At 68.0% G+C, this 55,074-nt stretch carries 54 protein-coding genes and 1 other RNA gene (2 of these 55 cut by a window edge); 21 read left to right on the top strand and 34 right to left on the bottom strand.

All coding sequences use genetic code 11. From position 1 onward, the window contains the following. Positions 1-509: the 5' portion of a glutathione S-transferase family protein gene (locus B7P44_RS03540; RefSeq protein ID WP_084900720.1), read on the bottom strand. Its footprint begins 106 nt before the window's first position; only the first 509 of its 615 coding nucleotides appear in the window; the start codon lies at positions 507-509; the stop codon falls past the left edge of the window. Between the two features lie 180 nt (positions 510-689). Here B7P44_RS03540 and B7P44_RS03535 point away from each other — a divergent pair, with 180 nt between their 5' ends. The 10 genes from B7P44_RS03535 to B7P44_RS03485 all read left to right on the top strand — a co-directional run bounded on the left by B7P44_RS03535 (position 690) and on the right by B7P44_RS03485 (position 11,443). Then, the gene (locus B7P44_RS03535; protein ID WP_084900717.1) at positions 690-2,087 is read left to right on the top strand and encodes an aminopeptidase P N-terminal domain-containing protein; all 1,398 of its coding nucleotides are present in this window, start codon (positions 690-692) and stop codon (positions 2,085-2,087) included. A gap of 41 nt (positions 2,088-2,128) precedes the next feature. Next, positions 2,129-3,307, top strand: a complete 1,179-nt coding sequence (locus B7P44_RS03530) for a UbiH/UbiF/VisC/COQ6 family ubiquinone biosynthesis hydroxylase (RefSeq protein WP_084900715.1) — start codon at positions 2,129-2,131, stop codon at positions 3,305-3,307. A 118-nt stretch (positions 3,308-3,425) separates the two neighbouring features. After that, complete coding sequence (gene dusB / locus B7P44_RS03525) at positions 3,426-4,490, top strand: tRNA dihydrouridine synthase DusB (protein ID WP_084900712.1); 1,065 nt, start codon at positions 3,426-3,428, stop codon at positions 4,488-4,490. Then, positions 4,487-4,720 carry a Fis family transcriptional regulator gene (locus B7P44_RS03520; RefSeq protein ID WP_006401675.1) on the top strand — a complete coding sequence of 78 codons (234 nt, stop codon included), beginning with the start codon at positions 4,487-4,489 and terminating at the stop codon, positions 4,718-4,720. The genes dusB and B7P44_RS03520 overlap by 4 nt, the downstream gene beginning before the upstream one ends. A gap of 44 nt (positions 4,721-4,764) precedes the next feature. Further along, positions 4,765-6,330: a bifunctional phosphoribosylaminoimidazolecarboxamide formyltransferase/IMP cyclohydrolase gene (gene purH / locus B7P44_RS03515; RefSeq protein WP_084900710.1), complete on the top strand. Its 1,566-nt coding sequence runs from the start codon at positions 4,765-4,767 to the stop codon at positions 6,328-6,330. A gap of 187 nt (positions 6,331-6,517) precedes the next feature. Further along, on the top strand, positions 6,518-7,060 hold the full coding sequence (ruvC, locus tag B7P44_RS03510) for a crossover junction endodeoxyribonuclease RuvC (RefSeq protein ID WP_084900707.1): 543 nt from the start codon (positions 6,518-6,520) through the stop codon (positions 7,058-7,060). Between the two features lie 133 nt (positions 7,061-7,193). After that, complete coding sequence (gene ruvA, locus B7P44_RS03505; protein ID WP_084900705.1) at positions 7,194-7,775, top strand: Holliday junction branch migration protein RuvA; 582 nt, start codon at positions 7,194-7,196, stop codon at positions 7,773-7,775. 382 nt (positions 7,776-8,157) lie between these two features. Then, on the top strand, positions 8,158-9,225 hold the full coding sequence (ruvB, locus tag B7P44_RS03495; RefSeq protein WP_084900702.1) for a Holliday junction branch migration DNA helicase RuvB: 1,068 nt from the start codon (positions 8,158-8,160) through the stop codon (positions 9,223-9,225). Positions 9,226-9,250: 25 nt separating this feature from the next. Beyond that, positions 9,251-10,201: an oxygenase MpaB family protein gene (locus tag B7P44_RS03490; RefSeq protein ID WP_084906370.1), complete on the top strand. Its 951-nt coding sequence runs from the start codon at positions 9,251-9,253 to the stop codon at positions 10,199-10,201. Between the two features lie 105 nt (positions 10,202-10,306). Then, entirely contained in the window at positions 10,307-11,443 is a 1,137-nt protein-coding gene (locus tag B7P44_RS03485) for a ParB/Srx family N-terminal domain-containing protein (protein ID WP_084900700.1), read from the top strand. 12 nt (positions 11,444-11,455) lie between these two features. On the opposite strand, the gene B7P44_RS03480 is transcribed toward B7P44_RS03485, so the two are convergent. The 3 genes from B7P44_RS03480 to tyrS are packed head-to-tail and all read right to left on the bottom strand — an operon-like array spanning position 11,456 to position 13,838. Then, the gene (locus B7P44_RS03480; protein WP_084900698.1) at positions 11,456-12,118 is read right to left on the bottom strand and encodes a histidine phosphatase family protein; all 663 of its coding nucleotides are present in this window, start codon (positions 12,116-12,118) and stop codon (positions 11,456-11,458) included. A 23-nt stretch (positions 12,119-12,141) separates the two neighbouring features. After that, on the bottom strand, positions 12,142-12,600 hold the full coding sequence (dtd, locus tag B7P44_RS03475) for a D-aminoacyl-tRNA deacylase (RefSeq protein ID WP_084900695.1): 459 nt from the start codon (positions 12,598-12,600) through the stop codon (positions 12,142-12,144). Beyond that, on the bottom strand, positions 12,597-13,838 hold the full coding sequence (gene tyrS / locus B7P44_RS03470; RefSeq protein ID WP_084900693.1) for a tyrosine--tRNA ligase: 1,242 nt from the start codon (positions 13,836-13,838) through the stop codon (positions 12,597-12,599). The genes dtd and tyrS overlap by 4 nt, the downstream gene beginning before the upstream one ends. A 141-nt stretch (positions 13,839-13,979) precedes the next feature. Here tyrS and B7P44_RS03460 point away from each other — a divergent pair, with 141 nt between their 5' ends. After that, positions 13,980-15,128, top strand: a complete 1,149-nt coding sequence (locus B7P44_RS03460) for an anhydro-N-acetylmuramic acid kinase (protein ID WP_084900690.1) — start codon at positions 13,980-13,982, stop codon at positions 15,126-15,128. Positions 15,129-15,218: 90 nt separating this feature from the next. Here B7P44_RS03460 and erpA read toward each other — a convergent pair whose 3' ends face one another. The 3 genes from erpA to rplM form a co-directional block, all read right to left on the bottom strand. Beyond that, the gene (erpA, locus tag B7P44_RS03455; protein ID WP_010091356.1) at positions 15,219-15,587 is read right to left on the bottom strand and encodes an iron-sulfur cluster insertion protein ErpA; all 369 of its coding nucleotides are present in this window, start codon (positions 15,585-15,587) and stop codon (positions 15,219-15,221) included. Positions 15,588-15,803: 216 nt separating this feature from the next. Next, entirely contained in the window at positions 15,804-16,196 is a 393-nt protein-coding gene (gene rpsI / locus B7P44_RS03450; protein WP_084900687.1) for a 30S ribosomal protein S9, read from the bottom strand. A gap of 11 nt (positions 16,197-16,207) precedes the next feature. After that, entirely contained in the window at positions 16,208-16,636 is a 429-nt protein-coding gene (gene rplM, locus B7P44_RS03445; RefSeq protein ID WP_009687896.1) for a 50S ribosomal protein L13, read from the bottom strand. A gap of 295 nt (positions 16,637-16,931) precedes the next feature. Here rplM and B7P44_RS03440 point away from each other — a divergent pair, with 295 nt between their 5' ends. Further along, positions 16,932-17,171, top strand: coding sequence for a DUF1090 family protein (locus B7P44_RS03440; protein WP_088511405.1), 240 nt, complete (start codon positions 16,932-16,934; stop codon positions 17,169-17,171). A gap of 420 nt (positions 17,172-17,591) precedes the next feature. After that, positions 17,592-18,056, top strand: a complete 465-nt coding sequence (locus B7P44_RS03435) for an OsmC family protein (protein WP_084906366.1) — start codon at positions 17,592-17,594, stop codon at positions 18,054-18,056. 74 nt (positions 18,057-18,130) lie between these two features. On the opposite strand, the gene rnpB is transcribed toward B7P44_RS03435, so the two are convergent. The 3 genes from rnpB to pyrC form a co-directional block, all read right to left on the bottom strand. Then, an RNA gene (gene rnpB, locus B7P44_RS03430) (RNase P RNA component class A) lies at positions 18,131-18,542 on the bottom strand. A gap of 33 nt (positions 18,543-18,575) precedes the next feature. Continuing rightward, positions 18,576-19,460 (bottom strand): DUF3025 domain-containing protein, encoded by an 885-nt coding sequence (locus B7P44_RS03425; RefSeq protein ID WP_084900686.1) that lies wholly within the window; start codon positions 19,458-19,460, stop codon positions 18,576-18,578. Continuing rightward, the gene (gene pyrC, locus B7P44_RS03420; protein WP_084900683.1) at positions 19,457-20,521 is read right to left on the bottom strand and encodes a dihydroorotase; all 1,065 of its coding nucleotides are present in this window, start codon (positions 20,519-20,521) and stop codon (positions 19,457-19,459) included. The genes B7P44_RS03425 and pyrC overlap by 4 nt, the downstream gene beginning before the upstream one ends. 212 nt (positions 20,522-20,733) lie before the next feature. Between pyrC and B7P44_RS03415 the strand changes: the two genes are divergently transcribed. Continuing rightward, positions 20,734-21,642, top strand: coding sequence for a class II glutamine amidotransferase (locus tag B7P44_RS03415; protein ID WP_084900680.1), 909 nt, complete (start codon positions 20,734-20,736; stop codon positions 21,640-21,642). Between the two features lie 100 nt (positions 21,643-21,742). Here the strand turns inward: B7P44_RS03415 and B7P44_RS03410 are convergent, their stop codons facing one another. The 6 genes from B7P44_RS03410 to B7P44_RS03385 form a co-directional block, all read right to left on the bottom strand. After that, positions 21,743-22,468: an amino acid ABC transporter ATP-binding protein gene (locus tag B7P44_RS03410; RefSeq protein WP_084900678.1), complete on the bottom strand. Its 726-nt coding sequence runs from the start codon at positions 22,466-22,468 to the stop codon at positions 21,743-21,745. Next, entirely contained in the window at positions 22,465-23,142 is a 678-nt protein-coding gene (gene gltK, locus B7P44_RS03405) for a glutamate/aspartate ABC transporter permease GltK (protein ID WP_084900676.1), read from the bottom strand. The genes B7P44_RS03410 and gltK overlap by 4 nt, the downstream gene beginning before the upstream one ends. Next, the gene (locus B7P44_RS03400; protein ID WP_084900673.1) at positions 23,142-23,882 is read right to left on the bottom strand and encodes an amino acid ABC transporter permease; all 741 of its coding nucleotides are present in this window, start codon (positions 23,880-23,882) and stop codon (positions 23,142-23,144) included. Before B7P44_RS03400 ends, gltK begins: the two co-directional genes overlap by 1 nt. 84 nt (positions 23,883-23,966) lie before the next feature. Further along, a complete protein-coding gene (locus tag B7P44_RS03395; protein ID WP_084906364.1) occupies positions 23,967-24,860 on the bottom strand; it encodes a glutamate/aspartate ABC transporter substrate-binding protein in 894 nt (297 codons plus the stop codon). Positions 24,861-25,079: 219 nt separating this feature from the next. Further along, complete coding sequence (locus B7P44_RS03390) at positions 25,080-26,366, bottom strand: Glu/Leu/Phe/Val family dehydrogenase (RefSeq protein WP_084900671.1); 1,287 nt, start codon at positions 26,364-26,366, stop codon at positions 25,080-25,082. Positions 26,367-26,564: 198 nt separating this feature from the next. Next, positions 26,565-27,518, bottom strand: coding sequence for a LysR substrate-binding domain-containing protein (locus tag B7P44_RS03385; protein ID WP_084900669.1), 954 nt, complete (start codon positions 27,516-27,518; stop codon positions 26,565-26,567). 371 nt (positions 27,519-27,889) lie between these two features. Between B7P44_RS03385 and B7P44_RS03380 the strand changes: the two genes are divergently transcribed. Next, positions 27,890-29,293 carry an MFS transporter gene (locus tag B7P44_RS03380; protein WP_084900667.1) on the top strand — a complete coding sequence of 468 codons (1,404 nt, stop codon included), beginning with the start codon at positions 27,890-27,892 and terminating at the stop codon, positions 29,291-29,293. A gap of 175 nt (positions 29,294-29,468) precedes the next feature. Continuing rightward, positions 29,469-30,857: an adenylosuccinate lyase gene (gene purB / locus B7P44_RS03375; RefSeq protein WP_084900664.1), complete on the top strand. Its 1,389-nt coding sequence runs from the start codon at positions 29,469-29,471 to the stop codon at positions 30,855-30,857. An 84-nt stretch (positions 30,858-30,941) separates the two neighbouring features. Here the strand turns inward: purB and B7P44_RS03370 are convergent, their stop codons facing one another. Continuing rightward, positions 30,942-32,360: an NAD(P)/FAD-dependent oxidoreductase gene (locus tag B7P44_RS03370; protein WP_084900663.1), complete on the bottom strand. Its 1,419-nt coding sequence runs from the start codon at positions 32,358-32,360 to the stop codon at positions 30,942-30,944. Between the two features lie 288 nt (positions 32,361-32,648). On the opposite strand from B7P44_RS03370, the gene B7P44_RS03365 reads away from it, so the two are divergent. After that, positions 32,649-33,305: a TetR/AcrR family transcriptional regulator gene (locus tag B7P44_RS03365; protein WP_084900659.1), complete on the top strand. Its 657-nt coding sequence runs from the start codon at positions 32,649-32,651 to the stop codon at positions 33,303-33,305. Positions 33,306-33,357: 52 nt separating this feature from the next. Here B7P44_RS03365 and B7P44_RS03360 read toward each other — a convergent pair whose 3' ends face one another. The 4 genes from B7P44_RS03360 to edd all read right to left on the bottom strand — a co-directional run bounded on the left by B7P44_RS03360 (position 33,358) and on the right by edd (position 37,985). Continuing rightward, entirely contained in the window at positions 33,358-33,861 is a 504-nt protein-coding gene (locus tag B7P44_RS03360) for a gluconokinase (protein WP_084900656.1), read from the bottom strand. Between the two features lie 13 nt (positions 33,862-33,874). Continuing rightward, a complete protein-coding gene (locus B7P44_RS03355) occupies positions 33,875-35,236 on the bottom strand; it encodes a GntP family permease (protein WP_084900655.1) in 1,362 nt (453 codons plus the stop codon). Between the two features lie 240 nt (positions 35,237-35,476). After that, positions 35,477-36,103 (bottom strand): bifunctional 4-hydroxy-2-oxoglutarate aldolase/2-dehydro-3-deoxy-phosphogluconate aldolase, encoded by a 627-nt coding sequence (gene eda, locus B7P44_RS03345; protein WP_084900652.1) that lies wholly within the window; start codon positions 36,101-36,103, stop codon positions 35,477-35,479. 25 nt (positions 36,104-36,128) lie between these two features. After that, positions 36,129-37,985, bottom strand: coding sequence for a phosphogluconate dehydratase (edd, locus tag B7P44_RS03340; protein ID WP_084900650.1), 1,857 nt, complete (start codon positions 37,983-37,985; stop codon positions 36,129-36,131). A 293-nt stretch (positions 37,986-38,278) separates the two neighbouring features. Between edd and B7P44_RS03335 the strand changes: the two genes are divergently transcribed. Next, entirely contained in the window at positions 38,279-39,127 is an 849-nt protein-coding gene (locus tag B7P44_RS03335; RefSeq protein ID WP_084900647.1) for a MurR/RpiR family transcriptional regulator, read from the top strand. Between the two features lie 90 nt (positions 39,128-39,217). Here the strand turns inward: B7P44_RS03335 and B7P44_RS03330 are convergent, their stop codons facing one another. From B7P44_RS03330 to B7P44_RS03290, 9 genes are all read right to left on the bottom strand, one after another. After that, complete coding sequence (locus B7P44_RS03330) at positions 39,218-39,640, bottom strand: CopD family protein (RefSeq protein WP_084900645.1); 423 nt, start codon at positions 39,638-39,640, stop codon at positions 39,218-39,220. Between the two features lie 17 nt (positions 39,641-39,657). Beyond that, the gene (locus B7P44_RS03325) at positions 39,658-40,929 is read right to left on the bottom strand and encodes a glutamate-5-semialdehyde dehydrogenase (RefSeq protein WP_084900643.1); all 1,272 of its coding nucleotides are present in this window, start codon (positions 40,927-40,929) and stop codon (positions 39,658-39,660) included. A 125-nt stretch (positions 40,930-41,054) separates the two neighbouring features. Beyond that, on the bottom strand, positions 41,055-42,149 hold the full coding sequence (holA, locus tag B7P44_RS03320) for a DNA polymerase III subunit delta (RefSeq protein ID WP_084900640.1): 1,095 nt from the start codon (positions 42,147-42,149) through the stop codon (positions 41,055-41,057). A 19-nt stretch (positions 42,150-42,168) separates the two neighbouring features. Next, positions 42,169-42,720, bottom strand: coding sequence for an LPS-assembly lipoprotein LptE (locus tag B7P44_RS03315; RefSeq protein ID WP_084900637.1), 552 nt, complete (start codon positions 42,718-42,720; stop codon positions 42,169-42,171). Positions 42,721-42,758: 38 nt separating this feature from the next. Next, entirely contained in the window at positions 42,759-45,353 is a 2,595-nt protein-coding gene (gene leuS, locus B7P44_RS03310; RefSeq protein WP_084900636.1) for a leucine--tRNA ligase, read from the bottom strand. Positions 45,354-45,550: 197 nt separating this feature from the next. Next, positions 45,551-46,024: an ExbD/TolR family protein gene (locus tag B7P44_RS03305; RefSeq protein ID WP_084900632.1), complete on the bottom strand. Its 474-nt coding sequence runs from the start codon at positions 46,022-46,024 to the stop codon at positions 45,551-45,553. Between the two features lie 27 nt (positions 46,025-46,051). After that, positions 46,052-46,720, bottom strand: a complete 669-nt coding sequence (locus tag B7P44_RS03300) for a MotA/TolQ/ExbB proton channel family protein (RefSeq protein ID WP_084900629.1) — start codon at positions 46,718-46,720, stop codon at positions 46,052-46,054. Between the two features lie 18 nt (positions 46,721-46,738). Next, positions 46,739-47,536: a 4-hydroxy-tetrahydrodipicolinate reductase gene (dapB, locus tag B7P44_RS03295; protein WP_084900627.1), complete on the bottom strand. Its 798-nt coding sequence runs from the start codon at positions 47,534-47,536 to the stop codon at positions 46,739-46,741. 65 nt (positions 47,537-47,601) lie between these two features. Beyond that, the gene (locus tag B7P44_RS03290; protein ID WP_084900624.1) at positions 47,602-48,399 is read right to left on the bottom strand and encodes an outer membrane protein assembly factor BamE; all 798 of its coding nucleotides are present in this window, start codon (positions 48,397-48,399) and stop codon (positions 47,602-47,604) included. A 142-nt stretch (positions 48,400-48,541) separates the two neighbouring features. Here B7P44_RS03290 and fur point away from each other — a divergent pair, with 142 nt between their 5' ends. Further along, on the top strand, positions 48,542-48,970 hold the full coding sequence (fur, locus tag B7P44_RS03285; RefSeq protein WP_084900622.1) for a ferric iron uptake transcriptional regulator: 429 nt from the start codon (positions 48,542-48,544) through the stop codon (positions 48,968-48,970). Between the two features lie 83 nt (positions 48,971-49,053). Here the strand turns inward: fur and B7P44_RS03280 are convergent, their stop codons facing one another. The 3 genes from B7P44_RS03280 to B7P44_RS03270 form a co-directional block, all read right to left on the bottom strand. Further along, the gene (locus tag B7P44_RS03280) at positions 49,054-49,578 is read right to left on the bottom strand and encodes an ureidoglycolate lyase (protein WP_084906362.1); all 525 of its coding nucleotides are present in this window, start codon (positions 49,576-49,578) and stop codon (positions 49,054-49,056) included. Between the two features lie 14 nt (positions 49,579-49,592). Next, positions 49,593-50,600: an allantoicase gene (gene alc / locus B7P44_RS03275; protein WP_084900619.1), complete on the bottom strand. Its 1,008-nt coding sequence runs from the start codon at positions 50,598-50,600 to the stop codon at positions 49,593-49,595. 80 nt (positions 50,601-50,680) lie between these two features. Further along, on the bottom strand, positions 50,681-52,009 hold the full coding sequence (locus B7P44_RS03270) for a C4-dicarboxylate transporter DctA (RefSeq protein WP_084900617.1): 1,329 nt from the start codon (positions 52,007-52,009) through the stop codon (positions 50,681-50,683). A gap of 214 nt (positions 52,010-52,223) precedes the next feature. On the opposite strand from B7P44_RS03270, the gene B7P44_RS03265 reads away from it, so the two are divergent. Beyond that, positions 52,224-52,946, top strand: a complete 723-nt coding sequence (locus tag B7P44_RS03265; RefSeq protein ID WP_084900614.1) for a FadR/GntR family transcriptional regulator — start codon at positions 52,224-52,226, stop codon at positions 52,944-52,946. A 76-nt stretch (positions 52,947-53,022) separates the two neighbouring features. Here B7P44_RS03265 and cynR read toward each other — a convergent pair whose 3' ends face one another. Then, on the bottom strand, positions 53,023-53,961 hold the full coding sequence (gene cynR, locus B7P44_RS03260; RefSeq protein ID WP_084900612.1) for a transcriptional regulator CynR: 939 nt from the start codon (positions 53,959-53,961) through the stop codon (positions 53,023-53,025). A gap of 192 nt (positions 53,962-54,153) precedes the next feature. Here cynR and B7P44_RS03255 point away from each other — a divergent pair, with 192 nt between their 5' ends. Further along, positions 54,154-55,074, top strand: the 5' portion of a protein-coding gene (locus B7P44_RS03255; protein ID WP_084900609.1) for an MFS transporter. The gene runs 282 nt beyond the window's last position; 921 of the gene's 1,203 nt are visible here — the first part of the coding sequence; its start codon is at positions 54,154-54,156; its stop codon lies off the right edge, out of view.

Here is a 55,074-nt window from a genome sequence, read left to right as displayed (position 1 = left end):
AAGTCGAGATAGCCGAGCGCGCAACCGAGCGCGACGTCCGCGAGCGTGTAATGATTACCGACGCACCACATCTTGCCGCCGAGGCCCTGCGACATCGCGACGAGCGCGTCGTCGATCTTGCGCTGCTGGCGGGCAATCCAGCTCTCGCTGCGCTGATGCGCGTCGCGCTGCACGTTCTCGATGCGGATCGCGACCGACGCGTCGAGCGCGCCGTCGCACAGCGCCTCCCAGCAACGCACCTCGACGCGTTCGCGGCCCGACGGCGGAATCAGCTTGCCGACCGGCGACAGCGTGTCGACGTATTCGCAGATCACGCGGGAATCGAACACCGCGGCGCCGTCTTCCATCACGAGACACGGGATCTTGCCGAGCGGGTTCGAGGCATGGATGTTCGTGTCCGGCGCCCAGACGTTCTCGAGCTCCAGCTTGTAGTCGATCTTCTTTTCAGCAAGCACGATCCGCGCCTTTCGGACGAACGGGCTGCTGAGCGAACCGATTAATTTCATCATCTGCCTTTGTTGAGGAACCGCCGAGAGTATACGTTGTCGCCGATCATAACCGGCCGCCGACAGCCGGTAGAAAATCGCCCATCCGGCCTGTGGATGGTTTGCAACAACCGCGCCAGCGCCGTTGCGGCCCCCTTCCCACGCCCTCTCACGCGCCGCTTCCGGCGGCGCTACAATCGCACGATGAATGCGCCCCTCGATACCGCCATCGCCGTCGACGTCTACCACCAGCGCCGTGAACGCGTGCTTGCCGCACTGCGCGCCGCCGGCGGCGGCGTCGCCATCGTTCCCACCGCGCCGGAAGTGCTGCGCAACCGCGATGCGGGCTACCCGTACCGCCATGACAGCTACTTCTATTACCTGACGGGCTTCGCCGAGCCGGACGCCGTGCTCGTGCTGAACGCGTCCGCGCCGCACGGCGCGCCGCAATCGATCCTGTTCTGCCGCGCGAAGAACCCGGACCTCGAGATCTGGGAAGGCTTCCACTACGGGCCCGAGGCCGCGCGCGACGCGTTCGGCGTCGATGCGGCATTCGCCACCGACGTGCTCGACGCGGAAATGCCGCGCCTGCTCGCCGATGCGGGCACCGTGCATTACCGGTTCGGCGCGTCGGCCGAGTTCGACCGCCAGCTCGGCCGCTGGCTCGACGCGGTGCGCGCGCAGGCGCGCACGGGCGTCGCCGCGCCGGACGCGCTGCTCGACCTCACGCCGCTCGTCGACGACATGCGGCTCGTCAAGGACGAGCACGAGCTCGCGATCATGATGCGCGCCGCGCACATCTCGGCGCTCGCGCATCGCCGCGCGATGCAGGCGTGCCGGCCGGGCGTACGCGAATACGAACTCGAGGCCGAACTGCTCTACACGTTCCGCAAGCACGGCGCGCAGGCGCCGGCCTACGGCTCGATCGTCGCGGCGGGCGCGAACACATGCGTGCTGCACTACCCGGCCGGCAACGCGGCCGCGCGCGACGGCGACCTGATCCTGATCGACGCGGCGTGCGAGCTCGACGGCTACGCGTCGGACATCACCCGCACGTTCCCGGCCAACGGACGCTTCTCGCCCGCGCAGCGCGCGCTGTACGACATCGTGCTCGCCGCGCAGCAGGCGGCGATCGACGCGACCCGCGCCGGCGTGCCGTTCGAGGCGCCGCACGACGCCGCGGTGCGCGTGCTCGCGCAGGGCCTGCTCGACACCGGCATCATCCCGAAGACGCGCTTCTCGAACGTCGACGACGTGATCGCGGAGCGTGCGTACGCGCGCTTCTACATGCACCGCACCGGCCACTGGCTCGGCATGGACGTGCACGACTGCGGCGACTACCGCGAGCGGCTCGCCGAGCGCGACGGCAACGGCGCGCTGCCGTGGCGCACGCTGCAGGCCGGCATGACGCTGACCGTCGAGCCGGGCCTGTACGTGCGCGCCGCCGACGACGTGCCGCCCGAATACTGGAACATCGGCATCCGCATCGAGGACGACGCGATCGTACGCGAGCAAGGCTGCGAGCTGATCACGCGCGACGTGCCCGTCGCGGCCGCCGAGATCGAGGCGCTGATGTGCGCAGGCGCGGCGCACGACGCCTGAGCAGGCGGCTGCCGACCGTTTCTTACGTTTCACGATTCCTGATGACGACCGACTCCTCCCCGGCCACGCCGGACCACGACATCGCCATCGTCGGCGCCGGCCCCGTCGGGCTCGCGCTGGCCGGCTGGCTCGCTCGACGCAGCGCGACGCGGCACTGGTCGATCGCGCTGATCGACGCGCGCGAGCCCGCCGCGAGCGCGAACGATCCGCGCGCGATCGCGGTGTCGCACGGCAGCCGCGTGCTGCTCGACACGCTCGCGTGGCCCGCCGACGCGACGCCGATCGAACACATTCACGTGTCGCAGCGCGGCCATTTCGGCCGCACGCTGATCGACCGCGACGAGCACGACGTGGCGGCGCTCGGCTACGTCGTGCGCTACGGCTCGCTCGTGCAGGCGCTGGCGGGCGCGGTGCGCGGCACGGGCGTCGACTGGCTCACGTCGACCTCGGCGCGCGCGCCGCAGCAGGACGCCGGCGGCGTCACGCTGACGCTCGACGGCCCGCAGGGCGAACGCACGCTGCGCGCGCGGATCGTCGTCAACGCCGAAGGCGGGCTGTTCCACGAGCAGCAGGACGACGACGGCAAGCACCGCCGCGACTACGGCCAGACCGCGATCGTCGGCACGGTGACGGTGTCAGCGCCGCGCCCGAACGTCGCGTGGGAACGCTTCACGCACGAAGGGCCGCTCGCGCTGCTGCCGCTCGGCGGCGCGCAATATGCGCTGGTGTGGTGCTGCGAGCCGGGCGAAGCCGCACGCCGCGCCGCGCTGCCCGACGACGCGTTCCTGCGCGAGCTCGGCACGGCGTTCGGCGAGCGCATGGGCCGCTTCGTCGCGATCACCGGGCGCGCGTCGTTCCCGCTCGGCCTGAACGCCGCGCAGACGCTCGTCGACCGGCGCATCGCGATCGTCGGCAATGCCGCGCAGACGCTGCACCCGGTCGCGGGCCAGGGGCTCAACCTCGGCCTGCGCGACGCGCATACGCTCGTCGACACGCTGTCCGGGCGCGGCGCCGAGCCGGCCGCGCTCGCGGCCTTCAACACGCGGCGCGCGCTCGACCGGCGCTTCACGATCGGCGCGACCGACACGCTCGCGCGGCTGTTCACGATCGAGGCGGGCCCGCTCACGCTGCTGCGCGGCGCGGCGCTGACCGCGCTCGAACTCGTGCCGCCGCTCAAGACCGCGATCGCCCGCCAGATGATGTTCGGCCAGCGCGGCTGACGCGCGCAGCGCTGCAGACAAACCGGGTCAAATCGGCTCGGCGAGGGAATACGGTAAAATGCGCGTTTTCCCTCCGCCCTTTTCTTGCCCGCGCTGGTCCGCGGGCGGTGTCATTGCGATGCCCGTTATCGGCTCTCACGTATTGCGCAACAACCTGTTCGTCGCCCCGATGGCCGGCGTGACGGACCGGCCGTTCCGCCAGCTGTGCAAACGGCTGGGGGCCGGCTATGCCGTGTCCGAAATGGTCGCGTCCAACGCCCAGCTGTGGAAAAGCGCCAAGACGATGCGGCGCGCGAACCACGAAGGCGAAGTCGAGCCGATCGCCGTGCAGATCGCCGGCGCCGACCCGGCGATGATGGCCGAAGCCGCCCGCTACAACGTCGACAACGGCGCGCAGATCATCGACATCAACATGGGCTGCCCGGCGAAGAAGGTCTGCAACGTCGCCGCGGGCTCCGCGCTGCTGCAGAACGAGCCGCTCGTGAAGCAGATCGTCGAGGCGGTCGTCGGCGCGGTCGGCACCGGGCCGGACGCCGTGCCCGTCACGCTGAAGATCCGCACCGGCTGGGACCGCGAGCACAAGAATGCGATCACGGTCGCGCGCCTCGCCGAGGCCGCCGGCATCTCGATGCTCACCGTGCACGGCCGCACGCGCGCCGACCTGTACCGCGGCGAAGCCGAATACGAGACCATCGCGGCCGTGAAGGCGGCCGTCGGCATTCCGGTCGTCGCGAACGGCGACATCACGTCGCCGCAGAAAGCGAAGGCGGTGCTCGACGCGACCGGCGCCGACGCGCTGATGATCGGTCGTGCCGCGCAAGGTCGGCCGTGGCTGTTCCGTGAAATCGATCATTTCCTGCAAACCGGCGAGCTGCTGCCGCCGCCGCTGATCGACGAGATCCAGCAGGTGATGAACGAGCATCTGGAAGATCACTACGCGTTCTACGGAGAATTCACGGGAGTCCGTACTGCGCGCAAGCACATCGGCTGGTACACTCGCGGCCTTTCCGGCGCCAACGGGTTCCGGCACCGGATGAACACGCTCGATTCCACCCGCGAGCAGCTCGCCGCCGTCAATGCATTCTTCGAAGCGCAGAAGGCGCTGTCCGACCATCTCGTCTACGTCGACGAGGACGAGGATGACCACGGCGAGTCGGACGACCATAACCAGTTAGCAGCATGAGCAAGCACAACATCGAACAATGTGTCCGCGAGAGCCTGGACGTGTATTTCCGGGATCTAGACGGCTCCAATCCGCATGACGTCTACGAAATGGTGATGTCCTGCGTCGAAAAGCCGATGCTCGAGGTCGTGCTCGAACAGGCGGGCGGCAACCAGTCGCTCGCCGCGGAGTACCTCGGCATCAACCGCAATACGCTGCGCAAGAAGCTGCAGCAGCACGGCCTGCTGTAGCCGGCCGCCCTGTCCCCGTTTCCCTGGCTATCGGTGGTTCCATCATGATCAAGCAAGCGCTCATTTCCGTTTCCGACAAGACCGGCATCGTCGACTTCGCGAAGTCGCTGTCCGACCTCGGCGTCAAGCTGCTGTCGACCGGCGGCACCGCGAAACTGCTGGCCGACGCGGGCCTGCCCGTCACCGAGGTGGCCGACTACACCGGCTTCCCGGAAATGCTCGATGGGCGCGTGAAGACGCTGCATCCGAAGGTGCATGGCGGCATCCTGGCGCGCCGCGACCTGCCCGAGCACATGCAGGCGCTCGAAGCGCACGACATCCCGACGATCGACCTGCTCGTCGTGAACCTGTACCCGTTCGTCGCGACGATCGCGAAGGACGACTGCACGCTCGCGGACGCGATCGAGAACATCGACATCGGCGGCCCGACGATGCTGCGCTCGGCGGCGAAGAACCACCGCGACGTGACGGTGATCGTCGACCCGGCCGACTACGCGGTCGTGCTCGACGAGATGAAGGCGAACGCCAACACGGTCGCCTATGCGACCAACTTCCGTCTCGCGACCAAGGTGTTCGCGCACACCGCGCAGTACGACGGCGCGATCACGAACTACCTGACGAGCCTGACCGACGAGCTCAAGCACACGTCGCGCAACCCGTACCCGGCGACGCTGAACATGGCGTTCGACAAGGTGCAGGACCTGCGCTACGGCGAGAACCCGCACCAGAGCGCCGCGTTCTACCGCGACATCGCGACGCCCGCCGGCGCGCTCGCGAATTACCGCCAGCTGCAGGGCAAGGAACTGTCGTACAACAACATCGCCGATTCGGACGCCGCGTGGGAATGCGTGAAGACGTTCGACGCGCCGGCCTGCGTGATCATCAAGCACGCGAACCCGTGCGGCGTCGCGGTCGGCAACGACCCGGCCGACGCGTATGCGAAGGCGTTCCAGACCGACCCGACGTCGGCGTTCGGCGGCATCATCGCGTTCAACCGCGAAGTCGACGATGCGGCCGCGCAGGCCGTCGCGAAGCAGTTCGTCGAAGTGCTGATCGCGCCGTCGTTCACCGATGCCGCGAAGCAGGTGTTCGCCGCGAAGCAGAACGTGCGCCTGCTCGAGATCGCGCTGGGCGAAGGCCATAACGCGTTCGACCTGAAGCGCGTGGGCGGCGGCCTGCTGGTGCAGTCGCTCGATGCGAAGAACGTGCAACCGCACGAGCTGCGCGTCGTCACGAAGCGCCACCCGACGCCGAAGGAAATGGACGACCTGCTGTTCGCGTGGCGCGTCGCGAAGTACGTGAAGTCGAACGCGATCGTGTTCTGCGGCAACGGCATGACGCTCGGCGTCGGCGCGGGCCAGATGAGCCGCGTCGACTCGGCGCGCATCGCGAGCATCAAGGCGCAGAACGCGGGCCTCACGCTCGCGGGTTCGGCAGTCGCGTCGGATGCGTTCTTCCCGTTCCGTGACGGCCTCGACGTCGTCGTGGCGGCGGGCGCGACCTGCGTGATCCAGCCGGGCGGCTCGGTGCGCGATGACGAAGTGATCGCGGCGGCCGACGAGCACAACATCGCGATGATCCTGACGGGCGTGCGCCACTTCCGTCACTGATCGACGGCGCGCGGCCCGCGGGGCCGCGAGACACGAGCCCGGCGGCGTCGCACCCGCCGGGTTTTTTATTGCGCGGCGCCGGCCGTCGCTGCCGCGCTCGGCAAGATCTCGCGGCCGCGCGCCGCGTCGCGGCGGCATGCCGCGCCTTTCGTTGTAGTATCGCTGCATCACGCAACTCCCTAGTTACATGCGAATTCTCGGCATCGACCCCGGCCTGCGCGTCACCGGCTTTGGCGTCATCGACGTCAGCGGCCACCGGCTCGCCTACGTCACGAGCGGCGTGATCCGCACGCCGACGGCCGACCTGGCCACCCGGCTCGGCACCATCTTCCAGGGCGTCTCGACGCTCGTGCGCGAACACGCGCCCGATCAGGCCGCGATCGAAAAGGTGTTCGTCAACGTCAACCCGCAGTCGACGCTGCTGCTCGGCCAGGCGCGCGGCGCCGCGATCTGCGGCCTCGTCACGGGCGGGTTGCCGGTCGCCGAATACACGGCGCTGCAGCTCAAGCAGGCCGTCGTCGGCTACGGTCGCGCGACCAAGGCGCAGATGCAGGAGATGGTCACGCGGCTCTTGAATCTCTCCGGGCAGCCCGGCACCGACGCGGCCGACGCGCTCGGCATGGCGATCTGCCACGCACACGGCGGCAACACGCTCAGCACGCTCGGCGGCCTCGCGCCGGCACTCGCCAAGAAAGGGCTGCGCGTGCGGCGCGGCCGGCTCGTCGGCTGATGCCGGCGGCGTGCGCTGGGCGATCACCCTGCTGCACGCCGCGCTTCCCGCGCTCCCGGCCGAACGGCCGGCCCATCGGTTTTCCGTCGCGCGTGCGCTACACTCGCGCTTTCTTCATCGCCTCGCACAATCCATGATCGGTCGCATCGCCGGCATCCTCCTCGAAAAGAACCCGCCTCACCTGCTCGTCGACTGCAACGGCGTCGGCTATGAGATCGACGTGCCGATGAGCACCTTCTACAACCTGCCGCAGACCGGCGAGCGAGTCGTGCTGCTCACCCAGCAGATCGTCCGCGAGGACGCGCACCTGCTGTACGGTTTCCTGACCGCGCAGGAGCGCACGACCTTCCGTGAGCTGCTGAAGATCACCGGCATCGGCGCGCGCATGGCGCTCGCCGTGCTGTCCGGCATGAGCGTGCCGGAGCTCGCGCAGGTCGTGACGATGCAGGACGCCGCTCGCCTGACCCGCCTGCCGGGCATCGGCAAGAAGACGGCCGAGCGCCTGCTGCTGGAGCTGAAGGGCAAGCTCGGCGCCGACCTCGGTGCGCTCGCCGGCGCCGCGTCGCCGTCCGACCACGCGGCCGACATCCTCAATGCGCTGCTCGCGCTCGGCTACTCCGAGAAGGAAGGCCTCGCCGCGATCAAGAACGTGCCGGCCGGCACCGGCGTGTCCGAAGGCATCAAGCTCGCGCTCAAGGCCCTGTCGAAGGTGTAACGGCCCCGCGTCCGACGCAGTGTCGCGCCGCCGCATGCGGCGCGCCAGTCGGCCGTTCGGCAAGGGCCTGTTCACGCTAATAACGGGCTTGCGCTGGCCGCCAGAAGGGCCGAGCGCAAGGATTGCGACGAAACGAATACCGGACGTATTCGCGAGGAGCATGACGCAGCGATCGGCCCTTCTGGCGGCCAGCCCCAAGAGAAATTTCTTGGTTACGGGAACGTGCCTTGCCGGCCACATTGCGGCGTCGCGCGTCGCTTGTTTGGCTCGGCCAAACGGCGCTCCTTGCTCCTTGCACTGCGGCCGGCAAGGCACGTTCGCAAGCCCGTTATTAGCGTGAACAGGCCCTGGGCCGCGTAACGGCGCGCGGTACAATGGCCGCATGATTGAAACCGACAAACTCGCCACCGAGCGGATCATCGCCGCCACGCCCGCCTCGTCGCACGAGGAGGTGTTCGAACGCGCGCTGCGGCCGCGCCAGCTCGACGAATACGTCGGCCAGGAAAAGGTGCGCGGCCAGCTCGAGATCTTCATCGAGGCCGCGAAGCGCCGTTCCGAACCGCTCGACCACGTGCTGCTGTTCGGCCCGCCCGGTCTCGGCAAGACGACGCTCGCGCACATCATCGCGCGCGAAATGGGCGTCAACCTGCGCCAGACGTCGGGCCCGGTGCTCGAACGCGCGGGCGACCTCGCGGCGCTGCTGACGAACCTCGAAGCGAACGACGTGCTGTTCATCGACGAGATCCACCGCTTGTCGCCGGTCGTCGAGGAAATCCTGTACCCGGCGCTCGAGGATTACCAGATCGACATCATGATCGGCGAGGGTCCGGCGGCGCGCAGCGTAAAGCTCGACCTGCAGCCGTTCACGCTCGTCGGCGCGACCACCCGCGCCGGGATGCTGACCAACCCGCTGCGCGACCGCTTCGGGATCGTCGCGCGCCTCGAGTTCTACGATGCGGAGCAGCTGTCGCGCATCGTGCGCCGCTCGGCGTCGCTGCTCAACGCGCAGATCGATCCGAACGGCGCGCTCGAGATCGCGAAGCGCTCGCGCGGCACGCCGCGGATCGCGAACCGGCTGCTGCGCCGCGTGCGCGACTACGCGGAAGTGAAGGCCGACGGCAACATCACCGCGGCCGTCGCCGATGCGGCGCTCGCGATGCTCGACGTCGATCCGGTCGGCTTCGACCTGATGGACCGCAAGCTGCTCGAAGCGATCCTGTACAAGTTCGACGGCGGCCCGGTCGGCATCGACAACCTCGCCGCGGCAATCGGCGAGGAGCGCGACACGATCGAGGACGTGCTCGAGCCGTACCTGATCCAGCAAGGCTTCCTGCAGCGCACGCCGCGCGGGCGCGTCGCGACGCTGCTGACCTACCGCCACTTCGGGCTCGCCGCGCCGGATGCGGGCGCCCCGGCGCGCGGCGCATGGGAGACGTCCGACGGGCAGTGAACGCCCGCCCGACGCCGCGCCGGCGATGACGACGCCATCCAATCCGCCCCCCGGCGCGCCGGTGTCGCACCCGCGCTGGCTCGAGCCGCTCCGCAAGCGGCTCGTGGCCGGTGTCACGCACCTGACGACAGGCAGCGGCCCGTCGCTCGACTTTTCGTCGCCGCCCGGCGATCCGGGCCTGTTCGGCCCCGACGCGGTCTGCTGGCGCGTGCATGCGGACTTCGCGTCGATGATGACGGGCGGCATCTCCGCGCTGCTGCTGCAGGCGCTGCATCCGCTCGCGCTTGCCGGCGTATGGGATCACTCGTCGTTTCGCACCGACATCCTCGGGCGGTTGCGGCGCACTGCGACGTTCATTTCCGGCACCACGTTCGGCAATCGCGCAGACGCGCTCGCGCTGATCGAGCGCGTGAAAGCGATACACGCGAAGGTGCACGGCACCGCGCCCGACGGGCGGCCCTACCGGGCCGACGATCCGGCGCTGCTGACCTGGGTGCACGTCGCGGAAGTATCGAGCTTTCTCGCCGCGCACCTGCGCTATGTGAACCCGACCTTGCCGGGCGAGCTTCAGGATCGCTATTACGAGGAAACGGCGCGCATCGCCGAGATGCTCGGCGCGCAGGACGTGCCCCGCTCGCGCGCCGAGATCGACGCGTATCTGGCGCGCATGCGGCCCGATCTGGAAGCCGGGCCGCGCACGTTCGAGGTGATGCGGATTCTGCTGAATGCGCCGGTCGCGCGGCCGGCGATGCGGCCTGCCGCGACCCTCGTGATGCATGCCGGCATCGACCTGCTGCCGCCCTGGGCGCAGGACCTGCTCGGGGTGTCGAGATTCGCGCCGCTGCGGCGCGCGGTGGTCCGGCCGGGCGTGCGCGCGGTCGCGCCGGTGCTGCGCTGGGCGCTTATCAATGGCGCATCGAGGCGCGCCCGGCGGCGTGCGACCGCGGCACCGCATAGCGGCAAGCCTTCTGCCTGACAGCCGCCTTCCAAATATTTCAATTTGCCGTCATATTCGTCTGACAAGCTGACGGGCTTGCTGCTGCGCGCATGCGCGCCGCGCTCCCATCCAACCCGACGACCGATGCCTGCGATGTCCCGTCTGCCGATCCGCTTCGCCATTGCCGCCAGCCTGATTACCGTTTTCGCCCTCTCCGCTTGCGGCGGCGACGGGACGGCCCCCGTCGCACGGGCCGACGTGCAGGCGCCGGCCGGCGGTGGGACAACGACTCCAGCGACACCGGCGCCCCTGCCTCCCGTCACGCCGCAACCCGGCAAGTGGAAGGCCGCCCGAACGGGCGACCTGCTGGACGTCGCGCTCGGCGCCCTGCATCCGACGCAGGGCGCGATCGGCTACGACCAGATCTACTACAAGCTCGGCCGCTACGAATTGCAGCCCGACAAGAAATTCGACGACTTCTGCGCCGACGAAGGCCTCGGCGGCGTCGCGGCAAACGGCTACACCGTGCAGTCAACACTGCGCGAACCCGCGAGCTACGCGTGCACGACGACCGACGCGAACGCCCGCGACCGCACGGTGCTGAATCCCGTCGTGATCGGCCCGAACGGCGACACGCTGTACGTGACCGACGGCCACCACGGACTGTCAACCTACTACGAGACGCCTGACGGCGGTGCGCCGCTGCACGTCCACGTGGTCGTGAAGGACAACCTGAGCGGCTACTCGGGCGACGCGTTCTGGCAGCAGATGCAAAGCCGCGGCTACCTGCGGCTCAAGGACGGCAACGGCCAGCCGATCACGGCCGCGCAATTGCCCGCGGGGCTCGGCCTGAAGCTCGGCATGACGAACGACCGCCACCGGTCGCTCGTCTATTTCACGCGCGACATCGGCTACAGCAAACCCGCGCAGGCGACCGACTATCTCGAGTTCTATTGGGCCGACTGGCTGCGCGCGCAGCCCGCCACGTTCTCGCTCGCGAGCTACGACCTGACGCGGCCCGGCGCGACCGACCCCGATCCCACCAAGGCCGACACGGGCTACCTGAACGCGGTCTGGAACGCGTCGACGCGCATGGTCGCGGCCACCGACCCCGTCATCGACGGCAAGACCGGCGCCGACCTCGGGCGCGCCGATGCGATCAACGGCGGCAAGAAGTACAACAAGGGGGAATTCGACAAGCTGCGTCAGCCGATCACGGCCGGCAAGCCCGGCAAGATCGCCTACGCGCTCGACTACAAGGCGCGCCACGGCCTGCAGTGAGCGGCCGGGCGCTCAGAGCACCTTGCGGTACCCGTCGTCGTCGCTCGCTTCGTCCAGGTGCGACACGTCTGCCCACTGCACGACGTTCGCGCGTCCGTCCGCATAGTCGACGACGTTGATGCTCGTGTTGAGCAGCTGATAGCTGCGTGGCGCGGCGAGATCGAGCCCGTTCGCGAACCGGTACACGCAGTCGAGCACGCCGCCATGTGCGACGCAGGCGATTCGCCCGCCCGGATGCGCGGCGACGATCGGCTCGATCGCGTGCAGCACGCGGTGATAGAACGCGCGCTGCGACTCGCCGCCTTCGGGCTCGAAGCCGGGGTCGCGCGTCTGCCACGCGGCGTACGCGTCGGGAAACCGCGCCTCGATCTCCGTGCTGTCGTGCCCCTGGAAGATGCCGTACGCGCGCTCGCGCAAGCCCGCGCGCAGCACGAGCGGCAGGCCGAGCACATCGGCGGCCGGCTGCGCGGTCTGCTGCGCACGCATCAGGTCGCTCGAATAGATCGCGTCGACGCGCGCCCCGTCGCGCGTTTCGCGCGCGAGACGCACGGCCAGCCGCTGCGCCTGCGCGAGGCCCGAGTCGGCCAGCGGAATGTCGATATGGCCCTGGATGCGCTTGATGCGGTTCCAGGCCGTCTCGCCATGACGGATGAAGAGAATCTGCGTGGTGGCCATCGCGGCGGCGCCTCCGGGAATGATCAGGGCCGCACTTGCAGCCAGAATGTCACGGGCCCGTCATTGACGAGCGAGACCTGCATGTCGGCGCCGAACTCGCCGGTCGCGACGAGCGGATGACGCTCACGCGCCGCGTCGACGAAATAGTCGAACAGGCGCGCGCCCTCGTCGGGCGGCGCCGCGGGCGTGAAGCTCGGACGCAGGCCGCTGTTGGTGTCCGCCGCGAGCGTGAACTGCGACACGAGCAGCAGGCCGCCCGCGAGTCCCGCGCCGTCGATGTTCGACACCGGCAGGTTCATCTTGCCGGCCGCATCGCTGAACACGCGATAGCCGAGCACCTTCGCGAGCAGCTTGTCGGCCGCCGCCTCGGTGTCGCCGCGCTCCGCGCAGACGAGCGCGAGCAGGCCCGCGCCGATCTCGCCCGTCACGCGGTCGCCGACGCGCACGTCGGCGCGCTTCACGCGCTGGATCAGCGCGATCATGCGGTCAGCGTCACGCGCGCGAAGCGGCGCTTGCCGACCTGCACGACGTACTCGCCCGCCTCGATCTTGAGGCCCTTGTCCGTGATCGCCGTCCCGTCGATCTTCACGCCGCCTTGCTCGATGTTGCGCAGCGCTTCGCTCGTCGACGGCACGAGGCCCGCCTGCTTCAGCAGCTGGCCGATCGCGAGCGGCGCGCCCGCGAGCGTCACCGCCGGGATGTCGTCCGGCACGCCGCCCTTCGCGCGGTGGTTGAAGTCCTCGAGCGCGCGCTCGGCGTCGGCCTGCGAATGGAAGCGCGCGACGATCTCCTGCGCGAGCAGCACCTTGAAGTCGCGCGGGTTGCGGCCTGCGTCGATCTCGCGGCGGAAGCCGACGATCTCGTCCATGCTGCGGAACGACAGCAGCTCGAAGTAACGCCACATCAGCGTGTCCGAGATGCTCATCAGCTTGCCGAACATGTCGGTCGGCTTCTCGCTGATGCCGACGTAGTTGCCCTTCGACTTCGACATCTTCTCGACGCCGTCGAGGCCTTCGAGCAGCGGCATCGTCAGGATGCACTGCTGTTCCTGGCCGTATTGCTTCTGCAGCTCGCGGCCGACCAGCAGGTTGAACTTCTGGTCGGTGCCGCCCAGCTCGAGGTCGGCGTTCAGCGCGACCGAGTCGTAGCCCTGCATCAGCGGGTACAGGAACTCGTGGATCGAGATCGGCACGCCGCCCTGGAAGCGCTTCGTGAAGTCCTCGCGCTCGAGGATGCGCGCGACCGTGTAGCGCGACGCGAGCTTGATCATCCCGTCGGCGCCCAGCGGCATCGACCATTCGCTGTTGTAGCGGATCTCGGTCTTGTCGCGGTCGAGCACCAGCGCGGCCTGCTCGAAATAGGTCTTCGCATTCGCCTCGATCTGCTCGCGCGTGAGCGGCGGGCGCGTCGCGTTGCGGCCGGACGGGTCGCCGATCAGCGACGTGAAGTCGCCGATCAGGAAGATCACCGTATGGCCGAGGTCCTGCAGCTGACGCATCTTGTTCAGCACGACCGTGTGGCCGATGTGGATGTCCGGCGCGGTCGGGTCGAGGCCGAGCTTGATGCGCAGCGGCTTGCCCGTGGCCGCGCTCTTCGCGAGCTTCTGCGCGAACTCTTCCTCGATCAGCAGCTCGTCGACGCCGCGCTTCGTGACGGCGAGCGCGTGCCGCACTTCATCGGTGATCGGGAAAACAGGCTTGGAACTGGGTTCGGTGCTCATCGGTGCCAGGAAGAAGGTCGCAAAAACAAGGATTTTCCCATAACTTGCGCGCGCATCGCTTAACGGCGGCCCCGCTTGCGCGGATAATCGCCCGCAAGGCGCGCGGCACCGGCCGCCGCCGCATGATCCAGGAGGGTATACGTGCCGATGCGACGTCCATCACCCGGCCACCCGGCCGACGGCGTTTATTTCGGATTGATGTCGGGAACGAGCATGGACGGCGTCGACGGCGTCGCCGTGCGCTTCGAGACCGGCAAGCCGCCGGCCGTGCTGGCCGAAGCCTTCGTCGGGTTCGCGCAGACGCTGCGCGACGCGCTGTTCGCGCTGCAGCAGCCGGGCGACGACGAGATCGACCGCGAGGCGCTGGCCGCCAACGCGCTCGCGGCCCGCTACGCGGTGTGCTGCCATGAACTGCAGCGCGCGGCCGGCCTTGCGCCCGACCAGGTGCGCGCGATCGGCGTGCACGGGCAGACGGTGCGCCACCGCCCCGAGCGCGGCTACACGCGGCAGACCAACAATCCGGCGCTGCTCGCCGAATTGACGCATGTCGACGTGATTGCCGACTTCCGCAGCCGCGACGTGGCCGCGGGCGGCCAGGGCGCGCCGCTCGTGCCGGCGTTCCATGCGACGGTATTCGGTGCGCCGCGCGAGACGCGGGTCGTCTGCAATCTCGGCGGCATCAGCAACATCACGATCCTGCCCGGCGACGGCGGCGACGTGCGCGGCTTCGACTGCGGCCCCGCGAATGTGCTGATCGACGAATGGGCGAGCCGCCACCTCGGCAAGCCCTACGACGAGAACGGCCGGTTCGCGGCGCGCGGCGCCGTCCATGCGCCGCTGCTCGATGCGCTGCTCGACGAGCCCTATTTCGATGCGCCGCCGCCCAAGAGCACCGGACGCGACCTGTTCAATCCGGCTTGGCTCGATGCGAAGCTGGCCGCATTCGCGCAGCTCGCGCCGGAGGACGTGCAGGCCACGCTCACGGCGCTGACGGCCGTGTCGATCGCGCACGAGATCGCACAGCATGCGCCCGACTGCACGGCCGTCTACGTGTGCGGCGGCGGCGCGCGCAATCCCGTGCTGCTCGACGCGCTTTCAAACGCGCTGCGCGACCGCGGCGTTCGCGCGGCAGTCGACACGACGGCCGCGCTCGGCGTACCGCCGCAGCAGGTCGAGGCGCTCGCGTTCGCGTGGCTCGCGTACCGCTTCGCCGCACGCGAGCCGGGCAGCCTCGCGACGGTCACCGGCGCGGCCGGCGACCGCGTGCTGGGCGCGCTCTATCCGCGCTGAAGCGGCATACGCGTATCATCCAGGCATAAAAAAACGGGGCTTCATGCCCCGTTTTTCATTCCGGCGAGCCGGATCGGACGCCTCGTGCGCTCAGACCGAGAACGACGAACCACACCCGCAGGTGGTCGTCGCGTTCGGGTTCTTGATCACGAACTGCGCGCCGTTCAGATCGTCCTTGTAGTCGATCTCTGCGCCGACCAGGTACTGGTAGCTCATCGAGTCGATCAGCAACTGGACGCCGTTCTTGTTCATCACGGTGTCGTCCTCGTTGACTTCCTCGTCGAACGTGAAGCCGTACTGGAAGCCGGAGCAGCCGCCGCCCTGCACGAACACGCGGAGCTTCAGGTCAGGGTTGCCTTCTTCGTCGATCAGTTGCTTCACCTTCTCGGCTGCCGCGTCGGTGAAGACGAACGGGGCCGGCATTTCGGTCGTGGCTGCGGATTCGGTAACAGCGTTCATACGAACTCTCCAAAAAGCTTTAGCCGCTATTGTAGGGCCGATCTCAAGATCGTGCCGAAGTCCATGAAATCAACAGGTTCTTATCGATTTCGTCAAACCGGCGGCCGGCGGCGGCGCGCGATCGCGAAACGGACGCGCATAAAAAAACCGCCAGCGCAAAAGCTGGCGGTTTTTCCGGCGGACGCCGCCCGAAAGCGGCGCGGCCATGAAGCGGAATTAACGCTTCGAGAACTGCTTGGCGCGGCGTGCCTTGCGCAGACCGACCTTCTTACGCTCGACTTCACGTGCATCGCGCGTGACGAAGCCTGCGTTCGACAGCGACGGCTTCAGCGCCGCATCGTAGTCGATCAGTGCACGGGTGATGCCGTGGCGCACTGCGCCTGCCTGACCCGTTTCACCGCCGCCCGTCACGTTCACCTTGATGTCGAACGTCTGGCCGTGGTTCGTGAGTTCCAGCGGCTGACGCACGATCATCAGCGACGTTTCGCGCGAGAAGTAGTCAGCAATGGGCTTGCCGTTGACGACGATGTCGCCCTTGCCTGCCTTGATGAAGACACGAGCGACGGCGCTCTTGCGGCGGCCCGTACCGTAGTTCCAGTTACCGATCATATGGGCTCCCGTTAGATCTCGAGCGCCTTCGGCTGTTGAGCCGAGTGCGGATGCGTCGCTTCAGCGTAGACCTTCAGCTTCTTGATCATCGCGTAGCCGAGCGGGCCCTTCGGCAGCATGCCCTTGACCGCCTTCTCGAGCGCACGGCCCGGGAAGCGTTCTTGCATCTTGCCGAACGTCGTTTCATAGATACCGCCCGGGTAGCCCGAGTGACGGTAGTACTTCTTGTCCAGAGTCTTGTTGCCCGTGACCTTCAACTTGCTCGCGTTGATGATGATGATGAAATCACCGGTGTCGACGTGCGGGGTGAACTCAGGCTTGTGCTTGCCGCGCAGACGGCGTGCCACTTCGCTGGCAACACGGCCGAGAACCTTATCCGTCGCGTCAATCACGTACCATTCGCGCGTCACCTCATGGGCTTTTGCGGAAAACGTCTTCATGATCGATCCAAAAAAAATGCTTTGCCCGATGTGTTCTTTCCTGCTTGTGTAGGTGCGCTTCGAGGCGCGGTGCAGGCTCTCCCTGTTCTTTTTCCGTGGGCATGAATGCGGAAAAGCCCTGAATTATAAAGGAATTGCCGCGCCGCGGTCAAAGGGAATCCGCATCCGGGTGTCCGGCGCGCCGGAAATCGGCCAAAATCCGGTCCTGCCCCGTTATATCCGGCGATTCCGAGCGCCCGGGGGCATCCATCGGCGCACGCGAGAACGTGCCGGACAAGGAAAAACAACAACCACGATGAAGAAACGACTCACGCCACTCCTGGCCGCCGCCCTGCTGGGCGGCGCCGCATCGGCCGCCGCCGACCCGGCCGGCTGCAACGCGAAGCTCGACGCACTCGACGCGCGCATCGCCGCCGCGCGCGAAGCACGCGCCGAGGATCGCGTCGCGAAACTGCGCGCCGTGCGCGAACGGGTGCGCCACTTCTGCGCGCGCCGCCACGGTCATGCTTCGGCCGTCGACGCCCCAGGCGCCTGACGCTCGCGGGACGCGCACTTTGCGCGCCGATGTTTGCATGAGACGAAAAAAAGCCCGAACGGCTGGTTCGGGCTTAATCCACCATAGGAGGAGGGTGGAGGAGACATTCGGAGGGTGCCGCAGCGCGACAACCAATGAGTCGCATTATACGAACGGGCTGCCGGCAGCACAAGAAAATTTGCATTGCGAAATCTACAACCATAATGCGAAATAACGAGGCCGCAAGCCCGTCATCGCAATTTCCCTTAAAAATCAAATATTTGCAGATTCACGCGAGCCGAGCCGGCAGCACCCGGCTAGAGCAAAACCCCTAAATTCCCAAGGGAATTCGCGTTCCCCCGCCCCATTCCGGGGCCCGTGTCGGCGCATGCCGATTCGCGTCGTGCGGCGCATCAGCCGCCCGTGGCCGTGCGGGCTACAATGCCGGATCGAATTCGAATCAGGCAACGCTGGAGCGCAAGCATGGAATGCAAAGTTAGCTGGTTGGGTCAGGACGGCATGGCGTTTTCCGCCCAGACCGGAAGCGGGCACCTCGTCACGATGGACGGCGCGCCCGAGGGCGGCGGCCACAATCTCGCGCCGCGGCCGATGGAGATGGTGCTGCTCGGCACCGGCGGCTGCACCGCGTATGACGTCGTGCTGATCCTGAAGAAGAGCCGCCAGGAAGTCGCCGGCTGTTCGGTCACGCTGAAGGCCGAGCGCGCGAGCGAAGATCCGAAGGTGTTCACGAAGGTCCACTTCCACTTCACGGTCACCGGCCGCAACCTGAACCCGGCGACGGTCGAGCGCGCGATCAACCTGTCGCACGACAAGTACTGCTCGGCGTCGATCATGATCGCGAAGACGGCCGAGCTCACGCATTCGTTCGACATCGTCGCAGGCTGATCGGGCGCCGCGCGGTACCCGAAAGAAAAAGGGCCGGCGTCCCGCAAGGAGACGCCGGCCCTGTCGCATTCGAACGGCAAAGCAGGCCGATAAGCCGGATTCTGTGCACGCTGCACGCCGAAGCGCACAGCGCGTGGCAGCCATTCCTCTAGGCGCGCCATTGCTGACGCGCTCAAGCTTCCTACCCGCAGACGAGACGGGGGCCCCGTCCTGCATCCGGAGATGCGCGCCTGCCTACTTGGAATTGCTCCGGGTGGAGGTTACCGTGCCGGCGAACGTCGCCGTCGCCGCGGTGCGCTCTTACCGCACCGTTTCACCCTTACCTGATCCCGGCTTGCGCCGGGCCATCGGCGGTTTGCTTTCTGTTGCCCTGTTCCGCGTGTCGCCACGGATGGCCGTTAGCCATCACCCTGCCCTGTGGAGTCCGGACTTTCCTCGCCCCCGCCTGCCCGAAGGCGGCGAGGCCGCGACTGCCTGGCCTGCTTTGCGACGCGCATTCTAGCACCGTGCGGCCGGCCGTTACAGCGGCCGCGTTCGCCGCCCGCTGCGAAACACCGCGGAATCGTCGTAGAACCCGGGATCGGCGTTCGCCTCGCACCAGCCCGGCACGCCCAGCACCGGCAGCGGCGCGAAATCGCGGCTCGTCAGGTCGCGCGTCACGAGCATCTGCGCGACCCGCGCATCGACGTGCGCGGCCCGGCGCTCGGCCGGCCACGAAAAATAGTCGTCGCTCACTTCGACGATCCACGTGTGCGCGGTACAGGACTTGTACGGCGCGACGAGCTTCTCGAGCAGCGCATGCCCGACGAGCCGCACCTCGCAGCGCGCGCCCCACGCGTCGCGCGCGGCCACCAGCAGCGCGCGCCAGTCGAAGCCGCGCAGCGCGTCGGCGAGTGCCGGATCGGCCGTCACGAACAGCGCGGCATTCTCGTCGAACAGCGTCAGCGCGTCGCGCAACGCGCCGCGCACGGGCCCGACGCCGCCTGCCGTGTCGATCGCCGCGGCCTGGCGCGCGTTCAGCGCCGCCTTGATGCGCGGATACGCGAACCAGACGAGCGCGTTGAAGAAATCGTGGAGATTGTGCCGGGTCGGCACGCCGCCCGTTGCGGCGATATGGGTCTCGTACGCGACGCCGGCCGGCAAGTCGGCTTGCGGCACGAAGCGCAGCGGCGCGCCGCGTCCGGTGACGGGCGGCGTGCCACCCGTCGTGCCATTCAGTGCGCCATTCAGTGCGCCGTTCAGCGCGGCGAGCAGCGCGGACTCGCCGTCGAGCGCGCCTGCCTGCACGACGCGCCCCGTTGCGGCAAAGCCAGCAAGCCACGGCGCGGACCAGTCGATCCGCGCGAACGCCGCCGCACCGCAGTCGGCCGGCTGGCCGGCCGCGTGCGGCGACGCGGCGTTCACGCGAGTTTCCAGCCGATCGATTCGCCCGCGCGCAGCGGCACGACCGGCGTGTCGCCCGCGAGGATCTCGAGCGGCAGCTCCCACGGCTCGCGGCGCAGCGTGACCGTCTCGGTCGCACGCGGAAGGCCGTAGAAATCCGCGCCGTAGAAGCTCGCGAAGCCTTCGAGCTTGTCGAGCGCGCCGGCGTTGTCGAACGCCTCCGCATACAGCTCGAGCGCGTGCAGCGCCGTGTAGCAGCCCGCGCAGCCGCACGCGGCTTCCTTCGCGTTGCGCGCATGCGGCGCGCTGTCGGTGCCGAGGAAGAAGCGCGGGTTGCCCGAGGTCGCCGCCTCGACGAGCGCGACGCGGTGCGTCTCGCGCTTGAGCACCGGCAGGCAGTAGTAATGCGGGCGAATCCCGCCGACGAAGATCGCGTTGCGGTTGTACAGCAGGTGATGCGCGGTGATCGTCGCGCCGATCAGGCCCGGCGCCGCGTCGGCGTCGCGCACGTAGTCGGCCGCGTCCTTCGTCGTGATGTGCTCGAACACGACCTTCAGGCCCGGGAAATCGCGGCGCAGCGGCGTCATCACGCGGTCGATGAAGACCTTCTCGCGGTCGAACAGGTCGATCGACGCGTCGGTCACCTCGCCGTGCACGAGCAGCGGCATCCCGGCTTCCTGCATCGCCTCCAGCGTCTTCGCGCATTTCGCGAGATCGGTCACGCCGTGGTCCGAATTGGTCGTCGCGCCCGCCGGATACAGCTTTACGCCGTGCACGAAGCCGCTTTCGCGCGCGCGGCGGATCTCGTCGGGCGGGGTGTTGTCGGTCAGGTACAGCGTCATCAGCGGCTCGAACGTCACGCCGGCCGGCACCGCGGCCAGGATCCGCTCGCGGTACGCGTGCGCCTGCGCGGTGGTCGTCACGGGCGGCTTCAGGTTCGGCATGATGATCGCGCGGCCGAACTGGCGCGCGGTGTGCGGCAGCACGGCGGCCAGCATGTCGCCGTCGCGAACGTGCAGGTGCCAGTCGTCGGGACGGGCGAGCGTCAGCGTCGCCGGGGAGGAAGCGTTCGAGGCAGTCATAGGAGGCGTCGTGAGGAACGGAAACGGGAAAACGGTGCCGGATGCCGCCGGCGCGGGCCGGCTGACGGCTAACCGCAACACGGAGCCGTTTGTCGGCGGAATCCGCTTTTTACCGCTGTTGGCTCGGTGATATGCTAGAACCATATATTGTACCGGGGTTCACCCGGTCCCAACTGGTCCGCTACCCGCTTCAGCCTGCCGTCCCAAGTAAAATGTGCCAACTCCTAGGAATGAACTGCGCCGCGCCGACGGACGTCACATTCTCGTTCACCGGTTTCGCGGCCCGGGGCGGGCTCACCGACCACCATGCCGACGGCTGGGGCATCGCCTTCTTCGAGGACAAGGCCTGCCGCTTGTTCATCGATCACCAGGCATCGGCCACGTCGCCGATCGCCGAAATGGTCAAGCGCTACCCGATCAAGTCGAAGAACACGATCGCGCACATCCGCAAGGCGACGCAGGGCCATATCCTGCTCGAGAACAGCCACCCGTTCATGCGCGAGCTGTGGGGCCGGCACTGGATCTTCGCGCATAACGGCGACCTGCAGGACTACGCGCCTGACATGGAAGGCAGCGTCTATCACCCGGTCGGCACAACCGACAGCGAACGCGCGTTCTGCGTGCTGATGCAGGGGCTGCGCGAAGCGTTCCCCGGCGCGCAGCCGCCGCTGCCCGAGCTGTTCGAGCGGGTCGGCGAGCTGACCCGCGGCATCACCGACCACGGCGTGTTCAACTTCCTGATGTCGAACGGCCAGGCGCTGTTCGCGCACTGCTCGACGCGGCTGCACTACATCGTGCGCCGCTGGCCGTTCTCGACCGCGCACCTCGTCGACGAAGACCTGTCGATCGACTTCGCGAAGTACACGACGCCGGAAGACCGCGTCGCGGTGATCGCGACGCAGCCGCTCACCGACAACGAAGTGTGGACCTCGTTCGAGCCGGGCGAGCTGATCATGTTCCAGTGCGGCGACGTCGCCGCGCGAATGCAGATCCCGGTGCCGCCCGCCGTGCTCGAGAAGCTGCGCAACCCGGCGCTCGACGCGTCGGCGTCGGCGTCCGCGCCCGCGCGGCCGTTGCCGGCCGTCGAGGCGGACGTCAGCGAAGACGCGTTCGACTTCTGAACCCGCGGCCCGACACGCGGAGACGAAAAAAACGCCCGGCAGCGCCGGGCGTTTCCGTTTGCAGCGGCATGCGAAGGACGGCCCCGCCGCCCTGCCCGCCTCAGTGCAGGATCTTCGCGAGGAAGTCCTTCGCGCGGTCCGACCGCGGATTCGCGAAGAAGTCTTCCTTGCGGTCGTCCTCGACGATCGCGCCCTTGTCCATGAAGATCACGCGGTGCGCGACCTTCTTCGCGAAGCCCATCTCGTGCGTGACGACCATCATCGTCATCCCTTCCTTCGCGAGTTCGACCATCACGTCGAGCACCTCGTTGATCATCTCGGGATCGAGCGCCGATGTCGGTTCGTCGAACAGCATCGCGATCGGGTCCATCGACAGCGCGCGCGCGATCGCGACCCGCTGCTGCTGGCCGCCCGACAGCTGGCCCGGATACTTGTGCGCGTGCGCCTTCAGGCCGACGCGGTCGAGCAGCTTCATGCCCTTCTCGGCCGCCTCGTCCTTGCCGCGGCCGAGCACCTTGATCTGCGCGAGCGTCAGGTTCTCGGTGATCGACAGGTGCGGGAACAGCTCGAAGTGCTGGAACACCATCCCGACCTTCGAGCGCAGCTTCGACAGGTTCGTCTTCTTGTCGCCGACCGACTGGCCGTTGACGAGGATCTCGCCCTGCTGGAACGGCTCGAGGCCGTTCACGGTCTTGATCAGCGTCGACTTGCCCGAACCCGACGGACCGCAGACGACGACCACCTCGCCTTTCTTGACCTCGGTCGTGCAGTCGGTGAGGACCTGAAACTGGCCGTACCACTTGGAAACGTTCTTGATGGAAATCATCTTGTGACCTTTTTCTGGAGACCTTTGACGAGGGCGGACGCCACCGTGCAAATCACGAAGTAGCATGCACCCGCGAACAGGATCATCTCGACGCTCGTGCCGTCGCGATCGCCGATGTTGGCGGCCGTGCGGAAGAAGTCCGCAAGGCTGATCACGTAGACGAGCGACGTGTCCTGGAACAGCACGATCGCCTGCGTGAGCAGCAGCGGCACCATCGCGCGGAAGGCCTGCGGCAGGATCACGAGGCGCATCGCCTGCGCATAGTTCATGCCGAGCGCGAACGCAGCGTTCACCTGCCCGCGCGGCACCGCCTGGATGCCGGCGCGGATGATCTCGGAATAATACGCGGCCTCGAACAACGAGAACGCGACCATCGCCGACGCGAGCCGGATGTCGATCGTCGGCGACAGCCCGAGCACGCCCTGCAGCAGCTGCGGCACGATCAGGAAGAACCACAGCAGCACCATCACGAGCGGGATCGAGCGGAACACCGTCACGTAGCCCTGCGCGAACCACGCGAGCGGCTTGACGCCCGACAGCCGCATCAGCGCGAGCAGCGTGCCCCAGACGATGCCGACGACGATCGCGAGCGCCGTGATCTGGAACGTGATGATCGCGCCCGTCCAGAGCGTCGGCAGCGCGCCGGGAATGCTACTCCAGTCGAACTGATGCATCACTTGCCTCCGATATAGCCGGGCAGCCGGGACTTGCTTTCGACCCAGCGCATGAACGCCATCACGACGAGGTTGATGACCACGTACGCGAGCGTGACGGCAATGAACGATTCATACGTCTGCGCGGTGTAGTCGACGAGCTGGCGCGCCTGCGCGGACAGGTCGAGCAGGCCGATCGTCGACGCGACCGCGGAATTCTTGAAGATGTTCAGGAATTCCGACGTGAGCGGCGGCACGATGATCCGGTACGCGACCGGCAGCAGCACGTAGCGGTACGTCTGCCACTGCGTGAAGCCCATCGCGAGCCCGGCGGCGCGCTGGCCCCTCGGCAGCGCGTTGATGCCCGAGCGCACCTGCTCGCACACGCGCGCGCCCGTGAACAGGCCGAGACAGACGATCGACGCGGTGAAGAACTGCGTGCCGGGCGGCAACTGCTTGATCCAGGTGCCGATCGACGGCGGCAGCAGTTCCGGCACGACGAGGTACCAGACGAAGAACTGCACGATCAGCGGGATGTTCCGGAAGATCGACACGTAGACCGTGCCGAGCGCCGACAGCCATTTGTTCGGCACGGTGCGCAGCACGCCGAACAGCGAGCCGACGATCAGCGCGATCACCCAGGCGGTGAGCGACACCTTGAGCGTCACCCAGAACCCGGACATCAGCCATCCGAAGTAAGTGGTCGGCTCGCCGGTCGATACGGGGCTCAGGAAGATGCCCCAGTTCCAGTGGTATGACATGGACAAGACTCCTGCAAAAAGAAACGGAAGAAGCGTGGCCTCTTCCGTTTCGTCAGCGTCAACTCTGCTTCAACGGACGCGTGGTCAGTCGAGGGCCTTGTCGTTCGGGTTCGCGTAGAGATTCTTCATCGCATCGGAGAGCGGGAACTTCAGGTTCAGCCCCTTCGGCGGGATCGGGTTTTCAAACCACTTCGAGTAGATCTTCGCGGCCTCTCCCGACTTCTCGACCTGCGCGATCGCGTCGTCGACGACCTTCTTGAACTCCGTGTCGCCCTTGCGCATCATGCAGCCATAGGCTTCCTGCGACTGCGGCGTGCCGACGATCACCCATTCGTCCGGCTTCTTCGCCTTCGCGCGCTCGCCCGCAAGCAGCGCGTCGTCCATCATGAACGCCACCGCGCGGCCCGATTCCAGCGTATTGAACGAATCGCCGTGATCCTTCGCGCTGATGATGTTCATGCCCATCTGCTTGTCGTTGTTCATCTTGCGCAGCAGACGCTCGGACGTCGTGCCCGCCGTCGTCACGACGGTCTTTCCCTTCAGGTCCGCGAAATCCTTGATGCCCGCGCTCTTGTTCGCCATCAGGCGCGTGCCGATCACGAAGATCGTGTCCGAGAACGCGGCCTGCTGCTGGCGTTCGGCATTGTTGGTCGTCGAGCCGCACTCGATGTCGACCGTGCCGTTCTGCACGAGCGGAATGCGGTTCTGCGACGTGACCGGGATGTTCTTCACCTGCAGATTCGGCAGGTTCAGCTTCTTCTTCACCGCGTCGACGACCTTCAGCTGGAAGTCGCGCGAATAGCCGACGACTTGCTGCTTTTCGTCGTAGTAGGAGAACGGGATCGACGATTCGCGGTGTCCCAGCGCGATCACGCCCGTGTCCTTGATTTTCTTCAGCGTGCCGGTCTCCTGCGCATGCGCGCCGCTTGCGAACGCACACAGCGCCGCGGCCATCAGGATTGCCTTGTGGTATTTCATTTTGTTCATCTCCTTGGCTAAAACCCGCGCCAGTGTATCAAAGTAATTTTTCTGAAAGTACTGGTTGTTTTCCGCACTGCGGCGCGCCCCGTGCGAAGCCGTCCTCCCGGCTCCGGGCGCCCGAATGCGCAAGCGGGCGGCACCGGATCCGGTGCCGCCCGCGGGGGGTCATGGTCGCAATCGGGTGGATTGCGCCATGTTCTGATCGAAGTCAGTCGATCAGGGGTACAGGCCGCGCATTTCGCGCGCCATCAGGATCCGCTTGCACGCGACGATGAACGCCGCGGTACGCACCGACACCTTGTGCTCTTCCGCGACCGCCCACACGCCGGCGAACGCTTCGCGCATCACGCGCTCCAGACGGTGGTTGATCTCGTCTTCCGTCCAGAAGAAGCTCGAGAAGTCCTGCACCCACTCGAAGTACGACACGGTCACGCCGCCCGCGTTCGCGATCACGTCCGGGATCACCAGCACGCCGTTCGCGGTCAGGATGTCGTCCGCCGCGGTCGTCGTCGGGCCGTTCGCGCCTTCGACGATGATCTTGGTGCGGATCTTCGCTGCGTTCTTCTCGGTGATCTGGTTTTCCAGCGCCGCCGGGATCAGGATGTCGGTCTCGACCGTCCAGAACTCGTCGTTCGGCATCGGCTCCGAGCCCTCGAAGCCCGCGACGCCGCCCGTGCGGGCCACGTGGTCGAGCAGCTTGTTCGCGTCGAGGCCGGCCGGCTGGTAGATCGTGCCGGTGTGATCCTGCACCGCGATCACCTTCGCGCCCGCTTCCTGGAACAGCTTCGCCGCGATGCCGCCGACGTTGCCGAAGCCCTGCACCGCGATGCGCGCGCCGGCGATTTCGAGACCCTTCTTCTTCGCCGCTTCGGAGCCGACGACGAACACGCCGCGGCCCGTTGCTTCCTTGCGGCCGAGCGAACCGCCGAGCGAGATCGGCTTGCCGGTCACGACGCCGGTGGCCGTCTGGCCCTGGTTCATCGAGTACGTGTCCATCATCCACGCCATCACCTGTTCGTTGGTGTTGACGTCCGGCGCCGGAATGTCGGTGTTCGGGCCGATGATGATGCCGATTTCGCTGGTGTAGCGGCGCGTCACGCGCTCGAGCTCACCACGCGACAGCTTGCGCGGGTCGACGCGGATGCCGCCCTTCGCGCCGCCGTACGGCACGTTCACTGCGGCGTTCTTCACCGACATCCACGCGGACAGCGCCATCACTTCCGACAGCGTCACGTCCTGGTGGTAACGCACGCCGCCCTTGCCCGGGCCGCGCGACACGTTGTGCTGCACGCGATAGCCCTCGAAGTGCGCGACGGTGCCGTTGTCGAGCTCGATCGGCACGTCGACGACCAGGATGCGCTTCGGACGCTTCAGCGTTTCGAGCCAGCGCGACAGCGAACCGAGGTACGGCGCGACGCGATCGACTTGCTGAAGGTAGTTGCCCCACGGGCCGAGATCGTCGGCGTGCAAGTAGGACGGGATGGACTGCTGTTGCGAAGACATGGATTCTCCAACGGTCAACGGATGGCGCACATTGTCGAAAAACCCGTTTCTTTAATCCAATGCCGTTTGCTTATTCGATTATGCGTTTCCTGCATGATCGCGATTTTTCGCAAATACGCGGTCGATTTGCGCAAGAACGGCCGCGATCGGCCCTGCATCCGGTGCGCCGAAAATCGTGTCGGCCGTGCGGGAGTCATATCAGCCCGCCGCCTCGCGCAGCTCGTCGCTCACCACGTCCCACAGCGCCCGCACCAGCTTCTGCCGCGGCTCGTCGCCCTGCAGCGCGAGCTTGTCGCAGTACAGCCGGATCTCCATCGTCAGCGTGAACGGATACGCGCCGCCGCGCACCGCGCGATCGAGCCGGATCAGCCGGCCGCCCGCGACCGCGTCCTCGACCGCGCTGTGCGGCAGGAACGCGATGCCGTGGCCGGCGAGCGCCATCGCCTTCAGCCCTTCCGCCATGTCGGTTTCGTATACGCGGTCGAGGAACAGCGGCGTCGGCGCGTTCGCGATGATCACCTCGGTCATCCGGCCGAGATACGCGTTCGGCGTATACGACAGGTACGGCACGCGCGCATCGGCCGCGCCCGGCAGCGTGTAGCGCGGCCGCCCCGCGCGGCCCGGCGCCGAGAACGGGCTGATCGGCTCGCTGCCGAGCGTCAGCATGTCGTAGCGCGCGGGGTCGAGCGCGACCGGGTGGCTCGGATGGTGATAGCCCATCACGAGATCGCAGCCGCCCTCGACGAGCGACAGCACCGCGTCGTGCACGTTCAGCGCGCGCAGCCGCGTGTGAACCGGCCCCATCTTCGCCTCGATGCGCTGCAGCCAGCGCGGGAAATAGGTGAGCGACAGCGTATGCGGCACCGCGAACTCGATCGTCGGCACCGGCGCGCCGACGTGGCCGCGCAACAGTGTCCTCGCCTCGTGGGCCTGCGACAGCATCGTCAGCGCCTGCTCGTAGAAGATCTGGCCGGCCTGCGTGAGGCGGGTCGGATAGACCGAACGATCGATCAGTTCGGTCGCGAGCCACGCCTCGAGCGCCTGGATGCGGCGCGAGAACGCCGGCTGCGACACATGCCGCAGTTCGGCGGACCGGCTAAAGCTGCGCGTCTCCGCGAGCGAGACGAAGTCTTCGAGCCATTTCAGTTCCATGCGGGCGGCCGCGGCGGGCGGCGATCAGGAAGAAGCCTGCATTCTACCGGCGCGCCGGGGCCGGTGCGGCGCCGGCGGGGCCGCCCGCCCGGCATGCACGCCCTCATGCCGTGCGCCGCGCATCACGCGCGTCGTGCATTGCCGCACCAGCGCCGCGCCGGACGCACGCGCGCGGTGCCGGCGCCACGCCCGCGCCGGCGGCCGGAGATTCCCGCCGCCCGTTGCCGCAGCGGGCCGCACGCCTCGCCCGGCAAAACTTGCCGATGGTTGGCACGAACATTGCGGCACGGATGCCCGGACCGCCCCGTCCGGCGTTTCGTCCGTCCGACCTCGCCTGGCCTTGCGGCCGGCAACCCGAAGAGGCCCCACCGATGAAGAACCTGCGCACTTCCCTGCTGAGCGGCAACTGGCGTTCGCTGCTCGCGTGCTTCCTGTATTTCGACACCGGATTCACCGTCTGGGTGCTATATGGCCCGCTCGCTCCGTTCATCGGCAAGGACATCCCGATGTCCGCCGCGCAGCAGGGCTTTCTCGTCGCGGTGCCGGTGCTCGCCGCCGCGATCCTGCGCGTCACGCTCGGCAACCTGTACCAGTCCGCGAACGGCCGGCGCGTCGCGCTGATGGGCGTGCTGCTGTCCGCGCTGCCCGCGGTCGTGCTGCCGTGCGTGCCCGGCACGCCGTCGTATGCGCTGCTGCTCGTGCTCGGCGTGTTCCTCGGGATCGGCGGCGCGAGCTTCGCGGTCGCGCTGCCGATGGCAGGCAGCAGCTATCCGCCGAAGGTGCAGGGCCTCGTGCTCGGCCTGGCCGCGGCCGGCAACATCGGCGCGGTGCTCGACGGCTTCATGTTCCCGCACATCGCGGCCGCCCTCGGCTGGCAGTTCTCGACCGCCGCCGCGCTGCCGCTGCTCGCGATCGCCGGCTTCGCGCTGTTCGCGTGGGCCGACGACCGCGGCGAGAAATCGGGCAGCGCGCCGCGCGCGCTCGGCGCGTTCGCGGTCACGCTCGCCGGCCTCGTCGCGCTCGTGCTCGCGGTGCACGGCGGGCTGTTCGGCGCCGGCAAGGCCGGCGTGCTGCTGCTGCCTGCGATGGGCGCGCTGCTCGCGATCGCGGTGCTGCCCGCGCGCTACCGCGCGGTGCTCGCCGAGCGCGACACGTGGGTCATCATGCTGATCTACAGCATCACGTTCGGCGGCTTCGTCGGCATGTCGTCGTACGTGACGCTGCTGCTCACGACGCTCTACCAGATGCCGAAGATCGAGGCCGGCCTGTTCATGTCGCTGCTCGCGTTCCTCGGTGCGATCGTGCGGCCGATCGGCGGGCATCTCGCCGACCGCGTCACCGGCGTGCGCGCGCTGACCGTGCTGCTCGCCGCGATCGCCGCCGCCGACCTCGCGTTCGCCGCGTGGATGCCGCCGGTCACGGGCGGCATCGCGCTCCTGATCTGCCTGTACATCGCGTTCGGGCTCGGCAACGGCGCGACGTTCCAGCTGGTGCCGCACCGCTGGCCGGGCAAGACGGGCCTGCTGTCGGGCATCGTCGGCGCGGCGGGGGGGATCGGCGGCTTCTACCTGCCGGTCGTGATGGGCATCGCGAAGGAAAGCACCGGCAGCTACCAGCTTGGGTTCGCGACGTTCGGCGTGCTCGCCGCGTGCGCGTGCGGCGCGCTCGTGCTGCTGCGCGCGCCGTGGCTGCGCTGGGCGTCGCCGGCCGGCGTTGCCGCGCCCGCGAACGCGGTGCCGGTCGCGCTGGGCGGCACGGCGAGCGTGGCCGAATAGCGCGCGGCGCAGGCCGGCGGCGGCGCGTACGCTGCCGGCGGAACGCCCGCGCGCACCCGCCGGACAGCCGGGCCGGGCGGCGCTCGCCGCGCGGTTGGGGGGCCGCCCCGCGCCGATGGTAAAATTGCGGATTCTCCTCCCCCTCGTTCGACCCGGCCCCAAGGCCCGCCCGATCATGTCCGACACTCGTCCCGATACGCTTTTCGCCCTCACCGCGCTCTCGCCCATCGACGGCCGCTACGCCAGCAAGACCGAAGCGCTGCGCGACTGGCTCTCCGAAGCCGCCTTCATGCGCCACCGCGTCACCGTCGAGGTGCACTGGCTGATCGCGCTGTCGCGCGCCGGCTTCGCGGAAGTCCCGCGCTTCTCCGACGCCGCCGAACAGTTCCTGCTGCAGCTCGTCGAGCGCTTCACCGCGCACGACGCGGCGCGCATCAAGGACATCGAGCGCGTGACGAACCACGACGTGAAGGCCGTCGAATACTGGCTGAAGGAATCGGTGAAGGGCCAGGCCGAACTCGAGAAGGCAAGCGAATTCATCCACTTCGCGTGCACGTCCGAGGACATCAACAACACGTCGCACGGCATGATGCTCGCCGGCGCGCGCGAGCACGTGATCCTGCCGGCGCTGCGCACGGTCCACCAGCGCCTCGTCGCGCTCGCGCACGCGCTCGCCGACCAGCCGATGCTGTCGCGCACGCACGGCCAGCCGGCCAGCCCGACGACGCTCGGCAAGGAGCTCGCGAACGTCGCCGCGCGCCTCGCGCGCGCAATCGCCCGCATCGAGAAGGTCGAGATCCTCGGCAAGATGAACGGCGCGGTCGGCAACTTCAACGCGCACCTGTCCGCGTATCCGGAATTTGACTGGGAAGCGTTCTCGCGCGACGTGATCGAGAACCGCCTGAAGCTCACGTTCAACCCGTACACGATCCAGATCGAGCCGCACGACTACATGGCCGAGCTGTTCGACGCGGTCGCGCGCGCGAACACGATCCTGCTCGACCTCGACCGCGACGTGTGGGGCTACATCTCGGTCGGCTACTTCAAGCAGAAGACGAAGGCCGGCGAAATCGGCTCGTCGACGATGCCGCACAAGGTCAACCCGATCGACTTCGAGAACTCGGAAGGCAACCTCGGCCTCGCGAACGCAACGCTGCGCCACCTCGCCGACAAGCTGCCGGTGTCGCGCTGGCAGCGCGACCTCACCGACTCGACGGTGCTGCGCAACATGGGCGTCGCGCTCGGCTACTCGCTGCTCGCGTACGACTCGCTGATCCGCGGCCTCGACAAGCTCGAAGTGAATCCGCAGCGCCTGAACGAAGACCTCGACAACTGCTGGGAAGTGCTCGCCGAGCCGGTGCAGACGGTGATGCGCCGCTACGGCATCGAGAACCCGTACGAGCAGCTGAAGGAACTGACGCGCGGCAAGGGCATCACGCGCGAAGCGCTGCAGCAGTTCGTCGGCACGCTCGCGATCCCGCAGGACGCGAAGGATCGCCTGCTCGCGATGACGCCCGCGTCGTACATCGGCAAGGCCGTCGAACTCGCGAAGCGGATCGCGTAACACCGCGCCGCGCCAAGGAAAAACGCCCGATGCATCGCGCATCGGGCGTTTTCGTTTGTGCGGCCTGCGATCCGCGTTGCACGATCAGAACGAGATCATCTTCCCCGGATTCAGCGCCGTCATCACGCTCATCGCGGCCTTCGCCGCCGGAATCGCGATCGGCGACAGCTGGCGGCCAAGCGGAATCGCGCGGTGATCGATGCCGGTCAGCATCGAGAAATCGTCGTTGCGGCCGACGAAGTCGTCGCAGATCGCCTTGCCGATCCGCACCGTCTGCGCGACCCCGTGGCCGCTCCAGCCCTGCACCATGTACATCGGCACGCGGCCGTCGGTCTTGCGGCTGTCCGTCGCGCCGTTCAGCGTGAAATCGCTGACGCCGCTCCAGCAGTAATCCAGCGCGAAGCGGCCGTCATATTGCGGGAACACCGTGTTCAGCCGGGTCAGCAGGTACGCGTTGACGTCCGGCTGCGCCCAGCAGGTGCCGGTGCCCTGCCCGCCGAACAGCAGGCGATTGCCGCGCACCGGCCGGTAGTAGTCGATCTGGAACTGCGTGTCGTACACGGGCATGCCGGCCGGCATCAGCGTCGCGACGTCGACGTCGAGCGGCGCCGTCACGCTCACGTACGTGAAGAACGGCACGGTCGTCGCACCACCGTCGTCGAGCAGCCGGAAGGTTGCGTTGTGCAGCGCGAGCACGACGCCCTTGCGCGCGGTGATCGTCCCGCCCGCGGTGGTCGCGACGACGCCGTCCGGCGTCTCGTCGAGCTCGAGCACCTCGGTGCCCTCGTACAGCTCGCCGCCGTTCCTGCGGAAACCGTGGACGAGGCCGCGCACCAGCGCGAGCGGGTGGACCTGGCCGCCCAGCGCGTCGATCGCCGCGCCGTAGTACAGCGCCGAGCGCACGTATTCGTCCTGCAACTGATGCTTGCCGGCCAGCGTCACGCTTGCGTCGCCGAGGCTGCGGCGCGCATCCGCGCCGTCGAGCAGCGCGCTCATGTGGCCGGGATGGACCGCCGCCGTGACGTGGCCGCGCTTGCGGTCGAGGTCGAGCGCGTAGCGCGCGCCGATCGCGTCGATCAGGTCCATCGACTCGGCCGAAGCGAAACGCCACAGGCGCTTCGCGTCGTCGTGCGACAGCTGCTCGATCATGTCGCCCGCTTCCCAGCGCGCGAGGCCCGGGGTCAGCTGGCCGCCGTTGCGGCCCGAAGCGGCCGATCCGATGTGATGCTTGTCGACGAGAATCGTATCGACGCCCGCCTCGGCAAGGTGCAGCGCCGCGGACGCGCCGAGCAGGCCGCCGCCGATCACCAGCACGTCGCACACGGCGTCGCGCGCGAGCGGCGCGCTGTTGCGCCACGGCGTCAGCGACGCCTCGTACCAGTTGGCCGGGCGCTCGCCGTCGTAACGGGCCGGGTCGCACCAGTTCCAGTTGTCCTTCTCGATGTTCAGTTGCGTTTGTTCAAAGCGCGATTCGTCCTGAATCAGGGGTTGGTTCGAAGTCATGTTTGCACTTGCATGGTCTTGGGCCGCCTGTCGAAGAGCCGTTCGGGCTTCGCGGGTGGGGCAGCCGGTTCCACATGGGTGTCAACGAGAAAAGGGGCGCAATGGCCCGTGTTGACGGCGGACACGCTCGTGTCGCCTGAATCCCGGACTGTGCGAAAGCACGTATTGAAAGGTGCCGGGACACCCAATTTCTACACCGCAGAAATAATTCTACAGTGTAGAATATGCTTTCGTCAAGCATATGGCTCGGTGCACATCCTGGCGCGCACCGGCCGATCTCCCGCACCGATGAAGGACAAACCCGCCCAAGGCCCGCGCGGCCTCGACAAGGACGCGATCGTCGCGGCCGCGCTGACGCTGCTCGAAGACGTCGGCGAAGCGGCATTCAGCGTGCGCAAGCTCGCGCAGACGGTCGGCTGCGATCCGATGAGCGTGCTCTATCACTTCAAGTCGAAGGAAGGGCTGAGCCGGGCGATCGCGAATGCGCTGTCGCGCTCGCTGACGCCAACCGACGACAGCCTGCCGTGGCGCGACCGGCTGCGCGACCTCGCGCGCCAGTACCGCGGGCTCGCGCTGCGCTATCCGGCCGCGTTCGGCCTGCTGCAGCGTCACGTCAGCACCGGGCCCGCCGATCTCGCGCACATCGAGGCCGTGCACCGCGCACTGGCCGACGCCGGCATCCCGCGCGCGGCGCGGCCGTGCGTGTGCGTCGGCTGGTATGCGAGCGTGATCGGGCTCGCCGCGGCCGAAGCCGGCGGCCTGACGCGGCCGGCCAACGACGTCGAGCTCGCGGAAATCGACGCGCTGTCCGACGCCGGCCACCCGCTCGTGAAATCCGCCGTGCCGCTCTACGCGCGCCTCGACCCGGCCGTCGTGCACGACACGATGCTCGACGTGCTGCTCGACGGCATCGCACACCACGCCCAATCACCGGCCGCAGAATGAGCAAGGGCGCCCCGAGGGGCGCCCTTGCCTGTCCGATTGCCGCGAACCGCGCTCAGTGCTGCTGCGCGACGCCGATCGTCCGGATCACGTGATCGACGATCTGTTCGGGCGTCAGCTCGATGCTGACCTCGATCGCTTCGTCCGGGCCCGGCTCCTCGAGCGTGTCGAGCTGGCTCTGCAGCAGCGACGGATCGAAGAAATGGCCGGTGCGGCTCTTCAGGCGCTCGTGCAGCACGTCGAACGAGCCCTTCAGGTACACGAACCGCACATCGGCGTCGTTGCCGCGCAGCACGTCGCGGTACGAACGCTTCAGCGACGAGCAGGTGAAGACGGCCGTCTCGCCCGCGCGCTGCTTGTCCTCGATGGCCGCACGGATCGTCTGCAGCCACGGCCAGCGGTCGTCGTCGGTCAACGGAATGCCCTGGTGCATCTTTTCCTTGTTGGCGGCGCTGTGAAACGCGTCGCCGTCGGTATAGCTGCACGACAGGCGTTCCGCCAGCATCTCGCCGATTCGCGACTTGCCCGCGCCCGACACGCCCATTGCGATCAGAATCATTGACTACCCCTTGTTACAGAAACGCGCTCAGCACCAGCGTAAACGTGAGGCCGAGCACCGAGATGATCGTTTCGAGCAGCGTCCACGTCTTGAACGTCTGACCGACCGTCATCCCGAAATACTCCTTGATCAGCCAGAAGCCGCCGTCGTTGACGTGCGAGAAGATCAGCGAACCCGATCCCGTCGCCAGCACCAGCAGTTCCGGACGAACCGTCACGCCCGACGCGGCCGCGATCGGCGCGACGATGCCGCAGGCGGTCGTCATCGCGACCGTCGCCGAACCCGTGGCCAGACGAATCAGCGCCGCGACGAACCAGCCGAGCAGCAGCGGCGACAGGTGCGCCTGCGTCGCGGTTGCGACGATCTGCTGCGAAATCCCGCTGTCACGCAGGATACCCCCAAAGCCGCCGCCCGCGCCGACGATCAGCGTAATCCCCGCGATCGGCGCCAGGCACTCGCCGCAGAACTTCTGGATCTGCTCGCGGTTGAAGCCCTGCAGCCGGCCGAACGTGAAGAAGCTCACGAGCACCGCGATCAGCAGCGCGACGTCCGAGTTGCCGGCGAAACGCAGCAGGTTGTTCGGCAGCGTCTTCGGTGCGAACACGAGGTCGGCCCAGCTGCCGACCAGCATCAGGATCACCGGCAGCAGGATCGTGAACAGCGTGATGCCGAAGCTCGGCAGCTCGCGCTTCTTGCCTTCGACGTGCGATTCGACGAATTGCGCGGCGAGCGGGTTGCTTTCCGGCAGCTTCACGAACTTCGAGATCGTCAGCGCGAACAGCGGACCGGCGACGATCGCGGTCGGCACGCCGACGATCAGGCCGAACGCGATCGTCTTGCCGATGTCGGCGCCGTATTGCTGAACCGCGAGCAGCGCGGCCGGGTGCGGCGGAATCAGGCCGTGCACGACCGACAGGCCGGCGACCATCGGCAGGCCGACGACCAGCAGCGACTTGCCGGTGCGCTTCGCGACGTTGAACGCGATCGGGATCAGCAGCACGAAGCCGACTTCGAAGAACACCGGCAGGCCGACGATGATCGCGACGAACATCATCGCCCAGTGGATGTTCTTTTCCCCGAACCAGTCGATCAGCGTGGTCGCGATCCGTTCCGCGCCGCCCGATTCGGCCATCATCTTGCCGAGCATCGTGCCGAGGCCGACGACGATCGCGATGTGGCCGAGCGTGCCGCCGGTACCCGCCTCGAACGACTTGACGATCTTGTCCATCGGCATGCCGACGACCAGACCGAGGCCGAGCGACACGATGATGAGGACCAGGAACGGATAGATCTTGAACCGCGCGATCATCACGATCAGCGCAACGATCGCGATCACGGTGAAAATGAGCAGCGTGCTGCCCTGGACAGCGCCCATGTGGACTCCTCCTTGCGATTTATTCGAACCGGGCCGCCTCACGCGATGCGCAAGGCTGCTTGCGAGTATGCCCGGCTATGCAGGTCTCCGAAATGGCAGGGTGCCACCCCGCCGTCAGGACGCTGAATTTTACTTATCTTTAACGTCGAGCGATAGAACCGGTTCCATCAGCAAAAACCCTCGGCAAAACAAACACTAAGCGCTGTTCGACCGAGGGTTGAATTGCCATTTCGTACAAGTTCAGCGGGAGAGCTGGCTGGCGGCTTGCGCGAGGCGCGTGACTTCCGCCCAGTCCTGCGCGGCGAGCGCCGCCTTCGGGGTCAGCCATGAGCCGCCGACGCACACGACGTTCGGCAGCTTGAGGAAATTCGGCGCGGTGTCGACCGTGATGCCGCCCGTCGGGCAGAACTTCAGCGCGGGGAACGGTCCTTGGAACGCCTGCAGCATCGGCACGCCGCCCGCCTGCTGGGCCGGGAAGAACTTGACGATCTCGTAGCCGAATTCGAGCGCCTGGATGATGTCGCTGGGCGTCATCACGCCCGGCAGCAGCGGCAGGCCCGCATCGAGCGCGGCGAGGTGCAGGTCCTTCGTCAGGCCCGGCGACACGCCGAACTGCGCGCCGGCCTTCTTCGCCTGCGCGCAATGCTCGGGCTTCGTGATCGTGCCGACGCCGACGACGATGTCGTCCGCGAGCTGGCTCGCGCGTTCGATCGCTTCCAGGCCCGCCGCGGTGCGCAGCGTGATCTCGAGCACCTTCACGCCGCCCGCGTGCAGCGCACGCGACACATTTTCGCCCTGCTCGACCGAGTCGAATGCGAGCACCGGAATCACCGGGCCCAGCTTCACGATTTCGCCAATCGTCTTCATCGATACCTCTCCTTGAATCTCGAAGTTACGCGGTGACGCGGGCGGCCGCTTCGCCGACCAGCGCCCCGAAAACCGATGCGCCCTGCTCCGCCGGCGCGGCCGCCGCACGGAACACGCCGAACAGCTCGCGCCCGAAGCCCGCCTCGTTGTCCGCCTGGTGCAGCGGCTGCGCGACCGGACGCGCTTGCCATTCGGCGTCGTCGACGTCGATGTCGAGCACGCCCGCCTCCGCGTCGATCACGAGCGTGTCGCCCGTCTTCACCTTGCCGAGCGGGCCGCTCAGCAGCGCTTCCGGCGACACGTGGATCACCGCCGGCACCTTGCCCGACGCGCCGGACATGCGGCCGTCGGTGACGAGCGCGACGTGGAAGCCCTGATCCTGCAGCACGCCGAGCAGCGGCGTCAAACGGTGCAGCTCGGGCATCCCGTTCGCGCGCGCGCCCTGGAAGCGCACCACCGCGACGAAGTTGCGCTTCAGCTCGCCGCGATCGAACGCTTCCTGCACGGCTTCCTGCGAATCGAACACGATCGCGCTCGCCTTCACCTTGCGGTGCTCCGGCGCGACCGCCGAAATCTTGATCACGCCGCGGCCGAGGCGGCCCTGCATCAGGCGCAGCCCGCCGTCCGGCTGGAACGGCTCGCGAATGCCGCGCAGCACCTTGGTGTCGTGGCTCTCGGCCGCGCCGTCGACCCACGTCAGCTTGCCGTCGATCAGCTTCGGCTCCTTCGTGTAGTGCGACAGCCCCTTGCCGGCGACGGTCGTCACGTCCTCGTGCAGCAGCCCGCCTTCGAGCAGGTTGCGCACCAGGAACGCGATGCCGCCCGCCGCGTGGAAATGGTTCACATCGGCCTTGCCGTTCGGGTAGATCTTCGCGAGCAGCGGCACCGCGCCCGACAGCTCGTCGAAGTCGTCCCAGTCGATCAGGATGCCGGCCGCGCGCGCGATCGCGACGAGGTGCAGCGTGTGGTTGGTCGAGCCGCCCGTCGCGAGCAGCGCGACGATGCCGTTGACGATCGCCTTCTCGTCGATCACGTGGCCGATCGGCGTGTAGTGGCCGCGCTCGACGGTCAGGTCGAGCACGCGGCGCGCGGCCTCGGCGGTCAGCGCGTCGCGCAGCGGCGTGTGCGGATGGACGAACGCCGAGCCCGGCAGGTGCAGGCCCATCAGCTCCATCAGCATCTGGTTGCTGTTCGCGGTGCCGTAGAACGTGCAGGTGCCGTGGCCGTGGTACGCGGCCGATTCGGCCTCGAGCAGCGCGTCGCGGCCGACCTGGCCGGTCGCGAACTGCTGGCGGATCTTCGCCTTGTCGTCGTTGGACAGGCCGCTCGTCATCGGGCCGGCCGGCACGAAGATCGTCGGCAGGTGGCCGAACTGCAGCGCGCCGATCAGGAGGCCCGGCACGATCTTGTCGCAGATGCCGAGGCACAGCGCCGCGTCGAACATGTTGTGCGTGAGCGCGATCGCCGTGCCCATCGCGATCGCCTCGCGCGAGAACAGCGACAGCTCCATCCCCGGGTTGCCCTGCGTGACCCCGTCGCACATCGCCGGCACGCCGCCCGCGAACTGCGCGACGCCGCCGTTCGCGCGCGCGGCCGCCTTGATGATGTCCGGGAAATCCTTGTACGGCGCGTGCGCGGACAGCATCTCGTTGTACGAGGACACGATGCCGATGTTCGGTTGCTTGATCGCCTTGATTTCGAACTTGTCGTTGCCTTCGAGGCCCGCGAAACCATGCGCGAGGTTCGCGCACGACAGCGCGCCGCGTGCGGGGAACCGGCCCTGCGCGCCGTCGATGCGCTTCAGGTAAGCGGAACGGGTCGACTGGCTGCGCGCGATCACGCGTTCGGTGACTTTCGCCAGGGTGGGATGCAGCGAGGTCATGCTGGGCGCTCCTGTATGCCGGCCGACACCGGCGGTTGGAATCGTGGGGACGGTCGAATGCAACGACTGAACGCAGCCAGTCTAGTAGAAAAACTACACGCATGCAATGCAGGCAGACAGCCCCGAAACCCGCACCCCCGCTACAAATAAGGCTTTACCTAGTGAAAACCCTAATCCAACCTCTCGCCATTGCCGCTAAACGGATCAATTCAAGCTAGTATTTTCTTGTAGATTTTCTACAATTCGATTGCGATACACTCGCTCATCCGAACCCGATTTCCACCTGCCGTCCCATGCTGCCCCGCATCGAAGCGATCCGCCCCGAACTGCGCCCGTCCGAGCGCAAGCTCGCCGACTACATCCTCGCCGCGCCGCGCGAGGTGCTCGACCTCGCGATGACCGAACTGTCCGCGCGCGCCGGCGTCAGCCAGCCGACGATCGCGCGCTTCTGCCAGGCGCTCGGCTGCAGCGGCTTTCGCGAATTCAAGATCCGGCTCGCGCAGAGCATCGCGCCGGGCGTGTCGTCGGTCTACCGCGACGTCGAGCCCGACGAGCCCGCGCCGGGCATCATCGGCAAGGTGTTCGACCGCACGATCGGCGCGCTGATCGAGGTGCGCAACAGCCTGTCGGCAGGCAGCGTCGCCGACGCGATCGCGCTGCTGTCGAACGCGTCGCGGATCGAGTTCTACGGCGCGGGCGGCTCGGGCATCGCCGCGCAGGACATCCAGCACAAGTTCTTCCGGCTCGGTGTGCCGAGCGTCGCGTATTCCGATCCGCACACGTTCTCGATGTCGTCGGCGCTGCTCGGCCCGCAGGACGTCGTCGTCGCGATCTCGAACACCGGCCGCACCCGCGACATCATCGAGGCCGCGCGCGCGGCGCTCGCGTGCGGCGCGAAAGTCGTCGCGATCACGCAAAGCCACTCGCCGCTTGCGAAGCTCGCGACGGTGAGCCTCGCGTCGAACGTCGCGGAGGAAACCGACGTGTTCTCGCCGATGACGTCGCGGATGTCGCATCTCGCGATCGGCGACATCCTCGCGGTCGGCGTCGCGCTGTCGCGCGGCCCCGCGCTGATGGAACGGGTCGGCCGCGCGAAGGAAGCGATCACGCGCCGCCGGATCGACGCGAACGCGAAGGAATAGCGGCATCTGCACGCGGCGTGCGTGCGCGCACAACGAAAAACGGCGCCCCGCAGGGCGCCGTCGTGCATGCGCGGGTGGCGCGCGACCGGATCAGAACGGCTTGATGACCGCGAGCGCGACCGCCACGAGCATCCCGAGCACCGGCAGCTCGTTGAACACGCGATACCACCGGTCAGAGCGGCGGTTCTCGCCGCGCTCGAACACCTTCAGCAGGTGGCCGCAATACGCGTGATAGACGATCAGCAGCAGCACGACCGTGACCTTCGCGTGCACCCAGCCCTGCCCCTGGCCGATGCCGACCACGAGCCACAGCCACATGCCGCACGCGAGCGCCGGCACCGCGATGAGCGTCATGAAGCGGAACAGCTTGCGCGCCATCACGAGCAGCCGCCGAATCGCGGCGGGATCGGTTTCCATCGCGAGGTTCACGTAGATGCGCGGCAGGTAGAACAGCCCCGCGAACCACGATGCGATCAGTACGATATGGAACGTCTTGACCCAGAGCATTGCCATCGGTTGCGCGCCTCGCGTTACTGACGTCCTTCGCCGTGCCCGAGCACGACGTACTTCAGCGACGTCAGCCCCTCGAGACCGACCGGGCCGCGTGCGTGCAGCTTGTCGTTCGAGATGCCGATCTCCGCGCCGAGGCCGAATTCGAAGCCGTCGGCGAAGCGCGTCGACGCGTTGACCATCACGCTCGCCGAATCGACTTCGCGCAGGAAGCGCATCGCGCGGTCGTGATCCTCGGTGACGATCGCATCCGTGTGGTGCGAGCCGTAATGGTTGATGTGTTCGATCGCGGCGTCGAGGCCGTCGACGATCTTGATCGCGAGCACCGGCGCGAGGTATTCGGTGTGCCAGTCTTCCTCGGTCGCGTCGACGAGCGGGCCGACGCCGGCGTCGGCGAGCACCGCGCGCGCGGCCGCGTCGACGCGCAGTTCGACGTTCTTCTCGCGATACAGGCGACCGAGCGGCGGCAGCACCACCGGCGCGATGCCGCTCGCGACGAGCAGCGTCTCCATCGTGTTGCACGTGCCGTAGCGGTGCGTCTTCGCGTTGTCGCAGACGGTGAGCGCCTTGCTCAGGTCCGCGCGATCGTCGACGTAGACGTGGCAGATGCCGTCGAGGTGCTTGATCATTGGCACGCGCGCCTCGTTGATCAGGCGCTCGATCAGGCTCTTGCCGCCGCGCGGCACGATCACGTCGACGTATTCGGTCATCGTGATCAGCTTGCCGACCGCCGCGCGATCGGCGGTTTCGACGACCTGCACCGCGTCCTGCGGCAGGCCCGCCGAGGCGAGCCCTTCGCCGATCAGCTTCGCGAGCGCGGCATTCGATTCGAGCGCCTCGGAGCCGCCGCGCAGGATCGTCGCGTTGCCGGACTTCAGGCACAGCGCCGCCGCGTCGATCGTCACGTTCGGGCGGGATTCGTAGATGATGCCGATCACGCCGAGCGGCACGCGCATCTGGCCGACCTGGATGCCGCTCGGGCGGAACTTGAGATTGCCGATCTCGCCGATCGGATCGGCGAGCGACGCGACCTGGCGCAGGCCTTCGACCATCGTCTTCAGCGCCTTGTCGGACAGCGTCAGGCGATCGATGAACGCCGCATCGTGCCCCTTGTCGCGGGCCCGCGCGACGTCGCGCGCGTTCGCGTCCTTCAGCGCCTGCGCTTCGCGCTCGATCGCGCGGGCGACCGCATCGAGCGCCGCGTTCTTCGCCGCCGTGCTCGCGCGCGCCATCGCGCGGGAAGCCTGCCGGGCGCGGCGACCCAGGTCCGTCATGTACTGATCGATATCCATCGTGTGACTCGAAAAGCGGGCCGCGCAACGCGGCATGAATTCGTCGGGAAAGGCGCGACGCGGCGGCATCGGCCGCGCCGGCTGTCGAAGCAATTGTAAGCGGGTTGCGGACGGCGCGCTGAGGCCTAGCGCCGCATGCGGCCCGCGGTCGGCGGTCGCTCGCCTTGCGTGCCCGCGACCGTCATCGCGAGCTGGAACAGGCCGTCCCACGGATCGGGCGGCGGTTCGTCCTGCACGCGCCGGCCCGGCGTCACCGCGGACAGGCCCTTGACCTGCCGGTCGAGCCGCGCGGCGAACGCCAGCGCCTTCTCGAGCGCGGCTTCGGTCACACGGCCGAGCGCGGGGCCGACCAGCCGCTCGCGCGGCCCCCATACGCGGTTCTCGCGCAGCAGCGTCGCGAGCGGCTTGCCGGCCGTCACGCCGCGCTTGATCCGCAGCAGCGTGCGCAGCTCCTCGACGACCGCCCACATCACGAGCACGATCGCCTCGCCCTCGCCCTTCAGGCCATCGATCATCCGCGCGAGCCGCGCGGCGTCGCCGGCGAGCATCGCCTCGTTCAGCTTGAAGACGTCGTAGCGCGCGACGTTCAGCACCGCGTCGTGCACCTGCTCGAACGACAGCGCGCCCTGCGGATACAGCAGGCCGAGCTTCTGGATTTCCTGGTGCGCGGCGAGCAGGTTGCCCTCGACGCGCTCCGCGATGAACTGCAGCGCGCGCCGGCCGTCCTCGCCAGCCGCGACGCGCTGGCCCTGCATCGCGAGTCGCTGGCCGATCCAGTTCGGCAGCTGCGCGCGGTCGACCGGATCGATCTTCAGCGCGACGCCGCCGTTCAGGAGCGCGGTGAACCACGCGGATTTCTGCGTTGCCGCGTCGAGGCGCGGCAACGTGACGAGCACCAGCGCGTCCGGATTGTTCGCGGCGGCGAGCGCCTTCAGCGCGTCGGCGCCTTCCTTGCCCGGCTTGCCCGACGGAATGCGCAGCTCGATCAGCTGGCGCTCGCCGAACAGCGACATCGCCTGGGTCGCGCCGAGCAGCAGGCTCCAGTCGAAGCCGCGCTCGACCGTGTGCACCGAGCGCTCGGTGAAACCGGCCGCGCGCGCGGCCGCGCGAATCCGGTCGCACGCTTCCTGCGCGAGCAGCGGCTCGTCGCCAAACACGGTGTAGAGCCCGGCCAGCCCCTTCGCGAGGTGCGGCTCCAGCGCGTCAAGTCGCAGTTGCATTGGTTCGTGCGTCCGCGTTTTACAGCGGCGGCGGCGGCAGCGGCGCGCGCGGCGCGACGCCCGGCACCACGTCTTCCGGCGCCGGATTCAGCGAATGCACGATCGCGAGACGGCGCATCAGCTGGTCGACCGCGTCCCGCTGCATGTCGCCGAAGAGAATCTCGGCTTCCTGCGTCTTCGCGTTCGTGTACTGGTCGCTGTACGTCATCGCGCGGTTCAGCGCGATCACGCTCGGCGGAATCAGCACCGTGCCGTCCTTGCTCGTCAGCGTATAGCTCAGCGAGTAGTTGAGCGCATACTCCGCGACCGCGCCGTACTGGTTCAGCGTCAGCGTGCTTTGTCCGCGCGATTCCGACATGCGCAGCACCGCGTCCGCGTCGTCCGGCACCTTGACGACCTTCGTGTCGCTGCCGGCCTCGACGAGGCGCGTGAGCCGCGCGCCGACAGAAGCCGGCGCGCCGGCGATCAGCAGGTGCTTGAACGCGTAGTCCTGCTGGCCCCGCAACTGGAAACCGCATGCCGACAGCATGACCGCGCTGCCGACGAGCATCAAAAACGATCTGCGGATCACCTTCGCTCCTTCAGAATTCGCCGAGGGCCTGCCGGCCCTCAGACGACGATGTTCACGAGGCGGCCCGGCACGACGACGATCTTCTTCGCCGGCTTGCCCTCGCCGAACTTCGCGAACGCCTCGTCGGCGAGCGCCGCGGCCTCGATGGCCTCGCGGCTCGCGTCCTTCGCGACCTTCAGCGCGCCGCGCACCTTGCCGTTCACCTGCAGCACGAGCTCGATCTCGGCCTGCTCGAGCGCAGCCTCGTCGACCCTCGGCCACGGCGCGTCGAGCAGCGGGCCGAATTCGTCCGCATAGCCGAGCGTCTTCCACAGCTCGAACGTGATGTGCGGCACGACCGGGTACAGCACGCGCAGCAGCACGCCGTACACTTCGCGCTGCACGGCGGGCGTCGCGCCCTTCGCGCCGTCGATCGCGTTGAGCATCTTCATCGTGGCCGACACGACCGTGTTGTACTGCAGGCGCTGATAGTCGAAATCGGCCTGCTTCAGCACGCCGTAGATCTCGCGGCGCAGCGCCTTGTCGGCATCGCCGAGCTTGGCCGCGTCGAACGCCGCGCGCTCCGCGAGCGCTTCGCGGTTCGCGGCGCCGAAGCTCCATACGCGGCGCAGGAAGCGGCTCGCGCCCTCGACGCCCGCGCCCGACCACTCGAGCTGCTGCTCCGGCGGCGCGGCGAACATCGTGAACAGGCGCGCGGTGTCCGCGCCGTACTGGTCGATCAGCACCTGCGGATCGACGCCGTTGTTCTTCGACTTCGACATCTTCTCGATGCCGCCGAGCACGACCGGCTGGCCGTCGGCGTTCAGCGTCGCGCCGACCGGGCGGCCCTTCTCGTCGAACGAGACGGTCACATCGGCCGGGTTGTACCAGGTCTTCTTGCCCGACGCGTCTTCGCGATAGAACGTCTCGTTCAGCACCATGCCCTGCGTCAGCAGGTTCTTCGCCGGCTCGCCGAACTTCACGAGGCCGAGGTCGCGCATCACCTTGGTCCAGAAGCGCGAGTACAGCAGGTGCAGGATCGCGTGCTCGATGCCGCCGATGTACTGGTCCATCGGCATCCAGTAGTCGGTGCGCGCGTCGACCATCGTGTCGGCGTCCGGCGCCGTGTAGCGCGAGAAGTACCACGACGAATCGACGAAGGTGTCCATCGTGTCGGTCTCGCGCTTCGCGGCCGCGCCGCACTTCGGGCACGCGCAGTTCAGGAACGCTTCCGACTTCGCGAGCGGGTTGCCCGAGCCGTCCGGCACGAGGTCTTCCGGCAGCACGACCGGCAGGTCCTGCTCCGGCACCGGCACGTCGCCGCACGACGGGCAGTGGATGATCGGGATCGGCGTGCCCCAGTAGCGCTGGCGCGAGACGCCCCAGTCGCGCAGGCGCCACGTGACCTGCTTGTCGCCGAAGCCGCCGGCCTTCAGGTCGGCCGCGATCGCGTCGACCGCCGCGCCGTACGCGAGGCCGTCGTACTTGCCGCTGTTGACGCAGGCCGCGACTTCCTTGTCGCCGTACCACTCCTGCCACGCGTCGAGCGAGTACGTCTGGCCCTCGGCCGCGATCACCTGCTTGATCGGCAGGTCGTATTTCTTCGCGAACGCAAAGTCGCGCTCGTCGTGCGCGGGCACGCCCATCACCGCGCCTTCGCCGTAGCTCATCAGCACGTAGTTGCCGATCCACACCTCGACCGGCTCGCCCGTCAGCGGATGCGTGACCGTGAAGCCGGTCGCGACGCCCTTCTTCTCCATCGTCGCCATGTCGACCTCGGCAACGCCGCCGCGCTTGCATTCATCGATGAACGCCTGCAGTTCCGGCTTGCCCTGCGCGAGACGCGTCGCGAGCGGGTGTTCGGCCGCGATCGCGCAGAACGTCACGCCCATGATCGTGTCGGCGCGGGTCGTGAACACGCGCAGCAGCTTCTGCTCGCCGTCGAGTTCGTACGGGAAGCCGAAGTTCACGCCGAAGCTCTTGCCGATCCAGTTCTGCTGCATGATCTTCACGCGCTCCGGCCAGCCGAGGCCGTCGAGATCGTTCAGCAGCTCATCCGCGTACTGCGTGATGCGCAGGTAGTACATCGGGATCTCGCGCTTCTCGACGAGCGCGCCCGAGCGCCAGCCGCGCCCGTCGATCACCTGCTCGTTCGCGAGCACGGTCTGGTCGACCGGGTCCCAGTTCACGGTGCCCGTCTTCTTGTACGCGATGCCCTTCTCGAGCATCTTCAGGAACAGCCACTGGTTCCACTTGTAGTAATCGGGCTTGCAGGTCGCGATCTCGCGCGACCAGTCGATCGCGAGGCCCATCGACTGCATCTGGCCCTTCATGTAGTCGATGTTGTCGTAGGTCCACTTCGCGGGCGGCACGCCGTTCGCCATCGCCGCGTTCTCGGCCGGCATCCCGAACGCGTCCCAACCCATCGGCATCAGCGTGTTGTAGCCGTTCATCCGCAGATAACGGTACATCACGTCGTTGATCGTGTAGTTGCGCACGTGACCCATGTGCAGCTTGCCGGACGGGTACGGCAGCATCGACACGCAGTAGAACTTCGGCTTCTGCGTGTCTTCCTTCGTCTTGTAGGCATCGGCTGCGCGCCAGTCGCCTTGGGCGGCGGCTTCGACGTCGGCGGGTACGTATCTGTCGTGCATGGTGTGGTTCGGACTAGGCTTTAAGCGGCGTGACGGACACGCGCGGGAGTGGATCGAAATTCGTGCTTGCCCGGGTTACCTGGAGAATATCTGCCAACCGGGGAAAAACGACGATTATACCGTCCGCGCCGGCCCGTACGGCCGGTCTCGCGGGTCACGGCCCGTTCGCGCCGCCGGCGCGGCGGGCCCCGGCCCGCTCAGCGGTTCGTCGGCGCGGCAGGGGGCACGACAGGCGACGCGGCGGAACCGCCGCGCTGCGCCGGCAGGTCGGTCACGAAACCGATCCGCGCGAGGCCCGCGGCCTGCGCCGCGCCCATCACCTGCGCGATCACGTCGTAGCGCGTCGCGCGCGACGCGCGCAGCCGCAGCTCGGGCGGCGAGCCGCCCGCGGCGGCGGCTCGGAACCGCGCCGGCAGCGCGTCCAGCGCGACCGGCGCGTCTTCCCAGTAGAGCTTGCCCGCGTCGTCGATCGATAGCGTGACGGCCTGCGGCGTGTCGCGCGCGGCTTCGGCCGCGACCTTCGGCAGATCGAGCCGGATCGCATGCGTCATCAGCGGCGCGGTCACGATGAAGATGACGAGCAGCACGAGCATCACGTCGATCAGCGGGGTCATGTTGATCTCCGCCATCGGCGCGGACGTCTTGTGGTGCTCCAGCCCGCCGAATGCCATGGTTGCCCCTTTTTCGGAGAGCGCGCGTCAGGCGTCGCTCGCGCACACGAACACGTGCAGGTCGCGCGCGAAGCCGTCGAGCTCCTCGGCGAGCTGGCGCACGAGCCGCCCGAGGATGTTGTACGCGAGCACGGCCGGGATCGCGACGACCAGCCCGAACGCGGTCATGATCAGCGCCTCGCCGACCGGCCCCGCGACGTTCTCGATCTGCGCCTGCCCGCTCGCGGCGATGCTGCCGAGCGCGTGATAAATGCCCCAGACGGTGCCGAGCAGCCCGACGAACGGCGCGGTGCTGCCGATCGACGCGAGCAGCACCTGGCCGAATTCCAGCCGCCGCTGCGAATGCAGCATCGCGTGGCGCAGCGCGCGCAGCACCCGTTCGCTGCGTTCGACATGCGCGGCCAGCGCGGCAGGATCGTGGTCGCGGGCCGCATCGCGCGCGGCTTCGGCGAGCGGCACGAACACGCGCTCGCGATCGGCGCCGGCAAGCGCCGCGATGCCCGCCTCGAGCGTCGGCGCGCGCCAGAACGCGGCAACCGCGCCCGGCCCCTGCCACTTCGCACGGACCAGCAGCCAGGCTTTCACGACGAGGAAGCACCAGCTGGCGACGGACATCGCCGCCAGCACGTAGGCGACGGCGTGCGTGACCGCATCGCCGCTTTCGAGGTAGTGGATAACGCCGGTGGGAATCGCCATCGGAGTTTCCGGCGCGCGTCAGCGCAGGCCGAGCACGTCCTGCATCTCGTACAGGCCGGCGCCGCGCGCCGCCAGGAAGCGCACCGCGCGCAGCGCGCCCTGCGCGTACGACACGCGGCTCGACGACTTGTGGGTGATCTCGATCCGCTCGCCGATCCCGGCGAACAGCACGGTGTGATCGCCGACGATGTCGCCGCCGCGGATCGCCGAGAAGCCGATCGTCGACGGATCGCGCTCGCCCGTCACGCCGTGGCGGCCGTACACCGCGCAGTCGTCGAGAGAACGACCGAGCGCGCCGGCGACCGCTTCGCCCATCATCAGCGCGGTGCCCGACGGCGCATCGACCTTGTGACGGTGATGGGCCTCGATGATCTCGATGTCGTAGCCGTGCGAGAAGTGCTTCGCGGCGAATTCGAGCAGCTTCATCGTGACGTTCACGCCGACGCTCATGTTCGCGGAGAACACGATGCCGATCTTCTCCGACGCGGCGCGCAGCGCCGCCTTCTGCTCGTCGGTGAAGCCGGTCGTGCCGATCACGAGCTTCACGTCGTGGCGCAGCGCGGCCTCGACGTGCGCGATCGTGCCTTCCGGACGCGTGAAATCGATCAGGTAGTCGGCCTGCGCGAACACGGCGTCGAGGTCGTCGGTCAGACGAATGCCGGTTTCCCGGCCGAGGAACGCGCCCGCGTCCTGGCCGAGATGCGGCGAGCCGGCGCGGTCGAGCGCGCCGACGAGCTGCGCGTCGGAATCGTTAAGAACGGTTTCGATCAGCATCCGGCCCATGCGGCCCGACGCCCCGGCAATCGCAATCTTCATGGCTTTCTACCCGAAAGGGTCAAGAGCGGGCGGCGCATGCCGCCCCGTTTCCGCGCGCCGCGCGCTTATTGTGCCGGTGCGGTGACGGGCTGGTTCTGCAGCGCGTCGGACCCTTGCGGGCCGACGGGCGGCGCGGCCTCGTTCGACACGGTCGGCTGCGGCGGGCGATGGAACTGGAACTGCGGCTGGATCGTCGGGTTCGCGCCCGGCGGCTGCCCGCCCGGCACCGGCGCACCGGCCGCCGCCTTCGCGGACGGCGAGAAGCGGCGCGAGGATGAGCCCTGCCCCGACACCTGGCTGGTCGCGCGGTTGGCCGCGCGCGCGGCCTGCGCATTCGCGTCCTGGTCGACGACGGCGCCGGCGCTCGCCGCTTCCGGCACCACGACCGCCGCCGGTGCGGCAGCCGCCTGCACCGTGCTTGCGCCGCTCGCGGCAGCGGCGGCCGAAGCCGCCTGCTTCGCCTTCTTGCCGCGCTTGTCGCCGTCGATGTCGGCCAGCAGGTCGAGCTCCGACGGCAGGTTGTCGGCGCCCGTCCAGCCTGCGAGGCGGTCGCCCGAGAACGTCACGACGAGATCGCGCTGCTGGACGACGGCCGTCGAGCCACGCTTGAAGTAGAAGAGGTAATCCCAGCGGTCGGCGTGGAACATGTCCGAGAGCAGCGGGGTGCCGAGCAGCGCGCGCACCTGCTCGCGCGTCATCCCGGTCTGCAGCTGCGACGCCTTCTCCTGCGACACGAAGTTACCCTGCACGACCGTGATCCGGTAGGGCGTAATGCGCTGCGCGATGCGCTGCGTCACGCTGTCGTACGACGAACAACCAGCCAGCGCGGCAACGGCGGCGGCAGCGATGATGGCACTCCGCATGCGGCTCCTCTGAAAGTGCGAAAGAGATTCTGGAATCATTTCCCTCACCGTGCTGGCCCGCCTGGCAGGCCGCGCGTGTTTCTGGAATGGCGAAAAGCCGGTAACATTGAAGCCCTGCATTGTACTCTAGGGATGCCTAGCCATGACCAATCCGACGGATCTCAAGAATATCGGGCTGAAGGCCACCCTACCGCGCCTCAAGATTCTCGAGATCTTCCAGCAAAGCCCCGTCCGCCACCTGACGGCCGAAGACGTCTATCGCAACCTGCTCAGCGAGCAGCTCGACATCGGGCTGGCGACGGTCTACCGTGTGCTGACGCAATTCGAGCAGGCCGGCCTGCTGACGCGCAGCAACTTCGAATCCGGCAAGGCGGTGTTCGAGCTGAACGAGGGTTCGCACCACGACCACCTCGTGTGCCTCGACTGTGGCCGGGTCGAGGAGTTCTTCGACGCGGAGATCGAGAGCCGCCAGCAGTCGATCGCGAAGGAACGCGGCTTCAAGCTTCAGGAGCACTCGCTCGCGATGTACGGCTCCTGCACGACCGAGAACTGCCCGCACCGCAAGCACTGATCCGCGCGCACGCGCAAGCGAAACGGCCCGCCCGGCATTGCGCCGGCCGGGCCGTCGTCTTTTGGGGCGCGTTCCAGTGCCGGTCAGGCCGCGCTCGCGCAGGCCGGCGCGAGGTCGAGCCGCCAGACGCCGTCGAGCGGGATCTCGTCGCAGTTCGGCTGCACGCCGCCGCGGTCGACGATGACGAAGTCGCTCACCGCATCGAGCGCGAGCAGCGGATGGTGCCAGACGCCCTTCGCATAGTTCACGCCCTGCCAGCCTTCCGCCAGGAACGCGCGCATCGCGTCCGGCCGGAACTCGCCCGCCGGCGCGACGACGATCGCGTAGCGCGACACCGCCGCGAGCGGAATGAACGCCTGGCTGCCGTGCGGATGGCGCTCCATCATCGTGACCGCGATCGGCAACGCGCGCGGCTGCGCGCGGAACACGCTGACGAGCGGGCGCCCGCCGTCCTCGCACACGTCGATCGTCGCGAGGTCGTGGAACCGCTCGGTCGTGCCGCCGTTGATCGGAAAATGCCGGGCGCCTTCGAGCGCGATCACGTCGCCGAACGGCGCGAACGCGTCGCGGGTCAGGCGCTCGACGCGCAAGGTGTGCGGTGCGCTCATGTCCTTCCCCTCCGTCAGGCCGGTTCGCCCCACAGACGCAGGCGCGACACGCCGCCGTCGGGGAAGATGTTGAAGCGCACGTGCGTGACCGGGCCGAGCGCCGCGAGCTGGTCGAACGTGTGGACGTGGTCCATCGCCAGCTTCTGCTCGCCGAGCAGTTCGGGCCAGAACATCGCCTGCGTGACCAGCGAATCGTCGGTGCCGCCCGCGACGTACGCGGCCTGCAACGAACAGCGGTCCGGGAAATTGCCCTTGAAGAACGCGGTGTCGACCTCGACGCGGCGGATCACGCCCGGCCGCGCGAGCGCGACGATCGCCCAGTCGTTGCCCGGCTCCCGGCGGCGGCGGGTTTCCCAGCCGTCCCCCATGTTCACCCCACGCCCCGGCATCAGCATCTGCGACGCCGCGCCGAAATGCTGGTTGTTCGCGGCGACCACGTAGCCGCCGTGCTCGGCCGCCGCAAGGTCGGTCAGCTCGCCGTGCGGCGCACGGCTCCAGTCGCGCTGCGGCTGGCCGTAGACGCGCAGCCGCGCGAGCCCGCCGTCCGGGTACAGGTTCACGCGCAGGTGCGTGCACGGCTGCGGCTCGGTCACGTCGACGTAGTGGTGGCTGTTGCCCTGCAGCGTCGTCGCGGGCACGATCGGGCGCCATTCGGCGTTGTCGGGCGGCGTCTCGGCGTCGGCGAAGCAGCCTTCGATCGACGCGGCCGGCGGGAAATTGCCCGTGAAGTGGCTGGTATCGAGATCGACGCCGTGGATCACGCCCGGCCGCGCAAGCCGGATCACGCAGAAATCGTGGCCGGTCGTGCGCTTGCGGCGCGTCTCCCAGCCGTCCATCCACTTGCCGTGATCGTCGTACTTGCCGGGAATGAACACGGCCGGCTCCGGGTTCAGCATGCGCTCCTTCGGCGCGAAGAACTCGTCGCTCGCGTAGAGCGCCTTCGCGCCGAGGCGCGGATCGGCGAGGTTCATGTAGCGCCGCGTGAAGGCCGGCGCGTTCGGGTCGAGAATGGGGGCTGCCATGTCGTCTCCTGAATTCTGGCTGAAACGCCGGCGCATCGAGGCGCCGGCGGCATGACGGGAATGCGGGTCGAACCGCGCGCTCAGATCGCGTGGGCCTGGTCGCCGGCGAGCGGCGCGCCGCCGGCGACATCCTCCTCCTCGGCCGGCATGTAGCGCAGTTCGCGGTTCAGCACGCGCTTCGCGCGCGCCTTGTCGATGTCGTTCTCCCATACCGCGACGACCACCGTCGCGACGCAGTTGCCGATCAGGTTGGTCAGCGCGCGGGCGATGCCGACGAACCAGTCGACCGGCAGGATCAGCACGAGGCCGAGGACGGGAATCGCGGGAATCGCCGACAGCGTCGCCGCGAGGATCACGATCGCCGAGCCGGGAATCCCGTGCGCGCCCTTCGACGTGACGAGCGACACCAGCAGCACGACGATCAGGTCGTGCGTCGACAGCGGCGTGTTGGTGGCCTGCGCGATGAACAGCACCGCGAGCGTCAGGTAGATCGAGAAGCCGTCGAGGTTGAACGAGTAGCCGGTCGGGATCACGAGGCCGACCGTCGAATCCTTGATGCCCATGTATTCGAGCTTGCGCATCACCTGCGGCAGCACCGCGTCCGACGACGCCGTGCCGAGCACGATCGACAGCTCCTCGCGCAGGTAGCGGATCAGCTTGAACACGGAGAAGCCGGCGAACCGCATCACGATGCCGAGCACGACGGTGACGAACACGATGCAGCTCAGGTAGAACACCGCGACGAGGTAGCCGAGCTGCTTGAGCGACGCGACGCCGTACTTGCCGGTCGTGAACGCGATCGCGCCGAGCACGCCGAGCGGCGCGAGCTTGATGATGAAGCCGATCACGCGGAAGAACACGTGCGACAGCTCCTCGATCAGCGAGTTGACGCGCTTCGCCTTGTCGCCGAGCAGCGACAGCGCCGAGCCGAACAGCACCGCGAACACGAGGATCTGCAGGATGTCGCCCTTCGCGAACGCGTCGATCGCGGTGTCGGGGATGATCTTCATCAGGTAGCCGGCCGTGTCCTTCAGGCTCTCGGCATTCTTCGCGTACGACGCGAGCGACGCCGCGTCGAGCGAATGCAGGTCGATGTTCATCCCGACGCCCGGACGCGTCAGCCACGCGAGCACGAGCCCGATGCCGAGCGCGAGCGTGGTCATCACCTCGAAGTAGACGACGGCCTTCAGGCCGACCCGGCCGACCTTCTTCAGGTCGCCCGCATTGGCCATCCCGCTGACCACGACGCAGAACACGATCGGGCCGATGACCATCTTGATGAGCTTCAGGAAACCGTCGCCGAGCGGCCGCAGCGACTCGGCGAAATGCGGGAAGAACGCGCCTAGCGCGACCCCGAGGACTAATGCGACGACTACCCGGCCAAACAGCGAATTGAGGAATTTCGACACGGCGCTCTCCCGAACCAACGGTTGCAGTTTCGTCTGTTCATACTGGTAAGACCAGTGATGTTATGGACGATAGTAGGAAGCCGATATAGTCGAGTCAAGGAAGAACAAAATAGGGATTTCCCGCCCCTTTCGGGCCCCTCCGGCGGGGCTGGCGCGCGGGCCGGATCGTGACTTTCCCGTAGGCCGGCGGTGCACCACGCGCGTGCGGATTACAATGCCGGTCAGACCGGCCATCATTCGCATCATGAAAAACGTTCCGCACACCGTGACCGACGCCGCCATCGCGACGATCCGCGACCGGATCGAGGCAGGCGTGTATCCGGTCGGCAGCCTGCTGCCGGCCCAGCGCCAGCTTTCCGAGGAGCTGGAGATCAGCCGCGCGTCGCTGCGCGAGGCGCTGTCGACGCTCGAGGCGCTCGGGATGCTGCGCATCCGCGCGGGCAAGGGCGTCTACGTCGAAAGCGCGCAGGCGACGACCGGCCATGCGTGGCGCTTCGCCGAGCAGTCGTCGCCGCCCGACACCTACCAGATGCGCTATGCGCTCGAGGGCTTCGCCGCGCGGATGGCCGCGCGCGTCGTCACCGACGACGACATCGCGTGGTTCGAGGACAACCTCGCCGAGCTGCACGTCGCGCTGACCGAGAACGCGCTCGACGAGGCGTCGCAGCTCGATTTCGAATTCCACATGCGGATCGTCAACGTGGCCGGCAACGCGGCGATCGAATCGATCCTGCGCAGCAGCGCCGACATCATGAAGGAAAGCCAGCGGATGCCGTTCTACCGGCGCGAGCTGCTGTTCTCGACGTGGCACGAGCACCGCGCGATCGTCGACGCGCTGATCGCGCGCGATCCGGCCGCCGCCGGCGCGGCGATCGAGACGCACATCTCGAACGCCGCGCAGCGCGCGGGCGTGTTCTTCCCGACGCCGGGCGCCTGAGCGGTCCCGGCGCGTCCCGCACTTCCCGCGTTTCCGCCCTTTTCCCGGCTGCCGGTCCGTCTCGCGGCCACGCTTCCTACCCTTCCGCCCTGTTGCGGCGCCGTCCGGCCGCGGCAGGCTCGCGCCCGCGCGCCTGCGCGTCGCGGTGCGCGAGCGTGCGCTCGACGAACTCGCGCGCAGCGACGCTGCGGTAGGCATCCTTGCGCATCAGCAGCGCCGCCGTGCGCGTCGGCAGCGGCGGATCGAGTTCCAGCGCGCACAGATCGCCGCTCGCATGCGCGATCGCATCGGGCAGCACCGTCGCAAGGCGGCCACGCCGCACCAGCTCGAGGATCGCGTTGATCGCGTTCACCTCGATCGCGATGCGCGGCCGCGCGCCGTGATCGACGAAATACTGGTCGATGCTCTCGCGCGTCGCGAACGCGCGGCTCAGCAGGATCAGCGGCTCGTCGCCGAGCTCGGCCGGCGTCAGCGCGCGGCGGCGGCGCGCGAGGCGGTGCGTGCCGCCGGTCACGAGCACGAGCGATTCGTCCCACAACGGCGTCACGTCGATGTCCGGCAGGCGCGCCGGCATGAACGCGAAACCGGCATCGAGCCGGTCGTCGGCGAGCAGCGCCTCGATACGTTCCTGCGGCATCGCCTCGATCGTCAGCGTGACGTTCGGATAGTCGGCGTTGAACGCATCGACGAGCGAGCCGATCAGGTAGGCGGTGAAGGTCGGCGTCATCGCGAGCCGCAGAGAACCGCTGCTCAGGTCCGCGACGTCGTGCACCGCGCGCTGCCCCGCGTCGAGCTCATGCAACGCGGCGCGCGCATGCCGCGCGTAGGCCTCGCCGAATTCGGTGAGCCGCACCGACCGGCCCGAGCGGTCGAACAGCTGCACGCCGAGCTGATCCTCGAGCTGGCGGATCTGCTGCGACAACGTCGGCTGCGACACGTGCAGCACCTCGGCCGCACGCGTGAAATTGCGCTGTTCGGCGACGGCCAGGAAATAGCGGATATGGCGGAGCAGCATCGCGGTTCAGGTATTGGCTTGACCAATCGAAACCATAACAAGCCAGTCTTGGACGCTATGGCTGGATGTCCGCATCATACGCACTTCCCTACCGGCATGCCGTGCATGCGGCAACCGCGCCGGCCCGTTCCCCGAAACCCGCGCCCCGCCGGCGACGCATGCCGCCGGCCCGCGCCGCCGTGTTCCCGACTCATGAAACCGCACCACGACACCCACCACCCGACCCTGACGCGCGGCATGACGCTGCTGTTCGCCTGCGCGTGCGGCATCGTCATCGGCAACATCTACTACGCGCAGCCGCTGCTCGCCGCGATCGCGCGCAGCTTCGGACGCGCGCCGGCCGAACTCGGCTATCTCGTCACGCTCACGCAACTCGGCTACGCAGCGAGCCTGCTGCTGATCGTGCCGCTCGGCGACGCGCTCAACCGGCACACGCTGATCGTCCGGCTGCTCGCGCTCAACGTGGTCGCCCTGGTGGCGGTCGCCTGCAGCACGAACTTCACCACGTTCGTCGTCGCGAACGTCGCCGTCGGCTTCGTCACCTGTTCGACGCAGCTCCTGGTGCCGTTCGCCGCGTCGCTCGCCGACGCCCGCACGCGCGGCCGCGCGGTGGGCACGGTGATGAGCGGCCTGCTGCTCGGCATCCTGCTCGCGCGCGTCGCGGCCGGCGCGATCGCCGACTGGTTCGGCTGGCGCGCGGTGTACGCGGTCGCCGCGCTGATGGTGCTGGGCCTGACCGGCGTGCTCGCGGTGAAGCTGCCGAAGGACCGCCGCGATGCGCGTCTCGATTACGCTGCGCTGATGAAGTCGCTCGCCGCGCTCGTGCGCGCGCAGCCGCTGATCGCGCTGCGCTCCACCTACGGCGCGCTCGTGTTCGCATGCTTCAGCCTGCTGTGGACCGGCCTCACGTTCCTGCTCAGCCAGCCGCCCTACGGCTATACCGAAGGCCAGATCGGCCTGTTCGGCGTGGTCGGGGCGGTCGGCGCGCTGGCGGCGACGTCGGCGGGGCGGCTCGTCGACCGCGGGCACGGCAACGCGGCGACGGGCCTGTTCGCCGCCGCCGTGCTCGCGTCGTTCGCGCTGATCGCCGGCGGCGCGCACTCGCTTACGGCG

It is taken from the genome of Burkholderia ubonensis subsp. mesacidophila, from assembly GCF_002097715.1.
GTDB classification, from domain to species: domain Bacteria; phylum Pseudomonadota; class Gammaproteobacteria; order Burkholderiales; family Burkholderiaceae; genus Burkholderia; species Burkholderia mesacidophila.
This window is presented reverse-complemented; position numbering and strand designations above follow the sequence as displayed.

Excerpts from the sequence above, each read along its gene's own strand:
- B7P44_RS03360 (WP_084900656.1), bottom strand. The coding sequence starts at position 33,861 with ATGATTCTGATCGCAATGGGCGTGTCGGGCGCGGGCAAGTCGCGAATC.
- rplM (WP_009687896.1), bottom strand. The coding sequence starts at position 16,636 with ATGAAGACGTTTTCCGCAAAAGCCCATGAGGTGACGCGCGAATGGTAC.
- B7P44_RS03440 (WP_088511405.1), top strand. The coding sequence starts at position 16,932 with ATGAAGAAACGACTCACGCCACTCCTGGCCGCCGCCCTGCTGGGCGGC.
- B7P44_RS03530 (WP_084900715.1), top strand. The coding sequence starts at position 2,129 with ATGACGACCGACTCCTCCCCGGCCACGCCGGACCACGACATCGCCATC.
- eda (WP_084900652.1), bottom strand. The coding sequence starts at position 36,103 with ATGAAGACGATTGGCGAAATCGTGAAGCTGGGCCCGGTGATTCCGGTG.
- B7P44_RS03535 (WP_084900717.1), top strand. The coding sequence starts at position 690 with ATGAATGCGCCCCTCGATACCGCCATCGCCGTCGACGTCTACCACCAG.
- B7P44_RS03365 (WP_084900659.1), top strand. The coding sequence starts at position 32,649 with ATGAAGGACAAACCCGCCCAAGGCCCGCGCGGCCTCGACAAGGACGCG.
- ruvC (WP_084900707.1), top strand. The coding sequence starts at position 6,518 with ATGCGAATTCTCGGCATCGACCCCGGCCTGCGCGTCACCGGCTTTGGC.
- B7P44_RS03370 (WP_084900663.1), bottom strand. The coding sequence starts at position 32,360 with ATGACTTCGAACCAACCCCTGATTCAGGACGAATCGCGCTTTGAACAA.
- B7P44_RS03490 (WP_084906370.1), top strand. The coding sequence starts at position 9,251 with ATGACGACGCCATCCAATCCGCCCCCCGGCGCGCCGGTGTCGCACCCG.
- cynR (WP_084900612.1), bottom strand. The coding sequence starts at position 53,961 with ATGCTGCTCCGCCATATCCGCTATTTCCTGGCCGTCGCCGAACAGCGC.
- tyrS (WP_084900693.1), bottom strand. The coding sequence starts at position 13,838 with ATGAGCACCGAACCCAGTTCCAAGCCTGTTTTCCCGATCACCGATGAA.
- B7P44_RS03335 (WP_084900647.1), top strand. The coding sequence starts at position 38,279 with ATGCTGCCCCGCATCGAAGCGATCCGCCCCGAACTGCGCCCGTCCGAG.
- B7P44_RS03485 (WP_084900700.1), top strand. The coding sequence starts at position 10,307 with ATGCCTGCGATGTCCCGTCTGCCGATCCGCTTCGCCATTGCCGCCAGC.
- B7P44_RS03415 (WP_084900680.1), top strand. The coding sequence starts at position 20,734 with ATGTGCCAACTCCTAGGAATGAACTGCGCCGCGCCGACGGACGTCACA.
- B7P44_RS03305 (WP_084900632.1), bottom strand. The coding sequence starts at position 46,024 with ATGGCATTCGGCGGGCTGGAGCACCACAAGACGTCCGCGCCGATGGCG.
- B7P44_RS03300 (WP_084900629.1), bottom strand. The coding sequence starts at position 46,720 with ATGGCGATTCCCACCGGCGTTATCCACTACCTCGAAAGCGGCGATGCG.
- B7P44_RS03280 (WP_084906362.1), bottom strand. The coding sequence starts at position 49,578 with ATGAGCGCACCGCACACCTTGCGCGTCGAGCGCCTGACCCGCGACGCG.
- B7P44_RS03385 (WP_084900669.1), bottom strand. The coding sequence starts at position 27,518 with ATGGAACTGAAATGGCTCGAAGACTTCGTCTCGCTCGCGGAGACGCGC.
- B7P44_RS03480 (WP_084900698.1), bottom strand. The coding sequence starts at position 12,118 with ATGGCCACCACGCAGATTCTCTTCATCCGTCATGGCGAGACGGCCTGG.
- B7P44_RS03410 (WP_084900678.1), bottom strand. The coding sequence starts at position 22,468 with ATGATTTCCATCAAGAACGTTTCCAAGTGGTACGGCCAGTTTCAGGTC.
- pyrC (WP_084900683.1), bottom strand. The coding sequence starts at position 20,521 with ATGACTGCCTCGAACGCTTCCTCCCCGGCGACGCTGACGCTCGCCCGT.
- B7P44_RS03290 (WP_084900624.1), bottom strand. The coding sequence starts at position 48,399 with ATGCGGAGTGCCATCATCGCTGCCGCCGCCGTTGCCGCGCTGGCTGGT.
- purB (WP_084900664.1), top strand. The coding sequence starts at position 29,469 with ATGTCCGACACTCGTCCCGATACGCTTTTCGCCCTCACCGCGCTCTCG.
- B7P44_RS03520 (WP_006401675.1), top strand. The coding sequence starts at position 4,487 with ATGAGCAAGCACAACATCGAACAATGTGTCCGCGAGAGCCTGGACGTG.
- alc (WP_084900619.1), bottom strand. The coding sequence starts at position 50,600 with ATGGCAGCCCCCATTCTCGACCCGAACGCGCCGGCCTTCACGCGGCGC.
- B7P44_RS03380 (WP_084900667.1), top strand. The coding sequence starts at position 27,890 with ATGAAGAACCTGCGCACTTCCCTGCTGAGCGGCAACTGGCGTTCGCTG.
- B7P44_RS03330 (WP_084900645.1), bottom strand. The coding sequence starts at position 39,640 with ATGGCAATGCTCTGGGTCAAGACGTTCCATATCGTACTGATCGCATCG.
- rpsI (WP_084900687.1), bottom strand. The coding sequence starts at position 16,196 with ATGATCGGTAACTGGAACTACGGTACGGGCCGCCGCAAGAGCGCCGTC.
- edd (WP_084900650.1), bottom strand. The coding sequence starts at position 37,985 with ATGACCTCGCTGCATCCCACCCTGGCGAAAGTCACCGAACGCGTGATC.
- dapB (WP_084900627.1), bottom strand. The coding sequence starts at position 47,536 with ATGAAGATTGCGATTGCCGGGGCGTCGGGCCGCATGGGCCGGATGCTG.
- erpA (WP_010091356.1), bottom strand. The coding sequence starts at position 15,587 with ATGAACGCTGTTACCGAATCCGCAGCCACGACCGAAATGCCGGCCCCG.
- B7P44_RS03390 (WP_084900671.1), bottom strand. The coding sequence starts at position 26,366 with ATGTCTTCGCAACAGCAGTCCATCCCGTCCTACTTGCACGCCGACGAT.
- B7P44_RS03400 (WP_084900673.1), bottom strand. The coding sequence starts at position 23,882 with ATGTCATACCACTGGAACTGGGGCATCTTCCTGAGCCCCGTATCGACC.
- gltK (WP_084900676.1), bottom strand. The coding sequence starts at position 23,142 with ATGCATCAGTTCGACTGGAGTAGCATTCCCGGCGCGCTGCCGACGCTC.
- B7P44_RS03355 (WP_084900655.1), bottom strand. The coding sequence starts at position 35,236 with ATGGGCGCTGTCCAGGGCAGCACGCTGCTCATTTTCACCGTGATCGCG.
- B7P44_RS03395 (WP_084906364.1), bottom strand. The coding sequence starts at position 24,860 with ATGAAATACCACAAGGCAATCCTGATGGCCGCGGCGCTGTGTGCGTTC.
- dusB (WP_084900712.1), top strand. The coding sequence starts at position 3,426 with ATGCCCGTTATCGGCTCTCACGTATTGCGCAACAACCTGTTCGTCGCC.
- holA (WP_084900640.1), bottom strand. The coding sequence starts at position 42,149 with ATGCAACTGCGACTTGACGCGCTGGAGCCGCACCTCGCGAAGGGGCTG.
- dtd (WP_084900695.1), bottom strand. The coding sequence starts at position 12,600 with ATGATCGCGCTGATCCAGCGCGTGAAGCGCGCCGACGTGCGCGTCGGC.
- purH (WP_084900710.1), top strand. The coding sequence starts at position 4,765 with ATGATCAAGCAAGCGCTCATTTCCGTTTCCGACAAGACCGGCATCGTC.
- B7P44_RS03435 (WP_084906366.1), top strand. The coding sequence starts at position 17,592 with ATGCCGGATCGAATTCGAATCAGGCAACGCTGGAGCGCAAGCATGGAA.
- leuS (WP_084900636.1), bottom strand. The coding sequence starts at position 45,353 with ATGCACGACAGATACGTACCCGCCGACGTCGAAGCCGCCGCCCAAGGC.
- fur (WP_084900622.1), top strand. The coding sequence starts at position 48,542 with ATGACCAATCCGACGGATCTCAAGAATATCGGGCTGAAGGCCACCCTA.
- B7P44_RS03325 (WP_084900643.1), bottom strand. The coding sequence starts at position 40,929 with ATGGATATCGATCAGTACATGACGGACCTGGGTCGCCGCGCCCGGCAG.
- ruvB (WP_084900702.1), top strand. The coding sequence starts at position 8,158 with ATGATTGAAACCGACAAACTCGCCACCGAGCGGATCATCGCCGCCACG.
- ruvA (WP_084900705.1), top strand. The coding sequence starts at position 7,194 with ATGATCGGTCGCATCGCCGGCATCCTCCTCGAAAAGAACCCGCCTCAC.
- B7P44_RS03265 (WP_084900614.1), top strand. The coding sequence starts at position 52,224 with ATGCCGGTCAGACCGGCCATCATTCGCATCATGAAAAACGTTCCGCAC.